We start from the raw sequence: 54549 nt of genomic DNA, 5'->3' as shown, positions 1-54549 counted from the left end.
CCAACCCCTCGTGCCGCCACCCATGACGGCGGTACCGGTGGCTCGTCCGGATGGCAGCCAGGTCACGCCTGTCGTGACGGCTGACCAGGTTGGCGAGGAAACGCGGGTTGTCGGCCTGCATCGGGTGCAGATCGATGTGCCGCGGGGTAGCGAGGTCGGGCAGATCAGGAAGCCGCCGCTGGTAGTCTGCAAAGGGGGGAGCTGGGGCAGAGTGCTGCATGACGAAGGCCGCTACGTCAGCCGATCCAACGAATGGCAGGATGTTTTTCACCGGATCGTTGCAGGCCATGGCTATCGTGCTGCCGGCGCGCCAGACCGACTGTTCTCCGAACAGGGTCAGGAGGAGGCAGAGTATATTTTTGGCGCCAATATCCGGGCGATCCGCGTCGAAGGCACGCTATCCTGCGATTTCATAAATGCCCGCATCATTGGCCTGACCGGCAATTCCACCATCACGGTGGAATGGCAGGTTTTCGATCCGGTGAACCGGCGCGTCATCCATAAGGCGACGATCGAAGGCCAATATCAGGGCACCACTGTGATCCCTTACGATACGGAATTGTTGGTCCTGTTGGCTTATGCGGATTCCGTGAACAAGCTTGCCGCCGACCCAGCCACACGCGCCGCGGTCAGCCGCAAACCGCAGCGTGAAACGAAGCCGTCCAAAGGTATTGTGGCTGTGGATGGTCGGCGGCCGCTAGTGCGCCAGCCGATTTCGAAGGTTGCCATCGATACCCATATCGACCGGCTGCGCAGCGCCACGGTCCTGATCGAGGCCGGGGCGGGCGGCCATGGCTCGGGCTTCATCGTCTCCGAGGATGGCCTGGTGATGACCAACCAGCATGTGGTGGCCGGCCAGCGGTTTGTACGGGTGAAACTGGTCTCCGGCCGTGTGGTGGTCGGCGAGGTCTTGCGCCGTCATGAATTGCGGGATGTGGCGCTGTTGAAACTGGAAGGAGTCGGTTATCCGGCGATGGCGATCCGCGAGACGCCGGTGCGCGTGACCGAGGAGGTCTATGCGATCGGTGCGCCGCAAATGACCGATCTGGCCTGGACTGTCACCCGCGGAGTGGTCAGCGCCTATCGTCCGGCCATGCCACCCGAACGGCTGGACCTGATCCAGGCCGATGTGCCGATCCACGGCGGCAACAGCGGTGGCCCGCTGCTCGACCGGCAGGGCAACGTGGTCGGGATCACCGTTGCGGGCTATGCCATGGGCAAAGAGCAGCGGAATGCCAGCCTGAATCTGTTCATCCCCATTCTGGACGGGCTGGACAAACTGGGACTGGATTTGACGGATCCGGCCGCCTATGAGCGCTGGCGCCGCACGGCTGCCGTGGAATAATCATCCGTATCAAAAGGTTACCAAAGCCGGTTGCGGTGTGGCTTTCGCCCTTGCGGGCAGGGGCGGTTCTGGCTATAACCCCCGCCCATTGAGGATTTTTTCGGGCTTCTGGCGGGCGATCCCCCAGGCTGGCCCAGGAGAGCAGTCATGAAGGCCGATATCCATCCGGATTATCACGAGATCAAGGTGCAGATGACCGACGGCACGGTCTACACCACCCGTTCGACCTGGGGTAAGCCCGGCGACACCATGATGCTCGATATCGATTCGAGTTCGCATCCGGCCTGGACCGGTGGCCCGGCCCGCCTGAACGAGTCTGGCGGCCAGGTTGCCAAGTTCAAGAAGCGGTTTGGCAATTTCGGCCTCAAGAAGTAAGTCGTAGGCGGATTATTTTCCGGGATATACCCGGGACGAAGGCGGCCCAGACGGGCCGCTTTTTTGTTGCCCGCAACGACCACCCCAAATACCCCTCGGTATTTTCTCACTTTTCTTTAACGCTGCGGCTGATATCCCTGTCAGGCTGACAACGACGACATAACGGGCAACAAGACCGCGCCGATGGCCCAGGTTTATCAATCCGCCTCGATCAAGCTCGGCAACGAGATTATCACCCTCATCTATGTCTCCTACTCTGCCATCGCGACAGACGAGATGGCAGCGCGCTCTCTGGCGGCGATGAAACCCCTGTTCAAGAATTCCACTCTGGTGCTGGCCGCCCAGGGCATCAATCTGGCGCCCGAATTCGTCGGGCCCAAGCATGTGGTGGATATTCTGCGCGGCCGCGCGCTCACCGAGTTTAAATGGTATCCGATTTCGATCGGGTGAGGGCGGTTGCCGCCCCTCTTGAACCCCGGATTTCCCCTTCCTACATCCCTGCTGTGCCGGGTGCCCTCGGGGCCCGGACGATCACGGCGATCCGGCAGGTTGCGGATCGTGAACCGGATGCATCGCTTCAGGAGGATGACACCATGCGTGCTTTTGATTTTGCCCCGTTGCTGCGGTCCAGCGTTGGTTTCGACCATGTGAACCGGCTGTTCGAGCTGGCCAACCGCGCTGACGACGCCGCGCCCAGCTACCCGCCCTACAATATTGAGAAACGCGGCGAAGATGCTTATCGCATCACCATGGCGGTGGCCGGCTTCAAGCCGGAAGAGCTTGAAGTGACAGTGAAGGAAAACAGCCTGCTGATCACCGGCAAGGCGGCCGAGCAGGCAGTCGAAACCGAAGTGGCCTATCTGCATCGCGGCATCGCCCGTCGCGCGTTCGAGCGTCGCTTCGAACTGGCCGACACCGTGAAGGTGGTGGGGGCCGAGCTGAATGATGGCCTGCTGCATATCGCGCTGAAGCGCGAGGTGCCGGAAGCCAAGAAGCCGCGCCAGATTCCAATCGGCAGCAATGCCCTTGGCGCCACGGTGATCGACGCGCAGCCCAAGGCGGCGTAAGCGTCGCGCCACACTAACAAACGAAAACGGCCCCGGCATCGCTGCCGGGGCCGTCTGTTTTCAGCCGGTCGGGCGGTGGATCAGGCCGCCTTAAAATCCTGCTCCAGCTTCGGGTCGTATTTGCCCACCGCGGCCAGGCCGTTCAGCTTGGCGCGATGCAGGTAACCCTTCTGCGCGTTCGGCACGTTGGCGGCCTTGCCACCCCACAGCTTCAGCGGCAGGGCCTGCAGGGCGCGGCCGTAGGAGAAGGTGAGCTTCCAGGGCAGCTTCGGATGGCGGGCATTCATGGCGCCAAGATGGGCCGAGGCGGCTTCATCCGACTGGCCGCCCGACAGGAAGGCAATGCCCGGCACGGCGGCCGGCACGCAACGCAGCAGCACCTTCACGGTGGCGTCCGCCACTTCTTCGACGCTGGCATGCACCTTGGCCTGCTCGCCCTGGATCACCATGTTCGGCTTCAGGATCATGCCTTCGAAGGCCACGTTATGCAGGGACAACTGCTCAAACACGGTATGCAGGGTCCGCTCGGTGGCGGCGAAGCTGGTGGCCAGGTCGTGGGAGCCGTCCATCAGGATTTCCGGCTCGACGATCGGCACGATGTTGGCGGTCTGGCAGATGCCGGCATAGCGGGCCAGCGCCTCGGCGTTGGCGACCAGGCACTGCCGGCTCGGTTTGCCGGTGGCAGCATCGATGCTCAGCACGGCGCGCCATTTGGCGAAGCGGGCGCCGAGCTGATGGTATTCAGCCATGCGCTTGGCCAGGCCATCGAGGCCCTCGGTGATTTTCTCGCCATCGCTGCCCGGCAGGGTCTGCACGCCCTTGTCGACCTTAATGCCCGGGATGATGCCGCGCTTGTTCAAAATATCGACCAGCGGGGTGCCGTCCTTGGCTTTCTGGCGCAGGGTTTCGTCATAGAGGATGACGCCGGAGATATACTGCTCGGCGCCTGCGGCAGTGAACAGCATCTCGCGATAGTCGCGGCGGTTCTCCTCGGTTGAGGCGACGCTGATGCTGGCAAAGCGCTTCTCGATGGTGCCGGTGCTTTCGTCGGCGGCCAGGATGCCCTTGCCGGTGGCGACCATGCCCTTGGCAATCATGTTGAGTTCGGTGAGGTTCATTGTCATCAGCTCCCAAAAGCTTCTTTCGATTTCCCGGATGCCGGGGACTCTAGCACGCGATTATTTTGCCGCCAGCGCAGCCACGCCCGGCAGTTCCTTGCCTTCCAGCCATTCCAGGAAGGCGCCGCCCGCCGTGGAAACATAGGAGAATTCCTCCGCCACGCCGGCATGGCGCAGAGCGGCCACGGTGTCACCGCCGCCGGCCACGCTGAGCAGGCGGCCCGACGCGGTCAGCGCCGCGGCAGTACGCGCCACGGTCACGGTGCCGGCATCGAAGGGGGGAGTCTCGAAGGCGCCAAGCGGGCCGTTCCACACCAGCGTGCGGCAATCGGCGAGGATGGTGCCAAGGCGGGCCGCGGCGACCGGGCCGATATCCAGGATCATCTGGTCGGCCGGGACACGGTCGGAGGGCACCACCTTGCTAGGCGCTCCCTGCCTTAATTCGCGGGCCACCACCACGTCGTCGGGCAGGATGATGGCGCAGCCGCGCGTGACCGCATCGCGCAGGATGTCGCGCGCGGTGTCGGCCATGTTCTTCTCGCACAGGCTTTTGCCGACCTCGCGGCCCTGGGCGAACAGGAAGGTGTTCGCCATGCCGCCGCCGATGATGATCTTGTCGACCTTGCCCAGCAGGTTGCCCAGCAGTTCCAGCTTGGTCGATACCTTGGCGCCGCCGATCACGGCAGCCACCGGCTTCTCAGGCGCCACCAGGGCCGCCTCGAGATGCTTCAGTTCGACTTCCATGTTGCGACCAGCATAGGCCGGCAGCAGATGGGCCAACGCCTCGGTCGAGACATGGGCGCGATGGGCGCAGGAGAAGGCGTCGTTGACGTAAACATCTCCCAGTGCTGCCATCTGTTTGGCAAAGCCAGCGTCGTTCTTCTCTTCCTCGGCGTGGAAGCGGGTATTCTCCAGCAGCACGACGCCTCCGGCCTTCAGCCTGGCAATCGCCTGCTTCGGCGCCTCGCCGACGCAATCTTCGGCGAAAGCGATCGAGGAGCCCAGCGCGGTCGCCAGCGCGGCGGCCACCGGCTTCAACGACATCTCGGGCACCGCCTTGCCGTCCGGCCGGCCGAAATGCGACAGCACCACGACCTTGGCGCCCTTGCGCGACAATTCATGCAGAGTGGGCAGGATGCGGCTGATGCGCAGGTCGTCGGTGATCCGGCCATCCTTCATCGGGACGTTGAGATCGACGCGGGTCAGTACCGTCTTGCCGGCGACATCAACATCGTCGAGCGTGCGGAAATGGGCCATGGTTGCGGGCTCCTCGCGTCCGGCTCAGAGCTTGGCCATCGCCACCGCGGTATCCGACATGCGATTGGAGAAGCCCCACTCGTTGTCGTACCACGACACCACACGCACCAGATTGCCCTCCATCACCTGGGTCTGCTTGACGTCGAAGGTCGAGCTGGCGGGATTGTGATTGAAGTCGCTGGACACCAGCGGCTGGTCATTGATGCCGAGGATGCCCTTCAATTGGCCGGCGGCGGCCTTCTTCATGGCCTCGTTGACTTCTTCCACCGTGGTGTTGCGCTTGGCGATGAACTTGAAGTCGATCAGCGACACGTTCGGGGTCGGCACACGGATTGACGAACCATCCAGCTTGCCCTTCAGCGACGGCAGCACTAGGCCGACAGCCTTGGCCGCGCCAGTGGTGGTCGGGATCATGGAGAGCGCCGCGGCGCGGGCGCGATAGAGATCCTTGTGCATGGTATCCAGCGTCGGCTGGTCGCCGGTATAGGCATGGATCGTGGTCATGTAGCCCTTCTCGATGCCAACGGCGGCATCGAGCACAAAGGCGACGGGCGCCAAGCAGTTGGTGGTGCAGGAGGCATTCGAGACGATGGTATGCTCGGCCTTCAGCTGGTCATGGTTCACGCCGTAGACGACGGTCAGGTCGGCATTGGTGGCCGGCGCGGAGACCAGCACTTTACGGGCGCCGGCGGTCAGGTGCAGGGCAGCCTTCTCCTTGTCGGTGAAGATGCCGGTGCATTCCATCGCGATGTCGACCTTCAGCTCCTTCCACGGCAGCTTGGCCGGGTCACGTTCGGCGGTCACCTTGATCCAGCCACGACCGACATCGATGGCGTCGGCCTTGGTTTTGACCTCGCCATTGAAGCGGCCATGTACGCTGTCATAACGAAACAGGTGGGCGTTGGTCTCGACCGGGCCGAGATCGTTGATGCCGACCACTTCGATATCGGTGCGGCCGCTCTCGATGATCGCACGCAGGACATTGCGGCCGATGCGGCCGAAACCGTTAATCGCAACCCGAACCGTCATGGTTTTGTTCTCCGATGGAATGGCGTGGCGAGCGGGTGGGCGCCGGGCGCCCGGAACCGTCCTTTTTTCGGGGCTGGGTTTAGCCCCTTTAAGCCTGAGTCGCAAGGCGAGCCCGGGGTTGTCACGGCGGTAAACATGGGTTTTCAGCCTCCCCCCATCAGGCCGAAGGGGAAGGGGGTCCACCAGCCGGCTGGCAGGCCGGCAGCCCGCAGGCCGGCGCCGATCCACTCGTTGCAGGTTCGGATCGGACTGTAGCGGCCGGTCGCCTCGTAGAAGGCATCATGTCCGCTGAAGCTGGCTCCCGGAATCCGTCGTGGCCGCCCACCCGAGTCGGCCGCGAATCCGGATCGGATATATGCCGCCAGGGCATGATATTGCAGGGGATCTATATCCAACTGCCGAATGCGGTCCTGGCCGGGATTGTCCGGCCGGGTAGTCGGTTGACGGATGCGCATGACATGCATGGCGGCCGGGCCACGGCCAAGCAGGGCGGCAAAGGCCAGATCGGGGCGCAGATCGGCCGGCCGCCGGGTTTTGAGGTAGAAATCGCGGTCGCCCCAGCCAAAGGCAACGTAATCGGCAGTGTTTTCCTCGGCGCGGGGGGCCTGGTCACCCAGCCAGTTCTCCCATGTGCCTTCCCCCGGGCGTCCCGCTTCCTGCCCCATGGGAAGGGCCAGCCAGACATGCCAGCCATTCGAGATCAGATAGATCGGTATCCTGGCCTGGTCCGGCAGCGGGGCGCGATGCGGGGCAGGCAGCAGGCCCAGCAGCAAGGCAGCCAGGCCGTATGCGGCGGGCAGGGCCAGGGCGACGAGGACAAGGATCAGGATGGCGCGGCGCAGGAATCGCATGGCGGCTTTCTGCCGGGCAAATGTGGCAAGAATGGTGCATGGCGCAAAAGATGGTCCAGCGATAAACCCTTGCGGGGATTGTCGTCCTGGCTACTATCCAACAGATATTCATGGGGGATACCGGCCCGTCGGTCGGGATGTGGGGGGTAGCGCATGCGTAGCAGCACATGGTTCAGTGCCGCAGTGGCGTTTTTTGCTGCGGTTTTCATGGGTGGTCCGCTCGCCGCTCAAACGGCCAAAGGTGGTGACGATCCAGCCTTTCTGGCATTCAGTGCCGGTTATCATGATATTTTGGATGATAACGAGGCCTTCGAAGGTCGGCTGGAATACCGCCACGACAAGAAGCTGTGGATTTTCAAGCCATTCATTGGCGCCATGGCAACCAGCGACGAGGCCGCCTATGGCTATGCCGGCGTGCTGGTCGATGTCTATCTCGGCCGCCGCTGGGTGCTGACCCCCAGTTTTGCTCCCGGCATCTATCGCAAGGGTGACGGCAAGGATCTCGGCGGCGCCATCGAGTTCAAGTCGCAGCTTGAATTGAGCTATCGCTTCGACAACCGTTCGCGTTTCGGCATCGGGTTCAGCCATATGTCGAATGCCAGCATTTATGACAGCAATCCGGGCGTCGAAACATTGTTCCTGACCTACGCCCTGCCGCTCGGCGGGCGCTGATCACCACGTAAGTGGGGCCGGGAAGCTGTGGCCTCCCGGTCTTTTAAATCTAAATCTGTGAATGTCACCAGTCCAAATGCTACTGAAAGCAGTATGCATCGTCTGGTATTCATTCTGGTTCTGTTTGGAATTGGTCTGCTGCCCGCTGGGGTCAAAGCACAGGATGCAGTGCTCTGGCTGAAAACGGAGTGGCCGCCGGTTTTCACGTCCCGGAGCCATGGTTTCGGTGATCAGGCGCTGGGCTGGCTTCTCGAACATCTGCCGGGCTATGCGCACCACGTTCAGAGCTTGCCGCTGGGCCGGCTGCTCAAGACCATGGAACGTCAGGACATCACGGTCTGTGCCAGTGGCCTGGCCCGCACCCCGGCGCGCGAAGGCCAATTCCTGATCAGCCACGACTTCATGCATATGCCGGCCCTGGCCCTGGTGGTGAGGGCCGATGATGTCCGGACCTTTGGCGATTTCCGCCGGACGGATGGCAGCATTGAGATGCGGCGCCTGTTGTCGCAGGACAGGCTGAAAGGCGGGATCAACGACAATCGGTCATACGGAGCAATGCTGGACGCTTTGCTGCAGTCCGCACCGCTGGTGCGACTGGCGAAAACCAGCAACATGGTTTCGATGCTGGCAGCCAAAAGGCTGGACTGGGTCTTGTTGTATCCGTTCGAGGCGACATGGCAGGCACGCCAGGAGAAACCGGCTCCCGATATCGCAGGCCTGCCAATCACCGATATCCCCAGCCTGATCAGGGGTGGCATCACCTGCAGTCGCACGACGGGCGGACAGCGTGTAATTGATCAGATCGACCAGTTGATCCTGGATAATCCGGCTCGTCCTTGGATGGCGCCCATGCTGGATTGGCTCGATCCCGAAACCCGGCGGCGACAGCCCATTCGCTGATCAGGCGGCGAACAGGCCCGCATCGAGGCCAGCCATGCGCCAGACCTGTGCGGCCGACATGCCATCGGCACGCAACTCACGCAGCGACGGTGCATTTTTACGCTTGGCCAGCCGTTCGCCGCTGTCGTCGGTCAGCAAGCGGTGATGGGCGTAAGCCGGTGTTGGCCAGCCGAACAAAGCCTGCAACAGGCGATGCAGGTGGGTTGCGGGGAAAAGGTCGTCGCCACGGGTGACCAGCGTGATGCCCTGCAGGGCATCATCATGGGTGACGCAGAGATGGTAGCTGGCCGGCGTATCCTTGCGGGCCAGCACCACATCGCCGAAACCGTTTCGCAGCAGTTCTGGCATCACGGCCTGTTCACCGGCGGCTTCGTCCTGCCAGCGTAACGGCCAGCCGGAAACCTGGGCGCAGGCTGCCGCCACATCGAGGCGCAGGGCATAGGCTTCGCCAGCGGCTGTGCGATCCTGTCGTTCGGTCTGGCTCAGATACCGGCAGGTGCCGGGATAAACCGCGCCTTCGAAGCCATGCGGCGCCTGCCCGGCGGCCGAGATTTCGGCGGCGATCTGCTTGCGGGTGCAGAAGCAGGGATAGAGCAGGCCGCGATCCCGCAGGCCATCGAGGGCTGAGCGGTATTCGCTGAAATGCTCCGATTGGCGGCGCACCGGTTGTTCCCAGCGCAGGCCCAGCCAGGCCAGATCCTCGAATATGGCCGAAGTGAATTCCGGCCGGCAGCGGGTGAGATCGATATCCTCGACCCGCAGCAGGAAACGGCCGCCGGCCTGCCGGGCCCGGGCATAGGCGATTCCGGCGGCATAGGCATGGCCCAGATGCAAGTAGCCGGTCGGGCTCGGGGCGCAGCGCGTGACAAGGAGCGGGGACATCGGTCAGACTGATGCAAGGATTCGATATGACAGCTTATGGCAAAGCCTCCGCCGAAGACAAAGCCCGATAATCGCAAGCGCACGCAACAGGCGCTGGCCCAGCTTTGCGCCCGCGAGGCCAGGTTTGCCCAGGCGTTCGAACTGGTCGGCTTCGTGTCGGACCGTCGCCGGCCGGCGGATTTCGCGAATCTCTGCCGCATCGTGGTGGAACAGCAGATATCGGTGGCGGCAGCGAATACGATCTGGGGCCGGTTGGAGGCCGTCGTGCAGGGCCGTGCCAATGGCGCCTTCAGTGCCGAGCGGCTGCTGAAGCTCAGCGAACCGCGCCTGCGCGCCTGCGGCCTCAGCGGCCCGAAGCTGACCTATCTGCGCAACATGGCCCGGGCGGTGAAATCGGGCGCACTTGATCTTGGCATCCTGCCAAAACTGGACGATCACGCCGCCATCGCCATGCTGACCGAAGTAAAGGGCGTCGGGCGCTGGACGGCGGAAATCTTCCTGATGTTCGCCCTCGACCGCGAAGATATCTGGCCGGCCCATGATGTGGCACTGCAGGAAGCCGTGAAGCGACTGTTCGACCTGCCGGCGCGACCGGATGTGAAAACGATGGACGCGCTGGCCGAGGCCTGGCGGCCGCATCGCGGCGTCGCCGCGCGCCTGCTCTGGCGCTATTATGCCGTGACGCAGAACCGCCTGACGACGGATCGTGCGGCAAACGGACTCAAGCCATGATTGATGGGCCCAGGCTCAGGCCCTTGCAGGGCAGCGCTCGGCACCTCGTCGTGCTGTTGCATGGCTATGGCGCCGATGGCAACGACCTGATCGAACTCGGTGCACAATGGCAGCGCCTGCTGCCGCAGGCCGCCTTCGTTGCCCCGCATGCGCCCGGGCATATCTTCGGTTTTCCGCCCGGCCTGGGTGGTGGCCGGCAATGGTTTGGCCTCGATAGTTACGATCCCGAACTGTTGCGCCGCGACCCGCATCATGCGGCCCAGATCTATGCAGCCATGCAGGCCGGCGCCGAGGACGTGGCGCCGCAACTCGATGCCTTTCTGGATGCCGAACTGAAACGCCATGGTCTGTCGGGCGACCGGTTGGCGCTGGTCGGCTTCAGCCAGGGCACCATGATGGCGTTGCATGTCGGTCTGCGGCGCGAGCCAACTCCGGCCGCGATTCTCGGCTATTCCGGTGCCCTGCTGGGCGGCCGCCTGCGCGAGGAAATCCGCAGCCGGCCGCCGATTCTGCTGATCCATGGCGATGCCGACGACATCGTGCCCATCGAGGCGATGTTTGCCGCCCTGCAGGGCCTGACGGATGCCGATTGCCCGGCCCGGTTCCATGTCTGCCCGGGGCTGGGCCATGGCATCGATTCCGATGGTCTGCAACTTGGCGGCGCCTTTCTGGCCGAGGCTTTGGCGCGCGCTATATAACCCTGGCCGGGCGTACCGCAGGCTTTACAAAATAAGGTAGTTGTCATGATGCGGTAACCCCGCATATGGTAATGTAGTGCAACGCAACCGGGACCTGGGGATGCAATGAACCCTGAGAGTTGTCCAGCGTTAGTGTTGAATGCGGATTACCAGCCGCTGTCCTATTTCCCGCTGTCGGTCTGGCCGTGGCAGGAAGTGGTGAAAGCGGTCTGCATGGATCGTGTCACCATCCTGTCGGAATACGATCAGGAAATCCGTTCGCCCAGTTTCCGCATGCGTCTGCCCAGCGTGGTGGCGCTCAAGCGCTATATCGCGCCGGCGCGCCGGCCTGCCTTCACCCGGTTCAACCTGTTCCTGCGCGACCGGTTCAGTTGCCAGTATTGCGGCAGCCGCCATGAACTGACCTTTGATCACGTCATTCCGCGGTCGCGCGGCGGGCTCACGCGCTGGGACAATGTGGTGGCGGCCTGTGCGCCGTGCAATCTGACCAAGGGCGGTCGCATGCCGCATGACTGCGCGATGCATCCGCGTATCAAGCCCCATGTGCCCAGCGTGCAGGAGCTGCAGCGCAACGGCCGCGCCTTCCCGCCCAACTACCTGCACGAAAGCTGGCGCGATTTCCTCTACTGGGACAGCGAGCTGGAACCGTAAGGTGCTTCGGCGTTTGGGCCTAGACCCGTTCCGACAGCCAGATAGCGCCGCGGGTGATCGCTTTAATGCCCCTGGAAAGCAGGGCGTAGCCCGGCGCTTCCTGCGCGCCTTCGGCCCGCGCCGTGTCGCGATGCTCGATCTCGTCGGCGCGGAATTTCTCGATCAGCTCACGCAATTCCGGCTCTAATTCGCCCAGCGCCGCGACCTGCCGCGTGTAATGGGCGTCGATGACCTCCTCGACGGCCTCGGTACAGGCCATCGCGGCTTTCTCGCCCAGCAGCGCGGTGGCAGCGCCCATGGCGAAACCGCCGACATGCCAGAGCGGCGACAGCAGGGTGGGGCGCACCCGGCGCTGCGGCAGCAGGCGGGAGAAGGCGTCCAGATGTTCCTGCTCCTGCTCGGCCATGTGGCGGATGGTGGGCGTCGAAGGCGCCGCCTTCAGGACAGCCAGCTGGCCCTCATAAATGCGCCTGGCGCCGTATTCGCCGGCATGGTCAACGCGCAGGATGCGCTCCAGCAACTGGCGCGGATTGGGATCGCCAGCGAGTCGGGCTTTTTTTGCATGTGCAGACGACTGCATCACTTGTTCTCCTGCCCGGCGCGTTTCGCCGCCAGGGCGGCAAAGACCACGAGGCAGGCCGACCATAGCACGTTCCAGCCGGCCATGGAGAGGCCGAGGAAACGGAAAGCCACTTCATCGCAGCGGGCCACCGGCGCGGTCATCAACTGGGCGCGCAGGGCATCGATGCTGTTCGGGGTCGGGCCGCCGCCGCAGCTGGTCAGACCCTGCCACCATTTTTCCTCGACGCCGACATGGAAAACCGCGATGCCGCCGCCGACCAGGATGCTGAAGGCCGCCAGCGCCAGCAGGGCTGGCCGCCAGCGCGGCAGCAGCAGCGCGGCAAGGCCAAGCAGGATCGCCGCAGCATGCGGCCACCGTTGCCAGAGGCACAGCTCGCAGGGCGCCAGGCCAAAGCCGTATTGCGCGATAAAGACGAGACCGAGCGTGAAGCTGCTGAGCGCGGCAACCATCAGGCCGGCGTGTTTCGGGTCGAGCAGAAAGGCTCTGATCATGGCCCCCATCCTAGAAGATATAGCGCACCGCGATGAAACCGCCGATCAAACCGATCAGGAATACCCAGCCTAGGATGGTCAGCCGTTTTTCGATGAAGCTCTCGATCGGCGCGCCGAATTTCCACAACAGGCCGGCAATCAGGAAGAAACGCACGCCGCGCGTTGCAATCGACGCGATGATGAAAACCGTCAGGCTGAAATGGGCCGCGCCGCTGGCAATGGTGACCAGTTTGTAGGGGATTGGGGTCAAGCCCTTGATCAGGATGATCCAGACGCCCCATTCGGCATAGGCGGCCTCGAAGGCATGCCATTTGTCCGCATAGCCATAGAGATTGATGATCCACTGGCCGACTGTCTCGATCAGGAAATGGCCAATGGCATAGCCGAACATGCCGCCGATCACCGACGCAACCGAACAGATCAGGGCATATTCGAAGGCTCGTGCCCGGTTGGCCAGGCACATTGGGATCAGCATGACATCCGGCGGGATCGGAAAGATCGAGCTTTCCAGGAAGGACACCACCGCCAGTGCGCGGCCGGCCTTCGGGCGTGCGGCCTGACGCATGGTCCAGTCATAAAGTTTGCGAAACACGGATCAATACGCTCCGGCGGGAAAACGGGTCCGCTGTGTATGCCGGAGGGGCGTTGGCTTGTCCATGCATCAGCCGGGCTGGCGGCGATGACAAGATTGTGGTTTGCCCCGGTTTTTCCGGATTATTCTGCCGCGTCGGCCAGCCGGAGCCAGAAATTGCCGTCGCCATGGGCCATGGCGCGGTAACCGCGTGGGGTCACACCATAGCGCTCTCGGAAGCTGCGACTGAAATGGGTCGAGGAGTTGAAGCCCCAGCCAAAAGCTATTTCGGTGATTGAGCGATCGCGCAGCGCCTGATGCGCCAGGTCCTGGCGGATACGCTCCAGACGCGCCCGCCAGATATAGCTGTTCAGGGTTTCTTCCTCGTCGGCAAACAGCTTGTGGAGATAGCGTTTGGAGCAGCCGATCGCCGTGGCGATGCGGTCCAGCGACAGCATCGGATCGTGCAGATGCGTATCGATATAGGCTTTGACGCGATCCCTTGTTGTCTCGCGCAGGGCCGTTTCGGTGCTGGTGCCCAGCCGGTCGAGCGCCGCCAAACGAACCAGATGCGACATCGTTTCGGCAATGTCGTTGCCGCCGCTGCCGGCAGTTACGGCCGACATTTCAGCAAAGGCCGAGGTCAGGAAATCGTAGGTCAGCCTGCCAACGCCACTGCGACCTGAAAACCGCCGTACCACCAGATTGTCGAGATCGAGACCAAGCCGGGTGAGGTGGTCGCGTGGCAGCAATATGGCATGCTGGCGGATCGCTTCGGGATTGGAGACAATATAAGATCGCGTGGTGTCGTAGATGCTCCACTCGCCGGGGGAAAGCACCACTTTGCGGCCATTCTGCTCGAAGCAGGCCGAGCCCTCGATCTGGGCGACGACCTTCACATAGCCCCGATCATCCTGGCGGATCAGGGTGTTGGTGCGGACCACCCGATGACGGCTGGCGACGATGTCGAGCAGTTTCAGGCCGCCAAGATCGCCGATGGCAAGGCGGCCATCGAAACGCCTGTCGCCAAAGGTATCGGATTGCAGGCGGCCGATATGGCGCCAGACGAAATCGCCCCACAGCGCCAGCCGTTCCGCCGGTGCCACTTGCGCGGTCGAAACGACCGAGAGCGCGCCCACATTACCCTCCCCGGGTTTTTTATTGGATATCCAACTATATTATTGTAACCCGGTCATCAGCAGAGGGTAAGCCTTTTCCGTACATTCGTGCGAATACCGCGCAAAGGTGCCCATACCCTGATAAGTCCATATCCGGATAAGGCGGCGTGGCGATCTGCTTCCCTCTGTTTTTGCTGATAAAATTTGGCATTATCCGGGCGGATACATGGAATGTCGGCGGGGCCGGCGGTTGATTAAGGCGGCTGCTTGGGTAATATCCGCGCCGCAATCCGACAGTTCTTGTCGGGCCCCAGTGGTGGAATTGGTAGACGCGACGGACTCAAAATCCGTTGCCCTTGCGGGCGTGCTGGTTCAAGTCCGGCCTGGGGCACCACCATCCTGAAAATCCTGCAGAAATCGGCCGGCCTTCAGGAAAGGCAGCCATTGGCCTGCCTCTGTCCGGACCGTACGGCAAAGGCAGCTTGCCTCGGCCGCCAGAATCGTTATATTCCATAACAATTATTCAACCTAACCAAAACAACCGTCATGCGCCTCACCACAGTCGAGAAGAAACCCGGACCGGACAGCCAGGAAGCCGGTAGCCCTGATGTCACCCTTGGCCTGCCGCCGACCCTGGCCGCAGAGATCCGCGGTGACGTCGCCATCCTGCGGCTGAAACGTTCGGAAAAGCGCAATGCGCTCGACAATGCCACTGTGCTGGGGCTGCAGCGTTTTTTCACTCTGCCGCCCGAAGGGGTGAAGGCGGTCGTGCTGGACGGGGATGGCGAGCATTTCTCGGCTGGCCTCGACCTCTCCTCGACCCAGGAACTTTCGGCCAGCGAAGGAGTCGGCCATTCGATGATGTGGCATGAGTCCTTCCGCCATATCCAGTTCGGCCGCGTGCCGGTGATCTCGGTGCTGCATGGCGCGGTAATCGGCGGCGGCCTGGAGCTGGCCGCCTCCACCCATGTCAGGATTGCCGAGCCGTCTGCTTTCTATGCCCTGCCCGAGGGGCAGCGCGGCATTTTCGTCGGTGGTGGTGGTTCAGTGCGGATTCCGAAGCTGATCGGCGTCGCCCGCATGATGGATATGATGCTGACCGGCCGCGTCTATAATGCCGAGGAAGGCCACGCCATCGGCCTGTCGCAGTATCTGGTCGGTGCTGGTGAGGGCATGGCCAAAGCGCTGGAGCTGGCGGCCAAGATCGCGGGCAATGCGCCGATGACCAATTTTGCCGTGATGCATGCCCTGCCGCGCATTGCCGAGAGCGCGCCGGAAGCCGGCTACATGATGGAAGCAATGATTTCTTCCATCGCGCAGGCTGATATCGAAGCCAAGAAACGCATCCGCGATTTCCTGGAAAAGCGTGCCGGCAAGGTCGGCAAGTAGCGGCAAGACAGTCATGCCTGACCGCGCATAACGCGGCAGGCGCCTGCCGAGACGGCCTCCGGAAGCGGCCGTTTTATTGAAAGACAGGTCTACAGGTCGGGAGGAGATACAAAGCATGACGCATCCGCATCGCCAGGTTCGTTTTGGCCGCGCCGAGACCGAACTGACGCGCCTGGATGATGGCACGATCCTGATGCGCTCGCCCGAAGCGCTGGATACCTATCCGCAGCGGTTGACCGAACGCCTGACCCATTGGGCGCGCGTCGCGCCGGATCGGGTGTTTCTCGGCCAGCGCGATGCTAGCGGTGGCTGGCGTCATGTCAGTTATGCCCAGGCCCTGGACGCCGTGCGCAACCTCGGTCAAGCCTTGCTCGATCGCGGATTATCCCTCGAGCGGCCGGTCGCCATCCTGTCCGATAACGATATCGAACATTGCCTGCTGGCGCTTGCCGCCCAGCATGTCGGTATCCCTTCAGCGGCGATCTCGACCGCCTATTCGCTGGTGTCCAGCGATTACGGCAAGTTGCGCCATGTGCTGGATGTGCTGAAGCCTGGCCTGGTTTTCGCCGCCGACGGTACCCGCTATGGCAAGGCGATTGCTGCCGTTGTGCCCTCCGACACGGAAGTGGTGGTGACGCAAAACCCCCTTGGCAACCGATCGACGCCGTTCAGCGATTTGTCAGCGACCGTTGCCAGCGACGCGGTGGAACGGGCGCATGCGGCGGTCGGTCCGGATACGATCGCCAAGTTTCTTTTCACGTCCGGTTCGACCGGCATGCCGAAAGGCGTGATCAACACGCAGCGCATGTTGTGCAGCAACCAGCAGATGATCGTGCAGTCGCTGCCGGTTTTCGCCGAGGAGCCGCCGGTCTTTATCGACTGGTTGCCATGGAATCACACCTTCGGCGGTAATCACAATGTTGGTATCGCGCTCTATAATGGCGGCTCGCTGTATATCGACGAGGGCAAGCCGGTCCCGGCCCTGATCGAGCGCAGCGTGCGTAACCTGCGCGACATCGCGCCGACCGTCTATTTCAATGTGCCGAAGGGTTTCGAGATGCTGCTGCCCTATCTGCGGGCAGAGCAGGCGTTGCGCGAAACATTCTTCAGCCGGCTGAAGATGATTTTCTACGCTGGCGCGGCGCTGCCGCAGCATGTCTGGAGTGAACTGGAAGAACTCGCCATCGCAACTATCGGTGAGCGCATTCCGATCATCAGCGGACTGGGCGCCACCGAGACGGCGCCTTTCGCTTTATGCGCCAATTGGCCGGTTGACCGTTCCGGCATTATCGGCTTGCCGGTGCCGGGCCAGGAACTCAAGCTGGTGCCGAATGGACAGAAACTGGAAGTGCGGGTGCGCGGCCCGAATGTGACGCCGGGCTACTGGCGGATGCCGGATGTCAGCGCCAAGTCGTTCGACGAAGACGGCTATTACATGATGGGCGATGCAGCCAAGTTCATCGATCCCGAGCGTCCGGACAGGGGGCTGCTGTTCGATGGCCGCATTTCCGAGGATTTCAAGCTGACCAGCGGCACCTGGGTCAGCGTCGGTCCGCTGCGCGGCCGCTTCATCGCCCATTTCGCGCCTTATGTGCGTGATCTGGTCGTGGCAGGCCATGACCGCGATGATCTGGCCGGGCTGGTGATCATCGATATCGAAAATTGCCGCGTCCTCTGCCCAGATCTGCCGCCCGACGCGCCTCTGTCCGCACTGGTCGCCGATCCGCGGGTGCGCGCCCGCTTTCGCGATCTGCTGGGCAGTTTCGCGGCACAGGCCACCGGCAGTTCCAGCCGCATCGGGCATATCATCCTGCTCGACGAACTGCCTTCGCTCGATGTCGGCGAGGTTACCGACAAGGGCTCGATCAACCAGCGCGCCGTGCTCGCCCATCGCGCTGCTCTGGTCGAGGATCTCTATGCCGCCCAGCCATCCGGCCGGGTTATTACCGCAGAGGAAAGAATTGCTCATGTCGCCTGAAGCTCACGCCCTTGCCATTGATTTTGACGACATCTGGCTGGTCGATGGCGCCCGTACGCCCTTCGCCGATTACATGGGGCCGCTGGCCGATGTTTCGCCGATCGACCTCGGCATCAAGGCGGCGCGCGAGGCGCTGAAGAAAAGCGGCGTTCCGGCCGAGGATATCGGCAGCGTGGTGGCCGGCAGCATGGCTCAGGCCTCGTATGATGCCTATATGCTGCCGCGCCACATTGGCCTCTATGCTGGCGTGCCGGTTGGAGTGCCAGCGCATCTTGTGCAGCGTGTCTGCGGCACGGGCATCGAGGCGATCATCCAGGTGGCCAGCCAGATCAAGCTTGGTCAGGCCAGGGCGGGTCTGGCAGTGGGCGCCGAATCGATGAGCCGCAATCCGATTGCCGCCTATACCCATCGCAATGGGTTCCGTATGGGGCAGGTCGAATTCAAGGATTTCCTCTGGGAAGCCCTGATCGACCCGGCGCCGGGTATCATGATGGGCGACACGGCCGAAAACCTCGCCCGTGAATACCAGATCACCCGCGAGGAGGTTGATGTCTATGCCGCCGAAAGCTTTGACCGCGCGGTGAAGGCTCGGCAGGCGGGTTTCTTCGCGGGCGAGATCGTGCCGGTCAGCAGCGAGGAGTTCGAGCTGAAGGGTTACAATTCCCGGGGAATCAAGCTGGGTCGCAAAGCACCGGAAGTAACCGAAGATACCCATGTGCGCCCGTCACCGATCGAAACCCTTGCCAAGATACGGCCGGCCTTTGGCGGCGTACAGACTGGCGGCAATTCATCCGGCGTGGTGGATGGCGCCGCAGCAGCGGTGGTGGCCGCCGGCGATTACGTGCGGGACAAAGGCAGGAAGCCTCTCGGCCGGATCATTGCCGGGGCCAGTGTCGGTGTGCCGCCTGAGATCATGGGGATCGGTCCGGTGCCGGCGATTCGCGCTGTCTGCGCCAAGGCCGGCATTGCGGTCGACCAGGTCGACCGTTTCGAGATTAACGAGGCCTTCGGCGCCCAGGTGATGGCCTGTATGCGGGTATTGGGGATTCCGCGCGACAAGCTGAATGTGAATGGCGGCGCCATTGCCATCGGCCATCCGCTGGCTGCCACCGGACTGCGCCTGTCGGTGACAGTATCGCGCGAGTTGCAGCGGTCTGGCCTGCGCTACGGCATCGCTTCCGCCTGTATCGGCGGCGGTCAGGGCATTGCCCTGCTGATCGAAAATCCGGATGCGATAGCCAAATAGGCCTACAGCGCGGTGAGGCGGTCGAGCAGGCTGAGCAGCAGGTGTTTGTCCGCGCTGCCCAGCACGGCTTCGATTCGCCGTTCGTGCTGCTGCAGCAGGTGACGATAGGCTTCCTTCAGGAAGCTTTCGCCCTTTGGCGTCAGATAGAGAGCATTCGAGCGGCGATCGCCGGCAGCGGCAGCCCGCCGGGCCAGCTTGCGCTGTTCCAGTTCATCAAGCAGGGCGACGAAATTGGCGCGATTGATTCCCAATGCCTCGCTGACCCGGGACTGTTTCAGGCCCGGATTCGCTTCGATGATGGCCAGCACCGAGAATTGCGCCGGACGCAGGTCGTAATCCTTCATCGCGGTCATGAAATCCTGGAACACCGCAAGCTGGGCGCGGCGCAGGCGATAACCCAACAGGCCATCCAGCAGGCCGAGATCGACGCGCCCGGCCGGCTCCGGGGCTGCTTCAGTCGATGCGGCGGGCTTTGTTTTTTTCACGGCCATAGTGTTCGTCCGAGCTCGAAATGCCTGTCTGTCCCGGGTTTAGAAGATATCGGCAGGGCTGGCAATTGATCTGTGGGAATTTTGAAAATCGGCAGGCATTATTGTTATAATCTACAACAATAATGCCGAATGCCCGGCTGGAAAAGAGGGGGAATCGCATGAAGGTTAACATTCATCGCATCAGTATCGAATGGGGCGATGCCGATCCGGCGCGGATCGTGTTTTATCCGAATTATTTCGCCTGGTTCGATGCCTCAACCCGGCATCTGTGGGACAGTGTCGGCCTCGACATGCGGGACGTCTTTGACAAGCACGGCGTGGTGGGCATCCCGATTGCCGAGGCCAATGCAAAATTCCTCAGCCCGTCGAAATTCGGCGACACCATCGAAGTGCACAGCTGTATCACGGAATGGAGCGAGAAGCATTTCATCGTCAGCCATAAGGTGTTTAACGCCGGCGCGCTGGCGGTGGATGGCTACGAACGTCGCGTCTGGGCGGCCGCGCATCCCGACAAGCCCGGTCGGCTGAAGGCACTGCCGGTACCGCAGGCAATCAGGGACTGTTTCGCCTGATCCAGTTCAGGCCAGGGCCATGCGGATGCCCTCGGCCGCATAGAGCAGCGGCGAAAGGAACCGCTGCTGCATTTCCTCCACGCTGATGCGGCTGGCATGGCCACTGACATTCATGGCTGCCAGCACGCGGCCGGCCTGGTTGCGGATCGGCACGGCAATCGAGCGCAGCCCGACTTCCAGTTCCTGGTCGACGACGGCATAACCATTCTGCCGCACGGCAGCAATGCGGTCGCGCAGCAGGGCCGGATCGGTGATGGTATACGGCGTGAGTGGCCGGAATTCCGCCTGCACGAAAAACTGCTCCAGTTCCGCCGGCCGCAGATCGGCCAGCAGCACGCGGCCCATGGATGTGCAGAAAGCCGGCAGGCGCGTGCCGATGCCAAGCGCGACCGACATGATACGCTTGGTCGGCACGCGGGCGACATAGACGATATCGCTGTCTTCCAGCACGGAAATTGAGCAGGATTCATTCACCTGTTCAGTCAGCCGCTCCATGAAGGGCTGGGCGCGTTCCCAGATATGCATCGAGGTGAGGAAGGCAAATCCGAGCTCCAGCACACGCGGCGTGAGGCGGAAATATTTCCCGTCGCCGGTGACATAGCCAAGCTCACAGAGGGTGAGCAGATACCGGCGGGCTGCGGCGCGGGTCATGTCGGCGCGGCGCGAGACCTCGCTCAGGGTCATTTCGTCATGGTCGCGGTCAAAAGCCGTGATGACGCGCAAGCCGCGGGCAAGCGAAGTGGAAAAATCGCGGACATTGATGGCGGTTGACAAGGGTGGCTGATCCGCTAGAAATGTTAAATATACAAATCATTGTGCGTTATGCGCACAATAAGTCAAGCTGATGTCGAATCTTTTGACAAAGATTGCTGTCGGCAGGATACGGCCATTACCCATACGGTTAAGGCCGGGGAGGAAAAACGAATGTCAGCCCTGATCGGCTACAAAAAGCCGGCGGCCGGAACGCAGCCGAACTATCTGCATCCGCCATACCAGTCCTCGATCAAACGCGCGCCGGGCAAACCCCTGGTGTTGGTGCCGCAGACATTGTCCGAGATTACCGGACCGCTATTCGGCCATGAGCTGATTGGCCCGACCGACAATGATCTCACCAAGCAGCATGACGGCGAGCCGATTGGCGAACGGATCATCCTGTCCGGACGCGTACTGGACGAAAATGGTCGCCCGGTGCCGCGGACCCTGATCGAGGTGTGGCAGGCCAACTCAACCGGCCGCTACCGCCATGCCCTCGACCAGCACGATGCGCCGCTTGATCCCAACTTTACCGGCTATGGGCGAACCGTTACCGATGATGAAGGACGTTATCGTTTCGTGTCGATCAAGCCGGGTGCCTATCCCTGGCGCAATCACCACAACGCATGGCGGCCGCAGCATATCCATTTTTCGCTGTTTGGCCCCAGCTTCATGACCCGCCTCGTCACCCAGATGTATTTTCCCGGCGATCCGCTGTTGCCGCTGGATCCGATATTCAACTGTGTCACCGACCAGCGTGCGCGCGACAGCATGATCTCCACCTTTGACCTGGAGACGACGATCCCCGAATTCGCGCTTGGCTATCGCTGGGACATTGTGCTGCGCGGCCGTGACGCCACGCCTATGGAGAAGCAGTAAGATGGCGCTCGTTCCCACTGCCTCGCAGACGGTCGGCCCCTACCTGCATCTGGGGTTGACGGCCTTGACCCGGGCTGACATCGCGAAAGATGCCTCCAAAGGCGAAAAGATCGTGATTTCCGGGCGTGTTTTTGATGGCGAAGGCCAGCCGGTCCCCGATGCCCTGCTGGAATTCTGGCAGGCCAATGCCGATGGTAAATACGCCCATCCCGACGACCTGCAGGACAAGCCGCTGGATGGCGGCTTCCTCGGTTTTGGACGCGTGCCGACCGACAAGGATGGTGGCTTCCGCTTTGCCACCGTGAAGCCGGGCGCCGTACCCGGACCGGGCAACAGCCTGCAGGCGCCGCATATCGTGGTCTGCGTGTTCATGCGCGGCATGCTGCGGCATCTGTATACCCGTATCTATTTCTCGGATGAGGCGGGAAATGCCGATGATCCCGTGCTGGGCCTCATCGAGGATGCCGCGCGCCGTCCGACGTTGGTCGCGCAGCGCCAGGGCGGCAAAGCGGAATATCATTGGGACATCCATATGCAGGGTCAGAAGGAAACCGTGTTCTTCGATTGCTGACCGAAGGCGCCGGAAGCGCCAATTAACAAGGAGGAAAATCATGCTTACACGTCGCCTCGCCCTTGCCGCCTGCATGGTGGTGGGCGCTACCCTGGCTCCGGCGGCATTCGCGCCGGTCGCCGCGCAAGTTGAACTGAAGATCCAGCATTTCCTGCCCGCCGGCGCACCGTCACAGAAATCACTGATCGAGCCCTGGGCCAAAGCTGTCGAGGAACAGTCGCAGGGCAAGATCAAGTCGCGCATCTTCCCGGCCATGCAATTGGGCGGTAAGCCGCCCGAGCTCTATGATCAGGTGCGCGACGGCATCGTCGATGTGGTGTGGACGCTGCCCAGCTATACCCCTGGCCGGTTCCCGATCATGTCGGTCTTCGAACTGCCGTTCATGATCAATAATGCCGAGGCCACCACGAAGGCAGCCTGGGAATTCTACGAGACCTATGCCAAGGCCGAATTCCCGGATGTGCATCCGCTGTTGTTCCATGTGCATGCCCGTGGCGTGATTCATACCAAGGGCAAGGCCGTGCAGAGCGTGGATGACCTGAAGGGCATGAAGCTGCGTGCCCCGTCGCGTCCGGTTGGCGATGCTTTGGCCAAGTATGGCGCGACGCCGATCTTCATGCCGGTGCCGCAGACCCCGGAAGCGCTGTCCAAGAATGTGGTCGAGGGCACCGTTGTGCCGTGGGAAGTGACGGTGCCGCTGCGCCTGTATGAGTTAACGGATCATCACACCTTGGTCCTCGGGCCGCGTGGCCTGTATACTTCCGTGTTCCTCTACGCGATGAATAAAAAGAAGTATGACGGGCTGCCCGCCGATCTGAAGAAGGTGATCGACGCCAATTCCGGTTCCGCCATCACCGCACGCATCGGCAAGGCCTGGGAAGATGTCGAACAGCCGGGCCTGGATGCCGCCAAGGCACGCGGCAACAAGATCCTGACCATGCCGGATGCCGAAACCGCCAAGCTGCGCAAGCTGGCCGAGTCGGTGCATGCTGCCTGGGTGGAAGATATGAACAAGCAAGGCAAGGACGGCGCCAAGCTGCTGGCTGCAGCGCAGGCCCTGATCGACAAGCATGGCGCAAAAACCAACTGACGCATCTGCGCAGGCGAAGGCGGCCGGTTTCCGGCCGCCTTCGCTGTTTGACCGGTTCTGCACCCTTCTTGCGGTTCTGGGTGGTTTCATCCTGATGGCCGCTGCATCGATCACCGTGATCAGCGTTCTGGGTCGCTATTTTCTCAATACGCCGATCCCGGGCGATATCGAGATCGTGGCCCTGCTGATGGCGGCCGCTATCGCGCTGTTTTTGCCTTATTGCCAGCTGAGCAAGGGGAACGTCATCGTCGATGTCTTCACCGAGGCGGCGCCACCGGTGGTGAAGAAATGGCTCGATGTACTCGCCAGCCTTGGCGTCGCCGTGGTTGCCGCCGTCCTGGCCTGGCGCATGGGCATCGGTGGCATGGAGTTGCGGGTTGCCAATGATGAATCGATGGTGCTGCGCCTGCCGACCTGGATCGGCTTCATCGTCGTGGTGCCGTCCCTCGCCCTGCTGGCCATTTCCAGCCTGATTGCGGCCTGGCGCGATGCGACCGACGGTCATGCGGCCGATGTCGCGAAGGTGATGGAATGACAAGCCTCGGTATCGGCGTTCTGTTTATCGGCGTGATGATTGTTCTGATGGTGATCCGTGTCCCGATCGCCATTGCCATGATCCTGTCGGGTGCCGGCGGATATATCATGCTGTCCGGCTGGCTGCCGTTCCTCAATCGCCTCAAGACCGGCCCGTTCTTTACCCTGTCGTCGGAAAGTTTCTCGGTCATTCCGTTATTCCTGCTGATGGGCTATATCGCCTCTCGTGCCGGTATCAGTCGCGCGCTATTTGCGGGCGCCAATGCCTTCATCGGTCATGTTCGTGGCGGCCTTTCCATGGCGGCCATCGGCGGCTGCGCCATGTTTGGCGCGATCTGCGGCTCGTCGCTGGCCACGGCCGCCACCATGGGGCAGGTCGCGCTGCCGGAAATGAAGCGCTATGGCTATGCCGGCAGCCTGGCAACCGGCACCCTGGCGGCCGGGGGCACGCTCGGCATTCTGATCCCGCCATCGATACCGCTGATCGTCTATTGCATCCTGGCCGAGCAGAATATCGCCAAGCTGTTTTTTGCTGCCTTCCTGCCGGGTATCCTGGCGACCATTGGCTACATGATCGCGATTGCCATCTACGTGCGGATCAATCCCAAGGCGGGGCCGGCCGGTCCACGTTCAGACTGGAGTCAGAGGCTGCTGGTTCTGCGTGACCTGATCCCGATCCTGCTGCTGTTCGTGCTGGTGCTCGGTGGCATCTATTCCGGGGTCTTCACGCCTACCGAGGCGGCTGCCTTCGGTACGCTTGGCGCACTGCTGATCGCGGTGACCATGAATGGCCTGCGGCTCCATGGCCTGATCGAATGCCTGCGCGACACGGCGATCAGTACCGGCATGATTTTCATGATCCTGATCGGCGCCGATATCTTCAATTCCTTCATGGCGCTGAGTGGCGTGCCGCAGGAACTGGCCGATGCCATCGGTCGCAGCGGCCTGTCGCCGATGCTGGTCATGCTGATGATCCTGTTGGTCTACCTGGTGCTGGGCTGTCTGATGGATTCGCTCAGCATGATCCTTCTGACCCTGCCGATTTTCCTGCCGGCGGTGTTCGCGCTGGATTTCGGCCTGACGGCCGAGCAGACCGCAATCTGGTTCGGCATTCTGATCTTGATCGTGGTCGAGGTCGGCCTGATCACGCCGCCGGTCGGCATGAATGTTTTTGTCATTAACAAGCTGGCGCGCGACGTACCGATGCGGCACACTTTCCGCGGGGTGGTGCCGTTCCTGATCTCGGATGCGGTGCGCGTTGCCCTTCTGCTGATCTTCCCGGTCCTGACCTATGGATTGCTGGAGCTTGTGAAATGGTAGCTGACCGGGGCCTCTTCGCCCCCCTCTTTGCCGGTTCGGCCATCGCTGCCGTGTTTTCCGATCATGCCCATCTGCAGGGCATGTTGGATTTCGAGGCGGCGCTGGCCCGGGCCGAGGCGAAGACGGGTGTGATACCCCAGGCCGCCGTGGCAGCCATCGTTGCCGAATGCCGCGCCGAGGCTTACGACCAGGCCGCTCTGGCCGAAGCGGCTGCCAGGGCCGGCAATACGGCGATTCCCCTGATTAAGGCGCTGACCGCCCGTGTGGCCGAGAAAGATGGCGAGGCGGCGCGTTACGTGCATTGGGGCGCCACCAGTCAGGATGCCATGGATACCGGCCTGGTGCTGCAGCTGCGGCAGGCCGTGACCCTGATCGAGGCCGATCTGGCGCGCCTGTCGGCAGCACTGGCCGGTTTGGCGATGAACCACAGGCAGACCCCGATGGTTGGCCGCACCTGGCTGCAGCATGCCCTGCCGACCACCTTTGGCCTGAAGGCTGCCGGCTGGCTCGACGCCGTCGAGAGGCATCGCACCCGGCTGATGGAACTGAAGCCGCGCCTGCTGGTGCTGCAATTCGGCGGCGCCGCCGGCACGCTGGCGGCGCTGGATGACAGGGGCCTGCAGGTGGCGACGGCCCTGGCCGAGGATCTCAATCTCGGCCTGCCTGCCATGCCCTGGCATGGCGCGCGCGACCGCGTGGTAGAGCTGGCGACCATGCTGGCCCTGCTGACCGGCAGCCTGGGCAAGATGGCGCGCGACATCGCGCTGCTGATGCAGACCGATGTGGGCGAGGCTTTCGAGCCGGCCGGAGAGGGCCGTGGCGGCTCCTCGACCATGCCGCACAAGCGCAATCCGGTGACGGCGGCTGTCGTGCTCTCTGCCGCCACCCGGGTACCGCATCTGGCCGGCAGTCTGCTCAGCGGCATGGTGCAGGAACATGAGCGCGGGCTTGGCGGTTGGCATGCCGAATGGCAGGTGCTGCCAGAGCTGGTGCAACTGGCCGCCGGCGCCCTGACGCAGATGACCGGAACCATTGAAGGACTCGAGGTTGATGCTGCGCGCATGCGTGCCAATCTCGACATCACCGACGGCCTGATCATGGCCGAGGCGGTGACCATGGCTTTGGGTGCGAAGATCGGCCGTATGGCCGCGCACCAGCGCGTTGAAGCAGCATCAAAGCAGGCGGCGGCCGAGAAACGCCATCTGCGCGATGTGCTGGCCGAGGATGCCGTGGTGACCCAGCATCTGGGCGCTGAAACGCTGGCACAACTCTTCGACCCGCTTGGATATACAGGCGTGGCCCCAATGCTGGTGGATCGCGTTCTGGCGGCGCGGCGACAGTAGCAGACAACACAGGAGGCTTCATGCCGTTTATCGCCTGCGACGATGGCGTCGAACTGCATTACCGGCTGGACGGGGCGGAGACGGCGCCGGTGCTGGTGCTGTCCAATTCGCTTGGCACCGATCTGGGCATGTGGGAGCCGCAGATGCCGGCGCTCATTCAGCGGTATCGCGTGCTGCGTTACGATACCCGTGGCCACGGCCAGTCCGGCCTGCCACCGGCGTCGTATCAGGTCGACCGGCTCGGGCTGGATGTGCTGGCGCTGCTCGACAGCCTCGGCATTGCCAAGGCGATGTTCTGCGGCCTGTCGATGGGCGGCATGACCGGCATGTGGCTAGGTATCCATGCCCCGGCGCGGTTCAGCCGGCTGGTGTTGTGCAATACCGCAGCGAAAATCGGGACGCCGGAGGTCTGGAATACCCGCATCGCCACGGTGCGGGAAGGCGGCATGGCGGTCATTCTCAATGGCGTGATCCAGCGCTGGTTCACCGAGGATTTCGTCAGGCTGCATCCAGCTGCCGTGCAGCGAATCTCCGATATGCTGCTGGTTACCGCGCCCGAAGGCTATTGTGCCGCCTGCGCTGCGGTGCGTGACATGGATCAGCGGGAATCGATTGCTGCGATCCGACTTCCGACACTGGTGATCGCGGGCATACATGATCTGGCCACGCCGGCGCAGGAGGGTCGTTCCGTGGCGGATACCATCCCCGGCGCCCGCTATGCCGAGTTGCCGGCGGCCCATCTCTCCAATGTCGAGCGCGCCGAGGAATTCACCCAGCTGCTGACCGACTTTCTGGCCGGCTGACCAAGAGGAAACTGCAATGGATGACAAGGAACGCTATGGCGCGGGCATGACGGTGCGGCGCGCGGTACTGGGCGATGCCCATGTCGACCGCTCACTCACCAAGGTCAATGATTTCAACGGCGATTTCCAGAATTTCATCACCCGCTATGCCTGGGGCGAGATCTGGACCGATCCCACCCTGGATCGCAAGACGCGCAGTTGCATGGTGCTGTCGATGATGATCGCGCTTAATCGCGTTGACGAATTCAAGCTGCATGTGAAGGCCGCTTTCAACAACGGCTTGACCAAAAACGATATCCGCGCGGTGATCAAGCAGGCGGCCGTGTATTGCGGCGTGCCAGCGGGCAACAGCGCCACCCACTGGGCCGAAGAGGTTTTCGCCCAGATGGAAACAGACGGCTACAAATTCTGACAATAAAAAAGCGGCATCTTTCGATGCCGCTTTTTCTTTGAACGGGTGTACCGGTCAGTGCGCCGCGCTGCGCTGGCCGCGATTCTGGCCGCCGCCCTGCTGCGGCCGGCCGAACCGCTTGTTGCCGCCAGGCTTGCGGTTCTGCTGCGGCTGGCCCTGTTCGCTGCGATGGGGGGCGCCGCGATGGGCCTCGCCACGCTGGCCGTCATTGCGGCCGCCGCCATGGCTGTGGCCATGCGGGCGCTGCTGCTGATGCGACCGGGCCTCGCCTTTCGGTTCGGCGGCGGTGGCGGCTGCCAGTTTGGCGTCGCCACGCCGGTCGGTGAAGGGGATGCGCTGACGCGTCACTTTCTCGATGTCGCGCAGGTAGGCGCGTTCGTCCTGGGCGCAGAGCGAGATTGCCATGCCGTCCTTGCCGGCACGCGCGGTGCGGCCGATGCGGTGCACGTAGCTTTCCGGCACGTTCGGCAGCTCGAAATTCAGCACATGGCTGACGCCAGTGACATCGATGCCGCGCGCGGCGATGTCGGTGGCGACCAGGACACGCACGCGGCCAGCCTTGAAATCGGCGAGGGCGCGCTCACGCTGGCTCTGCGACTTGTTGCCATGAATGGCGCTGGCCGGCACGCCGCCACCGGTCAGATGGCGGGCAACGCGGTCGGCGCCATGCTTGGTGCGGGTGAAAACCAGGGCGCGGGTGATGGCGGGATCGGCCATGATTTCGGCGAGCAGTGCGCGCTTGCGCTCGGCCTCGACGAAGATCACCTGCTGGTCGATGCGTTCGACCGTGGTGGCGGCCGGGGTGACCTCGACGCGCACGGGGTCTTTCAGGAAGCCGGCGGCGAGTTGGCCAATGCTCTGCGGCATGGTGGCCGAGAAGAACAGGCTCTGGCGCTGCTTGGGCAGTGCCTGCGAGATGCGCTTGATGGCATGCACGAAGCCGAGGTCGAGCATCTGGTCGGCCTCGTCCAGCACTACGGTCTCGACCGCATCGAGACGCAGGTTGCCCTGCTGCATATGGTCGATCAGGCGGCCTGGCGTGGCGACGAGGACATCGACGCCGCGGGCCAGGGCCTGTACCTGCGGGTTCATGCCGACACCGCCGAAGACGGTGACGACCGAGAGTTTCATCTCGCGGCCATAGGCGCGGAATTTGTCGGCGATCTGGGACGCCAGCTCACGGGTCGGGCTGAGGATCAGCGCGCGGCAGGTCTTAGGTGCCGGGCGCCGATTGCCGGCGGCCAGGCGATGCAGGATCGGCAGGGCGAAGGCAGCGGTCTTGCCGGTGCCGGTCTGGGCGATGCCAAGCAGGTCTCGGCCGGCGAGAACCGGCGGGATGGCCTGAGCCTGAATCGGAGTCGGCTGGGTGTATTTGCCCGCAATGAGAGCGTTGAGCAGGGCCTGGTCGAGGCCGAGATCGGTAAAACTGGTCAAAATGGAATCCTTAAGGGTAAGCGCACGACGGCGCCAGGCGGGTTCGCCTGCAGCGCGACGGTCGGACGCGGGTCCGGTAAAAACGTCCCCGCGTGACCTGGGTCGTGAATGGGAGTGCGAGGCGTCGGGCAGGACGAAAGAGCAGGTTTACGCTCTCCGCTCACGCGGCCACGACGCGAATGCCATCGAAACGGCAGGCGGTATATGGGCCTTATACGGTCCAAGGTCAAGGGAAATAACCGATTACCCTCAAAAGCCGTACAATTCCGCAGGGTTGTCGGTGAAGATGCGCTGGCGATCGGCGGCATCCGGCGCCCAATCCAGCATCAGGTCAAGCAGGATGGCCTCGTCGGGATAGCCGAATTTGGCCGCTTGGGCATGCGGGAAGTTGCTGGCCCAGATCATGCGTTGTGGCGCCTGTCTGACCAGCGCCTTCGCCAGCATGCCGACATCCTCATATTTCGGCTTGCCGGTTTTCGAGGTTTCGTAGGCGGCGGCCAGTTTGACCCAGACATTGCCGCTATCGACCAGGCGCTGCAGGCACTGGAAAGAGGGGTGTGCCACCGGCACCGGCTCAAGGAACTTGCCGATATGGTCGATCACCACCTTGCAGGGCAGGCGGCGGATCATCGCTTCATGCTGTGGCAGGTCGCGGCCATCGAGTTGCAGCAGCAGGTGCCAGCCGAACGGCGCCACGCGGGCGGCCATCTCCTCGGCCACATCCAGCCCGAGCGTGCCACCCAGCAGCGCCATGATGCGCAGGCCGCGTGCTCCGGCTTTGGTCAGCCGCTCCAGCTCGGCATCCGTCACGCCGGGCTTTACCACCACCACGGCGCGGGCGATGTCGCCCAGCTCGGCAGTAGCGGCCATGGTCAGGCGGTTGTCATCGCCATAGGCATTCGGCTGCACGACGACGGCGCGTTCGATACCCAGCCAGGCCATCACATGGCGGTAATCGGCCACCGAGGCATCCGGCGGCGTCGGCGTGCCGGGCAAGGCCGTGTAGCGGCTGTCGTAGAAATGAATATGGGTGTCGCAGGCACCCTTGGGCATCTGCAATTTCGGCTTGGGGCCGGTAAGGATGCGGGTATAGCTCATAACTGGCTCCAGCGGTCAGGCAACACGGTAGCGGGTCAGCATGTCTTCGTCGGGTGTGAAACCGATACCGGGCGTATCGGGGATGACGATGCGGCCCTGCTGCGGCAGCGGGATGTCATGCCCGCAGAAGGCCTCGGGCTGCACATAGAGGAACTCGAACAGTCCGACGTCATCCAGATGCGCCGCCAGCTGCAAAGTGGCCCAGTAGCCGGGGCCGAAATAGGGCGAATGCGGCATCAGGGTTTTGCGGCCGGCCCGGGCCAGTTTTGCTACGGCGAGGAATTCGCTCACGCCGCCAACCTTGGTCACGCTGGGCTGCGGGTAATCCAGCGCGGCGATCAGGCGCCGGAATTCCATCGCGGTGCAGGCATTCTCGCCAGCCGAGAGCGGCACGCCAAAGCGACGGCGCAGGGTGGCCAGCGTTTCGTAATCCTCCGGCGGGAAGATCGGCTCCTCGACCCAGAACAGGTCGAGATCCTTCATCTTTGGCAGCAGGTCTTCGGCTTCCGCCATGCTCCAGCCGCAATTCACGTCGGTGGTGATGCGGATATGTGGACCGGCAGCATTACGCGCCGCCGCGATCACCTCGTAGGCGATTTCGTGCAGCTTGACGTCGCTATAGCCTTCCGCCACTGCTTTCTGCGTCATGGCCGCGATCGCGTCCGGCCCGCCATAGCGCACCAGGCTGGCATAGGCGGGCACATGGTTCCGCTGCCGGCCGAGCAGGGTCGACAGGCTCTTGCCGGCCCGTTTGGCGGCGATATCCCACAGCGCGATATCCAGACCGGAAAGCGCAAAAATGGTGATGCCGTAACGCCCCCAGATATGCAGCTCCTTCTGCAGGTCGCGGCTTAAGGCCGGGATATCGGCCGTGTCGCGGCCAATGGCCAGCGGCGCCACCATGTCCAGGACGGCGGCGCGCACCGCCGAGGCGCAGCTGTAGGCAAAAGCCTCCCCCCAGCCGACCACGCCGTCCTCGGTCTCGACCCGCAGCAGCAGGGTATCGAACTCGGTCCAGCCGCGCCGCTTCGCCCGCGGCCCGGCATAGAGATCGCCGAAGGGGATTTTCAGCGTGATGGTCTCGATGCTTTTGATCCGCATCCTTACAGCCGTTTCTTCAGGGCCTCGAAATCGCCGTCGAATTCCTGGCTGCAGAACGGGCTGCCACCCTGGAAATGATCGCCAATCGCGTCCTTGGGCAGTTTTTTCTGCGCTTCCAGCGCCGCGGCGGCGAAAACCTCGGATTGGCCCGCTGGCCGATAGCCGAGTCTCAGCGCATTGGCATTGTCCCACCAGGCCCGCTTGTTGTCCGACATGCCGTAGACGACTTCGTAAACCAGATCGGGCTTCTCCAGGCCGATGCGGATCAGCTGCACCAGATCATCGGGTTTCAGCCAGATCGCCAGCCGTCGTTCGTCGATCGGCTCGTCGCCGAAATTGCCGATGCGGATACTGAGTACGCCCATGCCATGCTTGTGGGCATAAAGCGCGCCGACGCCCTCGCCAAACAGCTTGCTCAGGCCATAGCGGGTATCGGGTTTCGGCACCGCCTCGATCCCGATTTTGTGGCTGCGCGGATGGAACCCCATCACGTGGTTGGACGAAGCGAAGACCACGCGCTTCACGCCCTTGCGATGCGCCGCCTCGAACAGGTTGTAGGTGCCGATGATGTTGGCGCTGAGGATCGTCTCCCATGGCCCTTCCACCGAGAATCCGCCGAGATGCACGATGCCATCGACGCCTTGGCAGATTCTCTCCACCTCGGTCATATCGGCCAGGTCGGCCTGGATGAAAGTCTCGTCGGCGTGCAGATCGGCCGGCATCCTGATGTCGCTCAGGATCAGCTCGGGATAGAGCGGTTTCAGCAACTGGCGCAGGCGGCTGCCGACGCCACCGCATGCTCCGGTCAGCAGGACGCGTTTCATGCCGGCCTCCCTTATTGCGACCCCATTCTGTCGATCAGCGCCTTGAGCATGGCATGCTCCTCCTCGCTGCAATCCACCAGCGGGGTGCGGACCGGACCAGCATCATAGCCGACCAGGCGGGCGCCCGCTTTAATGATACTAACGGCATAGCCCGGCCGGCGGTTTCGGATCAGCGAGTAGGGCATGAAAAATTCATCGAGAATCCTGGTCGCCGTCGCGCTGTCATCGCTGGCGATGGCGCGATAGAAATCCATTGCGGTTTTCGGGATGAAATTGAACACGGCCGAGGAATAAACCGGGACGCCCATGGCCTTGTAGGGCGCGGCGAAGAATTCGGCCGTTGGCAGGCCGCCGAGATAGGCCAGGCGATCTCCCATCTTGCGGCGCACCGCCACCATAAGCTCCAGGTCGCCGATGCCATCCTTGAAGCCGATCAGGTTCGGGCATTGTTCGGCCAGCCGGGCCAGCGCGTCAGGCCCCAGCCGGCAGATGCCACGGTTGTAGACGATGGCGCCGATCTTCACCGATTTGCAGATGGCGGCGATATGCCGGCAGATGCCCTCCTGGTCGGTCTCCACCAGGTAATGCGGCATGATGAGCAGGCCGGCGGCGCCGAGTTTTTCCGCTTCCTGGGCATAGGCGATGGCCTGTCGGGTGCCATAGCCAGTGCCGGCCAGGATCGGCACCTTGCCCTTGCAGGTCTCGACGGCGGTCCTGATCACGTCGCTGTACTCGCCGGGCGCCAGAGAAAAGAACTCGCCAGTGCCGCCCGCGGCGAACAGGGCGCTGGCGCCATAAGGCATCAGCCATTCCAGGCGGCGACGATAGCCTTTCGGCTCGAAATCACCGGCGGCATTGAAATCGGTCACCGGAAAGGACAGCAGGCCGCTGGAAATCACGGCCTTCAGGGTATTGGGATCCATTCTTCTCTCACCTTTAACGGAGTGGTGCTGGTCAGGCGCCGCTGGCGGTAGATTGCTCCATCGCCTTGCGCAGGCGTTCGCGGCTGTTGCTCAGGTGCAGGCGCATCGCGGAGCGAGCGGCGTCGCTGTCCTGCCGCAGGATGGCTTGGTAGATGTCCTCGTGTTCGCGGTTGACGCGGCGCAGGTATTCGCTGCGGTCGTCGGCAAAAAAACGGAAGGTCTGCACCCGGGCACGCGGGATCATCAGGGCGCCCAGATAGCTGAACAGGTGGGTGAAATGCATGTTGCCGGTGGCTTCAGCGATGGTCTGGTGGAAATCCAGGTCGGGCGCAACGGCATCCTCGGCTGCCTCGATGGCGGCTTCCATCTGGTCCAGCGCCTTGCGCATCGCCGTTACGTGTTCGGGTTTGCGCCGTTGCGCCGCCAGGGCGGCGGCCTCGGCTTCCAGGCCGATGCGCAGTTCCAGCACGTTGATCACTTCCTTGATCAGATCGAGGCTGGTTTCGTCGATCCGGAAGGGCTGGGCGCTGGCGCCCGGCTGCACGAAAGCGCCCACACCCTGCTGGGTGGCGACCAGGCCGGCGGCGCGCAGGCTCGAAATCGCCTCGCGCACCACCGTGCGGCTGACCCCAAACTCCTCGATCAGTTCCTGTTCGCTGGGCAGCTTGTCGCCGGGCTTGAGGCTGCCCTTGGCCACGCGCTCTGTCAGTGTCCTGACAAGCTGGGACGTCAGTGTCTCGCGTCGGCGCAGAGCCGTCACCGGTTGGCCTCCTGGTTTATGGCCGGCATGCCGGCTGAGGAATGATTGTGAGGATTAGCATTCTTTATCTTGTATGACAACTGATAGGTATGACTCTGACCGGAGAAGGGCGAGGAGTGCGAGGCTATGGGCTGTTTTTTATATTAAGTATTTGAATATTATCATAAGTATTGTAATTTTCAGACTCTGGCGCAAAATTCACCAAAACCCTCCTGAAGGAGGATTGACTCAAAAATCCCTCCATGTTGTATGATGTCACGACGACTAAGCCATGTCGTGCAATCGGCCGGGGCCCATAAAACGCCCTGCACCAAGGGAGGAAAACATGAAGTCCAGCACAGCTATGCGCGCTCTGTTCGGCGCGGCCGTCGCGGTGGCGCTTTCGGGTGCGGCGACGGCGAAGGAATTCCGTTCAGCGGATGTCCATCCGATGGATTACCCCACCGTGCAGGCCGTGGCCTATATGGGCAAGCTGATCAATGAGCGCACCGGCGGCAAGCATTCGGTGAAGGTGTTTGGCCAGAGTTCGCTCGGCTCGGAGAAGGACACCATCGAGCAGACCAAGCTCGGCGCCCTCGACATGGTGCGGGTCAACATTTCGCCATTCAACAATATCGTGCCGGAAACCATCGTTCCGGCGCTGCCCTTCGTGTTCAAATCAAAAGATCACATGCGCCGCGTGCTGGATGGTCCGATCGGCGAGGAGATCCTGAAGTCGCTGGAGTCGCAGGGTTTCGTCGGCCTGGCTTTCTACGACAGCGGTTCGCGCAGCTTCTATACTACCAAGAAGCCGATCAAATCGGTTGCCGACATGAAGGGCATGAAGATCCGCGTGCAGCAATCCGACATGTGGGTGGCGATGATGCAGGCGCTCGGCGCCAATGCCACGCCGCTGCCCTATGCCGAGGTTTACACCGCGCTGAAGACCGGCGTGGTTGACGGCGCGGAGAATAACTGGCCGTCCTACGACAGTTCACGCCACTATGAAGTGGCCAAAATGTACAGCCAGACCGAACATTCGATGGCGCCGGAACTGCTGGTCTTCTCCAAGCGGGTCTGGGACGGCCTATCGAAGGACGAACAGGATGTCATCCGCAAGGCAGCCAAGGAATCGGTGCCTTACATGCGCAAGCTCTGGGACGAGCGCGAGGCGGCCTCGCGCAAGACGGTGGAAGCCGGCGGTTCGCAGATCATCAGCGACCTCGACAAGAAGTCGTTCCAGGATGCCATGCAGCCGGTCTACGCCAAGTTTGCCGGCGATGCCAAGCTGCAGGCGCTGGTCAAGCGTATCCAGAGCACCAACTGAACGCACCGTTGGTCTGGTAACGTCAAACACCGGGAGTATCCATGCTGCGCTGGCTTAGCCCCATCAACGCCTGGATCTCCCGGCTTTGCATGTATCTGGCCGTCATCGGCCTTCTGAGCATCGTCGTCGTTGTGGCCTATCAGGTGTTCGGCCGCTATGTGCTGAATGACACGCCGACCTGGGCCGAGAGCCTGGCGCTGGTGCTGGTGCTCTATGTCACCATGTTCGGTGCCGCCGTCGGCGTCCGCGATGCCGGCCATATCGGCCTTGAATCCGTGCTGGTCATGGTTCTGCCCGAACGGCATCGCATCTGGGTCGAGATTCTGATTCATCTGCTGGTGGCCTGCTTCGGCCTGGTGATGGGCTGGAATGCCTGGCTGCTGGCCGAGTCCGTTATGGCCTACAAGATCCCTATCCTCGGCCTGTCTGAAGGGTTCAATCATCTGCCGCTGTCGATCGCCGGTGGCCTGATCGGCCTATTCTCGCTTGAGCATATTCTCGCCCTGATCGCGGGCGAAGAGGTCCGTCCCTCATGGCATTGATCATCCTGGCCGCCAGTTTCTTCGGCTTCCTCGTCCTGGGCGTGCCAGTCGCTTTCTCGATCGGCCTGTCCGCCGTAGCCACCATCCTCTATGAGGGCCTGCCGCTCGCCGTGGTGTTCCAGCGCATGACGGCCGGCATGAACATCTTCTCCTTCCTGGCGATCCCCTTCTTCATCTTCGCCGGCGAACTGATGCTCTATGGCGGCGTCGCCGACCGCATCGTGCAGTTCGCCAAGAACCTGATCGGCCATATCCGCGGCGGGTTGGGCATGTCGAATGTTGTCGCCTGCACGCTGTTCGGCGGTGTATCCGGCTCGCCGGTCGCCGATGTTTCGGCGATGGGCGCGGTGATGATCCCGATGATGAAGAAGGAGGGTTACGACGCCGACTACGCCGTCAACGTCACCACCCATGCCTCTCTGGTTGGCGCGCTGATGCCGACCAGCCACAACATGATCATCTATTCGCTGGCCGCCGGCGGCAAGGTCTCGATCGCCGCCCTGATCCTGGCCGGCATGATCCCGGCCGTGCTGCTCACCATCTGCATGCTGGTCGCCGCCTATCTGGTGGCAATCCGGCGCGGCTATCCGGCCGGCGTGTTTCCCGGCTGGCATACCGTGCTGCGTTCGGCGGCGGCCGCCATTCCCGGCCTGTTCGTGGTCGTCATCATCATCACCGGCATCCTGTCCGGTGTTTTCACCGCCACCGAATCAGCCGCCATCGCGGTGATCTATGCGATCCTGCTGGCGACTTTGCTCTACCGCTCGCTGAAATGGGAGCACCTGATCAAGGCCGCTGCCAAGGCGGTCAAGACCACCGGCATCGTGCTGCTGCTGATCGGCGTGTCCAATACCTTTGGCTATCTGATCAGCCTGTACAGCGTGGCCGACCTGACCGGTCAGGCGCTGAGCAGCATAACCTCCTCGCCATGGCTGATCTTCCTGCTGGTCAATGTCATCCTGTTCGTGCTCGGCACCTTCCTGGATATGGCGGCGACCATCCTGATCTGCACGCCGATCTTCCTGCCGATCTGCATGCAGTATGGCATGGGGCCGGTGCAGTTCGGCATGCTGATGCTGATCAACTGCGCTCTGGGCCTGAACACGCCGCCGGTCGGCACCACGCAGTTCGTTGGCTGCGCCATTGGCGGGGTCTCGATCGGCACGGTGATGCGCACGATCTGGCCGTTTTACGGCGCCCTGATCGCGGCCCTGTTCCTGGTCACCTACGTGCCGGCCTTTTCGCAGTTCCTTCCGGATTATTTCCTCGGCCATCACTGACCCCGAAAGAGGGTTGGGCCGGCAGGCATCCTCCGCTAGTCTGGTGGCGGAGGTGCCGCCATGCCCGAAGCTGTCGATCTTGTCATCACGCCGCGCAGCCGCGATCTCGGCGAGGGTTTCATGGTGCGGCGTATCCTGCCCTATGCAAAACGGCGGCATGTCGGGCCCTTCGTCTTCCTCGATCACATGGGGCCGGCCGATTTTGCGCCGGGCCACGGCCTCGACGTGCGGCCGCATCCGCATATCGGGCTGGCTACCGTCACCTACCTGTTCGAGGGCGAGATCATGCATCGCGACAGCCTGGGCGTGGTGCAGCCGATCCGGCCCGGCGATGTCAACTGGATGGTGGCCGGGCGGGGTATCGTGCATTCCGAACGAACGCGGGATGAATTGCGCCGCAGCGGCACCGCCCTGCACGGCATCCAGTCCTGGCTGGCGCTGCCGCAGAGTCATGAGGAAACCGCCCCAGATTTTCGCCATCACCCGGCTGCCAGCCTGCCTGAGATCGAGCGGCCTGGCGTGCGCCTGCGCCTGATCGCCGGCGCGGCGTTCGGTGCCGCGTCGCCCGTGCAGACTTTCGCGCCAATGTTCTATCTCGATGTCGTCCTGGACGATGAAGCTGTGCTGCCGCTGCCCGAGGAATACGAGGAACGCGCCGTCTATGTGGCCATTGGCATGGTGACGCTGGATGGCGAGCGCTATGAGGCCGGCAATATGCTGGTTCTGCGGCCAGGCAGCCATCCGCAGATCACGGCCCAGGGGCCGGCGCGTCTGATGCTGCTGGGCGGCGCGCCGCTGGATGGTGAGCGGCATTTGTGGTGGAATTTCGTCTCGTCATCGAAAGAGCGGATCGAGCAGGCCAAGACCGATTGGCGCGCTGGCCGTTTCGCCATGGTGCCTGGCGATCCCGAATTCATTCCCTTGCCGGAGGCCTGAGACATGGCCAGGGCGAAGGACAACGGCGAATATCGCGCGGCTTTGCGCAAGCTTCAGATCGAGCTGGTCAAGCTGCAGCGGCATCTGATCCGGCATGAGGAAAAGGTGCTGGTGGTGCTGGAGGGCCGCGACGGCGCCGGCAAGGACAGTACGATCAAGGCGATCACCGAGCATATGAGCCCGCGCGAAACCCGCGTGGTCGCCTTGGGCAAGCCATCCGACCGCGAGCGCAGCCAGTGGTATTTCCAGCGTTACGTGCCGCACCTGCCGGCAGGTGGCGAAATCGTGCTGTTCAACAGAAGCTGGTACAACCGTGCCGGTGTTGAGCGGGTGATGGGTTTCTGCAGCAAGCAGGATTGCGAGGATTTCCTGGATACGGTGCCGATTTTCGAGCACCTGCTGGTGCGTTCGGGTGTCCGCCTGTTCAAATTTTATCTCGATATCGACAAGGACGAGCAGAAGGAGCGCCTGAAGTCCCGGCGCGAGGACCCGCTGAAGCAATGGAAGATCAGCCCGATCGATAATGCGGCGCTGAAACACTGGAAGGATTACAGCCGGGCTCGTGATGTGATGCTGTCCCGTACCAGCAGCGCCGTGGCGCCCTGGACGATCGTGCGGGCCAATCACAAGCCAACGGCAAGGCTGAACCTGATCCGGGACCTGCTTGGGCGGCTGGATTATGCCGACAAGGCCAGGCCGAAACAGATCGCGCCGAACCGCAGCATTGTTTTCCCCTTCGACCTGGATGCCTTACGCGACGGCCGCCTGTCGGCTTAAGTCTTCGCCACCCAGCGATCACCAAGTTTCCGGTAACGCCGTTTCACGGCCGCCCAGGCGATACGGTGCGCAATGGCTTCACGCTCTGCGTCGTCTCCGTGATCCTGCCAGGCATGATTGAAGGCGGCACGGAAGATATCCTGTGCATGCTCCGGCAGTCGTTCGCGCAGGCTGGCCGGCAGGTCGGCGTTGCTGGCGTAAGGCATGCCGTTTGGCCCGTTCAGCGCGGCGGTGGCTCGCGGCGCGGCGGTGCCGGTACGTATTCCACGCTGGGCGTGGTGCGCACCGGCTGCGGATACAGCGCCATCAGGTCGGCTACTTCCGTCGGCAGGTTCGTGCTGACCGGCAGGCCCATGCTGGCGGCCTCGTCGGCGGTGATCGGATAGTCGTGCGTCCATTGCCCCTTGCTGAGCTGGTCGGCCAGCTCGGTGGCCTTGGCCGGGTCCATATGACGGGCCAGCAACTGCTCGGCGGCGCCGCGCAGCTGGCGCGTGGCCTTCTCGCCGATATCGGCCAGAATCACGGTTTGATCGTCGATCCTGGCGATCGGCTTGTCGCGCAGCACCCGGGCCACCGAGGCGGCCGGGAAGCCGCCCACCTGCGGGTCGATCGGCCCCAGCATGGCATCGGGTGCCATCACGATGCTGTCGGCTGCCAGCGCGATCAGGGTGCCGCCAGACATGGCAAGGTGCGGCACGAAGGCCGTCACCGGTCCGCCATGGCGGCGCAGGGCGGCGGCGATCTGGAGGGCGGCAATGGCCAGTCCTCCAGGGGTGTGCAGGATGATGTCGATCGGCATGTCCGCGTCGGTGTCGCGGATCACCCGGATCACGTCTTCGGCGTCGTCGATGTCGATATAGCGCACCAGCGGAAAACCCAGCAGGCGCATGGTTTCCTGCCGGTGCACCAGCGTGATCACCTGACTGCCGCGCAGGCGCTGCAGCTGCATGATCTTGCGGGCACGCATCAGGATCAGGATGCGCTGGCGCAGCATCGGCTGCAGCGCCATGACAATGAAGAAAATCCAGATCAGGTCGCTGATCGACACAGCAGAACTCAGCTCAATTCCGCTTTGACATGCGCCAGGATGTCGGCCTTGTCCGATTTCACCAGGTCCTTGTGAATCTCGGCCGCCACGACCTTGTGCACGGCCTGGCTGAACTCATTCCGCAGGACGCCCAGCATGCGTGGCGGGGCGATGACCACCAGCTGGGCGAACAGCTTTTCCCCGCAGGCATGGTTCAGCCGCTCGGCCACGCTCTTGGCGAATCTGTCCTCGGCCAGTTGGTGCGGATCGTGACGCGGCTCCATCGCAGAGCGCTGGTTGCCGGTGCTGGCGAAGCTGCGGCCGGGTCTGTCGCTTTTCAGGTCGCGGGAGAAGCCATGGGTGTCGGCCGCGGTCATGTCGAAGCCCGACACGGCTTTCAGCGGCCCCGCCAGAGTGGTGATCTCATAAATATGGGCCTGGCTCGCGTCGGTCACCAAAACCCAGGTCGGAATCGGAAGCTGGAACGCCATGATCGTATCTCCTCGCTAGAAGGCATCAGGCTGCCATAATGGCGGCAGAACCGGGTTGATATGCGTCAAAACGACTGGCGGTGAGCGACGATAGCATGCCGGGGAATGGAGGTCAGTAATGCGGGCAATGCTGCTGCAGGCCGTAGGTCGGCCCTTGGTGATGACGGATCTGCCCGAGCCCCAGCCGGGTTCCGGACAGGTGGTCGTACGCGTCCATGCCTGTGGCGTCTGTCGCACCGATCTGCATGTCGTGGATGGCGAATTGCCGGATGCCAAATACCCGCTGGTGCCCGGGCATGAGATCGTCGGTCATGTCATCGCACTCGGCGAGGGAGTAACGGAATATACGATGGGTGACCGCGTCGGCATCCCCTGGCTGGGCTGGAGCTGCGGCACCTGCCGTTTCTGCCTGGCCGGCGAGGAAAATCTCTGCGACCAGGCGCGCTTCACCGGTTATCAGATTGATGGTGGTTATGCCGACCGCGCCGTGGCCGATCAGCGCTACTGCTTCCGCATCCCCGATGGGATCAGCGATGTCGAAGCCGCGCCGCTGCTTTGCGCCGGCCTGATCGGCTATCGCGCCTATCGCATGGCCGGCGCGGCTTCTGCGCTGGGGCTGTATGGCTTCGGCGCCGCAGCGCATATCCTCATCCAGGTGGCGGTGGCGCAAGGCATGCGTGTCCATGCCTTCACGCGGCCGGGCGATGTGGCGGCGCAGGATTTCGCCCGCCGTCTGGGCGCCGCCTGGGCCGGGCCATCGGATGCCGCGCCACCCGAACCGCTGGATGCCGCGATCATTTTCGCTCCGGTCGGCGATCTGGTGCCGGCGGCCCTGAAGGTGGTGCGCAAGGGTGGCCGGGTGATCTGCGCCGGCATCCATATGAGCGACATTCCGGCATTTCCCTATCACCTGCTCTGGGGTGAGCGCATGGTGAAATCGGTCGCCAACCTCACCCGGCAGGATGCCATTGACTTCCTCAACCTTGCGCCGCTGATTCCCGTGCGCACGCATCCGGTGCCCTATCCTCTGGCTGAAGCCAACCGCGCGCTGGATGACCTGCGCGCTGGGCGGCTGCAGGGCGCTGCCGTGCTGGTTACGGATAAGTCCTAGTCGCTGCCTTGCCTCGGCAGGCGGATTGGGGAATCCTCTGCCTTTCGCAACGGGCAGGCCACCTGTCCGGATGCCTGAGGGAGGATTGCCGTGACACATCTGAAACATGCCGACCTGCTGCGGCGCCAGGCCTATATTGATGGCGCCTGGGTGAATGCCGACAGCGGCAAGAGCTTTAAGGTCACCAATCCGGCGGATGACAGCCTGATCGCCGAGGTGCCCGATATGGGGCGATCGGAAACCAGGCGCGCCATCGATGCGGCCCATGCCGCCTGGCCGGCCTGGGCCGCGCTGACCGCCAAGCAGCGCGCCGGCCTGCTGCGCAAGTGGTACGACCTGATCCTGCAGCACCAGGACGATCTCGGCGCGCTGATGACGCTGGAGCAGGGCAAGCCGCTGGCCGAGGCCAAGGGCGAGGTGGTGTATGGCGCCAGCTTTGTCGAATGGTTCGCCGAGGAAGGCCGCCGCATCTATGGCGATGTCATTCCAGGCCATGCCCCCGACAAGCGCATCGTGGTGATCAAGCAGCCGATCGGCGTGGTAGCGGCGATCACGCCGTGGAATTTTCCCGTCGCCATGATCACCCGCAAGGTCGCCCCGGCGCTGGCCGCCGGCTGCCCCGTGGTGGTCAAGCCTGCCGAAGATACGCCGCTCTGCGCTTTGGCCCTGGCCAGGCTGGCCGAGGAGGCTGGCATCCCGAAGGGGGTGTTCAACGTCGTCACCACCATGGATGGGCCGGGCGTGGGCGTGGAACTCACCACGAATCCGAAAGTGCGAAAGGTGTCGTTCACCGGCTCCACCGAGGTCGGCAAGATCCTGATGCGCCAGAGCGCCGATACACTCAAGAAGCTGTCGCTCGAACTGGGTGGTAACGCGCCGTTCATCGTGTTCGACGATGCCGATATCGATGCGGCCATTACCGGCGCGATGATCTCGAAATACCGCAATACCGGCCAGACCTGCGTCTGTGCCAATCGCCTGTTCGTGCAGGACGGCATCTACGATGCCTTCGCCGCGAAGCTGGCCGAGGCGGTGAAAAAGCTGAAAACCGGCCCAGGGTTCAGTGATGGCGTCAACCAGGGCCCGCTGATCAACCAGGATGCGCTGGACAAGGTCGAACGCCTGGTCGGCGATGCCAGGAGCAGGGGCGCGAAGGTGCTGGTCGGCGGCGCGAAGCATGAACTGGGCGGCACCTTCTATCAGCCCAGCGTGATCACCGAGGCCACCACCGCCATGGCCTGCGCGCAGGAGGAAATCTTCGGCCCGGTCGCCGTGCTGTTCCGCTTCAAGGACGAGGCCGAGGCGATCCGGCTCGCCAATGATACGCCCTATGGCCTCGCTGCCTATTTCTACAGCCGCGATATCGGTCGGGTCTGGCGCGTGGCTGAGAAGCTGGAATACGGCATCGTCGGTATCAATGAGGGGTTGATCTCAACGGCTGAAGCGCCGTTCGGCGGCGTCAAGGAGTCCGGCATGGGGCGGGAAGGCTCGAAATACGGCGTCGATAGCTTCGTTGAGATCAAATATCTCTGCTTCGGCGGTGTGTGACGTCCACAGCATTGCGCCATGCCTTGAAGGTATTGGTCGTGCGGTTTGCGACTCTCTATAGTCAGGGCTGAGCCGACGGCGCACAGAATGCCGCGACCAGACCCCGGACCAAGAGGATTGCGATGAGTGAGCGTTGCGATGTGGTGATTATCGGCGGCGGGATTGCCGGCGCCGGCGCGGGTTATGCCCTGGCGCGCGCGGGCAAGAATGTTGTGCTGCTGGAGCGCGAGAGCCAGCCCGGCTACCACACGACCGGCCGGTCGGCGGCTTTGTTCGCCGAGACCTATGGCAACGCGCCGATCCGCGCGCTTACCGTCGCCAGCCGCGATTTCCTGATGAATCCGCCGGCCGGTTTCACCGAGGTGCCGATCCTCACCCCGCGCGGCGCGCTGCACATCGCCAACGAGCAGCAGGCCCCCCATCTGGACGAGGCTTTTGCCGACATGCACAGGCTGGTGCCCAGCGTGCGCCGGCTGACTGCGGCCGAGACCCTGGCGCAGATGCCGGTGGTGCGGCCGGAAGCCGCCACCGGCGGCGCGCTGTTCGAGCCCGACGCGATGGATATCGAGGTGCATGCCCTGCATCGCGGCTTGCTGCGCGGCATGACCACCGCAGGTGGCCGCATGGTGACCGATGCCGAGGTGAAGGGCATCGCCCGCGCCAGCGCCGACTGGCAGGTGGAGACCACGCAGGGCGTTTTCAGCGCCCCGGTGGTGATCAACGCGGCCGGCGCCTGGGCCGATGTGGTGGCCGAGATGGCCGGCGTGACGCCGATCGGCCTGAAGCCGAAGCGCCGCACGGCCGTGACCTTCGACCCGCCGGCTGGCGCCGACATTCATCGCTGGCCGATGGTGATCGATGCCGACGAGGAATATTACTTCAAGCCCGATGCCGGCCGGATTCTGCTGTCGCCCTGCGACGAGACTGATTCCGATCCCTGCGATGCCCAGCCCGACGAGATGGATATCGCCATCGCGGTCGACCGGCTGGAAACCGCGACCACGCTGCAGGTGCGAAGGCTGGCGGCGAAATGGGCCGGCCTGCGCAGTTTTGTCGCCGATCGCACTGTGGTGGCCGGTTTCGATGTCGACGCGCCGGGCTTCTTCTGGCTGGCTGCCCAGGGCGGCTATGGCATCCAGACTTCGGCGGCTATGAGCCGGGTCGCCGGAGCGCTGGCATCGGGTCGGACTTTGCCGCAGGATATCCTCGATCTCGGCGTGACCGAGCAAGATCTGAGCCCCGCCCGATTGCGATGAATGCCCCTTTCGTCCCGGTTAAGCCCCAGTCCACATCCAGTGTCGGCTACAGTGCGTGCCCGCATGACTGCCCGTCCACCTGCGCGCTGGAAATCGACATCGCGCCGGACGGGCGGATCGGCCGGGTGCGGGGCGCGGAGGACAACAGCTACACCGCCGGCGTGATCTGCGCCAAGGTGGCGCGCTACGCCGAGCGCGCCAACCACAAGGAGCGCCTGCTGCAGCCGCTGCTGCGGACCGGCCCGAAAGGCTCGGGGCAGTTCTCGCCGATCTCCTGGGACGAGGCGCTGGATCGCACGGCGGCGGCATTTCTCGCTGCCGAGAAGAAATACGGCAGCGAGACGGTCTGGCCCTATTACTATGCCGGCACCATGGGGCTGGTGCAGCGCGACGGCATCAACCGCCTGCGCCATGCCAAACGCTATTCCGGGCAGCATTCCACCATCTGCGTGACGCTGGCCCGCGCCGGCTACATCGCAGCCACCGGACACTTAAGCGGTCCTGATCCGCGCGAGATGGCGAAAAGCGACTGCGTGGTGATCTGGGGCACCAATGCGGTGCATACCCAGGTCAACGTGATGACCCACGCGATCCGCGCCCGCAAGGAGCGCGGCGCCAGGATCGTGGTGGTCGACGTCTACAACAACGCCACCGCCCAGCAGGCCGACATGGCGCTGATCCTGCGGCCGGGCACCGATGGCGCGCTGGCCTGCGCGGTGATGCATGTGCTGTTCCGCGACGGCTATGCCGACCGCGACTACATGGCGCGTCATACCGACGTGCCGGCCGAGCTGGAAGCGCATCTGAAAACCCGCACGCCGGAATGGGCTTCGGCCATCACCGGTCTGAGCGTGGCCAAGATCGAGGCTTTCGCGCGGCTGCTGGGCGAGACCAAGCGGCATTACATCCGCCTGGGCTATGGCTTTGCGCGCAGCCGCAACGGCGCGGTGAACATGCATGCCGCCACCTGCATCGCCAGCGTGACCGGCTCCTGGCAATACGAAGGCGGCGGCGCCTTCCACAACAATGGCGCCATCTTCCACTGGAACAAGACGCTGATCGACGGGCTGGATGCCGTCGACCCGAATATCCGCATGCTGGACCAGTCGCAGATCGGCCCGGTGCTGACCGGCGACGCGAAGGCGCTGAAGAATGGCCCGCCGGTAACCGCCTTGCTGATCCAGAATACCAACCCGATGGAGGTGGCGCCGGAATCCCTGCTGGTGAAACGGGGCTTCGAACGCGACGACCTGTTTACCTGCGTGCACGAGCAGTTCATGACGGCGACGGCGAAGATGGCCGACATCGTGCTGCCGGCCACCATGTTCACCGAGCATGACGATATCTACCAGGCCGGCGGCCAGCAGCATATCCTGCTCGGACCCAAGCTGGTCGAGGCGCCGGGCGAGGCGCGCGAGAACCATGCTGTGATCTGCGACCTGGCGAAACGCCTGGGCGCCGAGCATCCGGGTTTCCTGATGAGCGCCATCGAGATGGTGGAGGCGACGCTTAAAAATTCGGGCTGGCCCGACGTGGCGACGCTGCGCAGCCAGCGTTGGCATGATTGCCAGCCGGATTTCGAGACGGCGCATTTCCTCGGCGGTTTTGCCTGGCCGGATCGCAAATTCCGCTTCGCGCCCGACTGGGCGGCGATGGGGCCGGATGCGGCCGGCATGCCGCGCCTGCCCGATCACTGGACCAGCATCGAGGAAGCCGATGCCGAGCATCCCTTCCGTCTGGTGACGGCGCCAGCGCGCAATTTCCTCAATACCAGTTTCACCGAAACGCCCAGCTCGGCCAAACGCGAAGCGCGGCCGACGGCTTTCATCCATCCCGACGATGCGGCGGCCCTGCAGATCACGGACGGGCAGCTGGTGACCCTGGGCAACCGGCGCGGTGAAGTGCGGCTGCATGCGAAACTGTATGACGGCGTGCAGCATGGCGTGGTGATCGTGGAAAGCATCTGGCCGCATGCCGCCTTCGTCGACGGCATGGGCATCAATGCACTGACCGGCGCCGATGCGGCCCAGCCCAATGGCGGCGCGGCTTTTCACGACAATGCCGTGTGGCTGCGGGCAGCCTAGCCACGCGGTGGGCTATCTGAATCCGCGCGGCCTAGCCGCGCGGTGGGCGATCCGGGCCCGCGCAGCCGGACAGGACATCGCACAACTGGCAGGCGTGAGAGGTGGAAACGGCGACCAAAAATGGCCTGTTTCTGGCCAACGCATTGATTAGCGGCCGTTTCAGTCGGTCGGAATCGAAACGCGGCGGGCCCAAGCCTAGCCAAACTTCGCCAATTATAGCCAATGATCGCCAATTCCAGCCAATTGTAGCCAAACTTTGTCGATGCCGCGCGTCAGGACGCAATCAAAACGTGTGTCGGATTCACGATGGGCAAGAGCGGCGGGGAAAAGATGGTGAGGCCCGCCGGCCGATCAAGCCGGTATGCTGATTATCGGCAAGGTAATCGCCAGCGCGGCGCATCGGCCACATGTTGTTTCTGCAATCCCAACCTCAGGAGCAAACCATGGACAACGCCGCAGCCAGCAACATCGCCGTCATCGTCGACCGCTATATCGCCATCTGGAACGAAACCGATGCCGCCGTCCGCCGCGGCCTGATCAGCCAGACCATGGCCGAGGATGTGCGGTATCGCGATCCCCTGATGCAGGGGGAAGGGCATGACGGCGTGGATGGCATGATCGCTGCCGTGCAGCAGAAATTTCCCGGCTTCGTGTTCCGCCTGAGCCGCGCGGCCGAGACGGTGGAAGACCGCCTGCGCTTTTCCTGGGAGGCCGGGCCGGATGGGGCGGCTGCCCTGGTGGGCGGCACCGACTTCGCCACGCTGGCCGGCGGGCGGCTGCGGGCGGTGACCGGCTTTATCGATTTCGCGCCGGACGGCCTGGCCTGAGCCGGGCTTACTTGCGCGTCTTCAGCAGATCGACCACGTCGTCGAAGATATAGGCGCCGGTGGCGATCACCGAAGGGTGGCGGTGCCTGTCGGCGCCATAGGCCAGCGGCTCGCCATCGGCGGTGGCCACGCGGCCGCCGGCCTCGCGCACCAGCAGGTCGGCAGCCGCGATGTCCCAGTCGCTTTTTTCGGTCAGGCTGATGGCGGCGTCGTATTTGCCACAGGCGACCAGGGCCATGCGGTAGGCAATGGAGTTGCGATAGGCGAAATCGGCCTTGGCGGTGCGCGCCAGCCAGCCATGCCGCTCGAAGGTGCGGCGGCTGGCCAGGAAGCGGGCCTCCATCAGGCTGGCATGGCCAGATGCGCGGATCACCTTGCCGTTCAGCTTGGCGCCGCCGCCGCAGATGGCTTCGAAGAACTCGTCGCTGGCCGGATTGAAGATCGCCGCCAAGGTCGGCTGGCCATCCTGCAGCAGGGCGACGCAGATGGTGAATTCCGGCTTGCCGTCGATGAAGGCGCGCGTGCCGTCGATCGGGTCAATCACCCATAACTCGGGGCCATTGCCACCCTGGCGGCCGCTTTCCTCGCTGAGCCAGCCATAGGCCGGCCGGGCGCCCAGCAGTTTTTCGCGCAGCAGGGTATCGACGGCGATGTCGGCCTCCGAAACCGGATCGTTGGGTTTCTTGTGCCAGGATTTCACGCCGGAGCGGAAATAGCGCAGGGCCACGGCACCGGCCTCGCGCACCGCGCCGACCAGCAGATCGTGATCCTGTTTCAGCGAAATCGCCATCCGTCCTGTCCTGCTCTATCCTGTTCGCCGCGGCCTAGCGGCCGGCAACGGTCATGCCGTCGATGCGTAAAGTGGGCGCGTCGGTGCCGAAACGGAATTCCAGATCGTTGGCCGGCGTGAGATGCGGGAACATCTCTTTCAGGTTGCCGGCGATGGTGATTTCGGAGACCGGTTCGGCCAGTTGGCCGTCGCGGATCACAAAGCCGGCGGCGCCACGACTGTAATCGCCGGTCACGCCATTCACGCCCATGCCGATCAGCTCGGTCACGTAAAGCCCGTGCCTGATATCGGCCATCAGCTCGGCCGGCGTCAGCTTGCCGGGGTTGAGATAGATATTGGTCGGCGCCGGCGAGGGCGGCGAGGTGGTGCCGCGCGAGGCGTGGCCGGTGCTGGCCATGCCCAGCTGCCGTGCCGTGGCGCAATCAAGCAGCCAGGTGGTCAGCCGGCCGTCCTCGATCAGGGCGCGGGCCTGGCGCGCCACGCCTTCCATGTCGAACCAGCGGGAACGGAAGCCGCGCTTGCGCAGCGGATCGTCGGTGATGGTAATGCCGGGCGCGAATACCATCTGGCCCAGTTTGTCTTTCAGGAACGAGGTGCCGCGCGCCACCGCCGCGCCGTTGATGGCGCCGGCCAGATGGCCGACCAGGCTGGTGGCGACGCGCGGATCAAACAGGATCGGCATCGCGGCGCTTTCCAGCTTGACCGGATTGAGGCGGCGCACCGCGCGCTCGCCGGCCTTGCGGCCGATGCTGGCCGGATCGGGCAGGTCGCTGAAATGGGTCTTGGCCTCGTAATCCCAGTCGCGTTCCATGCCGGTATCCTTGCCGGCGATGGCGGCGGCCGAGATGCTGTGCGAGCCGCTGTAACCGCTGCCGCTGAAGCCGGCGGTGTTGGCATAGGCGACCAGGCCAAAGCCGCGCCCGGCGCTGCCGCCTTCGGAATTGGTGATGCCGGGCACCGCCAATGCGGCGGCTTCGGCGGCCTTGGCGCGTTCCAGCAGTTGCGGCATTTCCAGCTCGACGCCATCGAACAGGTCAAGCTCGACCGGCTGGGTGGCGAGCTGGTTCGGCTCGGGCAGGCCGCAATATTTGTCCTCCGGCGCCGCGCGGGCCATGCTGACGGCGCGCGCCACCAGCTCATGCAGGGCGGCGGGGGCGAAATCAGTGGTGGAGACGCAGGCCTGCTGCCGGCCGACCAGCACGCGCAGGCCGAGATCGCGGCTTTCCGAGGATTCGACATCCTCGGGCTGGCCCAGGCGCACGCCGGCGCTGAGCGAACGGGATTCGTGATAGATCGCGTCGGCGGCATCGGCGCCGGCCTTGCGGGCGGCCTTGATCAGGTCGGCAATCAGGCTTTGCGCTTCCACAGCGCGCTGGCGGGCATCAGACATTTCAGGCTTTTTGAAGTTGGGGGGTCAGCTTTCGGTCTTATCGTCCATTCTATAGGACATATAAGCAACGAAAGCGACAAAACAACCAAGCAGCCAGGCCAGCGGGCGCAGGGGGTCGTGCCAGTCACGCCAGTCTTCGGAACCAGCGCCAGCGATTTTCGCCACCACCTGGGCGGCGAGGTCGAGCGCGATGGCGCCAGCCGCCAGCCCCAGCGCGGCTGAAAACGCCAGATTCCATGCCGCCCGCAACAGGGCATGCGGATGCCACCAGGGCAGGATGTCGCGCTCGGAGGGTTTAGGCGGGCGGAACAGCATCTCAGTGGATCGTCGGCGCCGGCTCGGGCGCGTCGGCCTCGCTGCCCAGCGGCTGGCGCGGCAGGATCCACAACACCATGCGGTCGCGCAGGCCGCGGATCGGCTGCGGCTTCAGCGTGACCATGTCGCGCACGGCGCCGACATCGCCGCGGGTTTCCTCCACCAGCTTGTCGACGAAGGCCTGGCTGAGGCAGAGCTGGGCATTCAGGCTGCGCGTCATCTGCTCCAGCCGGTGCGCCACATTCACGGTCTCGCCGATCAGGGCGAATTCGACGCGGCTCTCGTCGCCGATATTGCCGAGCGTGAGCGGGCCGTAATGGACGCCGACGGCCAGATGCAGCGGCACCTGGCGCAGCAGGGCGCGCTGGCGGTTGAGCTGGTCCATCTCGCGCAGCATGGCGCGGGCGGCCAGCAGGGCGGCAGACGCATCGCGCGGCCCTGATTTCGGCGTACCGAACGAGGCCATGATGCCGTCGCCCAGGTACTTGTCGAGTGTGCCGCTGTTTTCATGCACGGCGCGGCCGAGCCGCTGATGCACCTCGCGCAGGATGGTGACGGTCTGTTCCGGGGTGTGATCATCGGCGATCTGGGTGAACCCGACCAGATCGGCGAACAGCACGACCGCTTCCAGCGATTTGACCTGGCCGACGGCATCGTCCATCTGCTCCAGATGCTCGGCGATATGCGGCGAGAAATGGCGCGACAGGTTTCGCCTGGCCCGTTCGCTTTCCACCTGGCGGGCGATCAGGTGGCGCGACCGCATGACGGCCACCGCCAGCAGGATGCCGATCATGCCGATCAGGACCAGCCGCGGCAGGAATTCGCCCAGCCGCACATTCCATGGATCGAGGAGATAGGCCATGCGCTCGTAGACCGGCATGCCGACGATGTTGTCCATCTTCGCGCCGAGGGTGACGCCCGGCTGCATGGCGATATACAGCGTGCCGGCCGTCCAGGTTACGATGGCGGCCAGCGTGGTGTAGAGCACGGTGCGCGCCGACTGGCCGAGCGCCGAGAGCACGACGAACAGGGCGACATAGAGGATGGTGTCGAAACCCAGCTGCATCGGCGGCGGCAGCGGATTGGGATCGAAGGGGTTGGGCAGCACGATGGCGCCGGTCAGCAGTGCCATGTCGATGAAGGGGAACAGCCAGTGCATCCAGCCTCGGTCGAGGCCTGGGCGGCGCAACAGCATCTGCACATAGGCCGAGAAGGCGAAGGCGCCGAGATAGCCATAGTAATTCAGCGCCAGCGGCCAGCCCATCTCGAGGGTGAGGATGGTGCCGACGATGGCGCAGACACCCAGCCGCAGGCCCAGCGTGAGGCGCAGGGCCTCGTATTCTTCCTCGCGTATCGCGGCGGACAGGCGTTCGCTGGCCGGGTCGGGCAGGCAATCCTGGCCTTTGCCGCAGATCAGATCATGCCATTGCTGCCATAAGCGCATCGCGCCGTCCGTCCCTGTCGGATGTGCAGTCCGGTTCCGCCGCAGATTAGCGGATCGGGCCGGGTCGTACGAGAGGCGGGAAGAGGGCGGTTTGCCGCCACCGTCACATTTGCGGGGGCCAGGCGGGCCCTATTTCCAGATCGGCTTGCCGGGACCGGGCAGGCCGAGTTTCGGCCATTTTTCCGTGACAGTCCGCACCACCTCGGCATCCATGCGGATCTTCTCGCCCCACTCCCGTTTCGTCTCCGGCGGCCATTTGTTGGTGGCATCCAGGCCGATCTTGCTCCCCAAGCCGGATTCCGGCGAGGCGAAGTCGAGATAGTCGATCGGGGTGTTTTCGATCAGGGTGATGTCACGGGCGGGGTCCATGCGGGTCGACATCGCCCAGACCACATCCTTCCAGTCACGCGCATTGATGTCGTCGTCCACCACGATCACCCATTTGGTGTACATGAACTGGCGCAGATACGACCACACGCCCAGCATCACGCGTTTGGCATGGCCGGGATAGGCCTTCTTCATGCTCACCACGGCGACGCGGTAGGAGCAGCCCTCGGGCGGCAGCCAGAAATCGACGATCTCGGGGAATTGCTGGCGGATCAGCGGCACGAACACGTCGTTCAGCGCCTCGCCCAGCACGCTGGGCTCGTCCGGCGGCCGGCCGGTGAAGGTGCTGAGGTAAATCGGGTTGCGCCGCATGGTGATGGCGCTGATGGTGAAGACCGGAAACTGCTCCACCGAATTGTAATAGCCGGTATGGTCGCCATAGGGGCCTTCGTCGCGGTAATCCTCCAGCGACACATGGCCCTCCAGCACGATCTCGGCCTCGGCCGGCACCTTCAGCGGAATGGTCTTGCAGTCGACCAGCTCGACCTTGCGGCCGCGCAGCAAGCCGGCGAACTGGTATTCCGACAACGTATCGGGCACCGGGGTCACGGCGGCCAGGATGGTGCCGGGATCGGCGCCGATCACCACGGCGGCGGGGAAGGGTTCGCGTTTGCCGGCCTGTTTCCAGCGCTGGTGCTGCTGCGCGCCGCCGCGATGCTTCAGCCAGCGCATCAGGGTCTGCGTCTTGTTCAGCACCTGCATGCGGTAGATGCCGAGATTGAAGCGGTCGGTCTTGTCGTTTTTGTCCGGGCCCTGGGTCACCACCAGCGGCCAGGTGATCAGCGGCGCCGGCTCGCCCGGCCAGCAGGTCTGGATCGGCAGGGCGGAAAGGTCGATGTCGTCGCCCTGCAGCACCACCTCATGCACCGGCGCGCTGCCCACGGTTTTCGGCTGCATCGCCATCACGGTTTTCAGCAGCGGCAGCATGTTGAGCGCTTCGCGGAAGCCGCCGGGCGGTTCGGGCTGGCGCAGGAAGGCCAGCGTCTCGCCAACATCCTTCAGTTCGCTGGGCTTGCGGTCCATGCCCAAGGCCACGCGCTCCACCGTGCCGAACAGGTTCACCAGCACGGGGATCTGGCTGGGGCTGCCATCGGCGCGCAGGGGTTTCTCGAACAGCACGGCGGGGCCGCCCTGGCTGAGCAGACGCGTCTGGATCTCGGTCATCTCCAGCACGGTGGAGACCGGCTCGGTCACGCGCACGAGGTTGCCGCTCTGCTCGAGCAGCGCCATGAAATCGCGGAGCGAGGTATAGGGCATGTCAGCGCTTTCCCGGCAGCGAGGTGGCGATATAGAGGCCGGCCAGAACCAGCACGGCACCGACCCAATGGTAGGCCGCGAATTGCTCGCCGAGAAGCGCCCAGGCGAGCACGGCATTATAGACGGGCGAGAGATAAAGGATCAGGCCGGCCTTGGCAGGGCCGAGATGCTTGGTGATATAGGCATGCGCGCCATAGGCCAGCAGGCCGGGCACCAGGATCACGGTGGCGATCACCGCCAGGGTGCGGGGATCGGTGCCGGCCGGGCCGACGGTGATGGTCTCCCAGGCCAGGAAGGGCAGCATCACGATCACGCCGGCAAAGGCGATCGCGGCCAGCCGGGCGTTGATGCTCAGGCTTCCCGGCCAGCGTTTCAGCAGCACGGCATAGGCCGCCCAGGCCATCGCGCAGCCAAGGATCATCAGATCGCCGGGCACGAAGGTCAGGGCGCGCAGCACCGCCCAGTCGGCCTTGGTGACGATGACCAGCGTGCCACCCAATGCCAGCGCGGCGCCGGCCATCTGGCGCTTCGACAACCGGTCGCCGAACATGATGCGGCTGAGCAGGATGATCAGTACGGGCGAGACGGCATAGATCAGGCCGATATTGGTGGCGGTGGTGGTCTTGCCGGCGGCATAGACCACGGCGCCGCAGATGCCCATGCCAAGCGCGCCCAGCACCAGCAGCCGGCCGGCATCCTGCGCCAGGGCGCGGCGCTGGCGCCACAGCTCAGGGCCGCAGACGGGCAGCAGCAGCACGACCACGCCGGTCCAGCGCCACACGGCCAAAGCCACCGGCGGAATGAAATCGGCCGAGTAACGGGCCAGCAGCATGTTGGCGCAGAACAGCGCCGGCGTGATGAAGATCAGGATCTGCGCGATCTGCTGGTCGCGGGCGGGGGAGGCGCTTTGCATCGCGGCGGAGATTAGGCTGCCGCCCGCGGCCTGACCAGAGCTTGACCCCGCCGGGGCAGCGGCTTAAGCCCAGACCATGCGCCGCTTCCCCGTCGAATTCGCCGACCTGCTGACGCCGAAAGGCCAGGCCCTGCTGGCCGGACGGCACCCGGCCGCCGGCGCCCTGGCCAACCCGCGCTGCCGGTTCTTAAGCCTGGACGGCCTGATCGACCGGCGGCAGGCGCTGGCCGCGGCTTTGCTGCTGGAGAAGGCGATGCTGCCGCATCTGCGGCTGCTGGAGGCGCCGATCCCGCCCGAGACGATCTGGGGCCAGACGCGCAATTACGCGGAAACGCTGCCCAAGACGATGCGCCAGCGCACCACGCATCTGGACAATCCGCGCTCCGCCGGTTTCCGCACGGCAAAAGAGATCGGCCTGATCGGCATGCTGCGCTCGGACAGTTACCGGGCTTTCGCGGCCATGCTGGCCGGCCGGCCCCTGAAGGCGAAATACGGCCTGCAGGCAATCGCCTATGGCGCCGGCGATTATGCCGGGCCGCATACCGACCATCATCCGGAAGAGCCCGATGCGGCCCATGGCTATCTGGATGTGCATGTCAGCTTCGTCACGCCGGGGGTGCGCGACCAGTTCCTGGTCTATGCGAAGACCGGCCATTTCACCGAGATGGTGCAGGCGACGAAGTCCGGCCTGGTCACGGCCTATCGCCTGCCATTCTGGCATTACACCACGCCGCTGCGGGCGAAAGCGGGACGGGAAGAAACGGCGCGGCGCTGGCTGCTGCTCGGCACGTTTCTCTTTAAGGATCAGGGCGCGAGATAACCCTTTTTCGGCGCCGGGCCCAGCGTGCCGCCGGCGGCCTTCACGGCACGGATATAGGCGGTTTCCGACTTGTAGGGGCCGAATTTGTTGAAGTCGTCGGGCGTGCAGGGCGTGAGAACGCCACCAGAGCCGGGCTTGATCTTGAAATAGCCGCCGTCGCGGTGGATCAGCGGGATGATCTTCTTCT

At 63.6% G+C, this 54549-nt stretch carries 59 protein-coding genes and 1 tRNA gene (1 of these 60 only partly in view); 33 read left to right on the top strand and 27 right to left on the bottom strand.

Going from position 1 to position 54549, the window contains the following annotated elements:
- The 4 genes from Q1J79_RS20765 to Q1J79_RS20750 form a co-directional block, all read left to right on the top strand.
- A protein-coding gene (locus Q1J79_RS20765; RefSeq protein ID WP_300304613.1) for a serine protease crosses the window boundary here: on the top strand, positions 1–1345 show its 3' portion. 59 nt of this gene lie to the left of the window's left edge; the window shows 1345 of its 1404 coding nt (coding positions 60–1404); its start codon lies off the left edge, out of view; the stop codon is at positions 1343–1345.
- Positions 1346–1492: 147 nt separating this feature from the next.
- The gene (gene rpmE / locus Q1J79_RS20760; RefSeq protein ID WP_300304610.1) at positions 1493–1720 is read left to right on the top strand and encodes a 50S ribosomal protein L31; all 228 of its coding nucleotides are present in this window, start codon (positions 1493–1495) and stop codon (positions 1718–1720) included.
- Positions 1721–1903: 183 nt separating this feature from the next.
- On the top strand, positions 1904–2170 hold the full coding sequence (locus tag Q1J79_RS20755; protein WP_300304607.1) for a hypothetical protein: 267 nt from the start codon (positions 1904–1906) through the stop codon (positions 2168–2170).
- A 143-nt stretch (positions 2171–2313) separates the two neighbouring features.
- Positions 2314–2787 carry an Hsp20 family protein gene (locus tag Q1J79_RS20750; protein ID WP_300304604.1) on the top strand — a complete coding sequence of 158 codons (474 nt, stop codon included), beginning with the start codon at positions 2314–2316 and terminating at the stop codon, positions 2785–2787.
- An 80-nt stretch (positions 2788–2867) separates the two neighbouring features.
- On the opposite strand, the gene Q1J79_RS20745 is transcribed toward Q1J79_RS20750, so the two are convergent.
- The 4 genes from Q1J79_RS20745 to Q1J79_RS20730 form a co-directional block, all read right to left on the bottom strand.
- Positions 2868–3905 (bottom strand): class I fructose-bisphosphate aldolase, encoded by a 1038-nt coding sequence (locus Q1J79_RS20745; protein WP_300304601.1) that lies wholly within the window; start codon positions 3903–3905, stop codon positions 2868–2870.
- 60 nt (positions 3906–3965) lie between these two features.
- Positions 3966–5162, bottom strand: a complete 1197-nt coding sequence (gene pgk, locus Q1J79_RS20740) for a phosphoglycerate kinase (RefSeq protein WP_300304598.1) — start codon at positions 5160–5162, stop codon at positions 3966–3968.
- 24 nt (positions 5163–5186) lie between these two features.
- Positions 5187–6191 (bottom strand): type I glyceraldehyde-3-phosphate dehydrogenase, encoded by a 1005-nt coding sequence (gene gap, locus Q1J79_RS20735; RefSeq protein ID WP_300304595.1) that lies wholly within the window; start codon positions 6189–6191, stop codon positions 5187–5189.
- A gap of 143 nt (positions 6192–6334) precedes the next feature.
- The gene (locus Q1J79_RS20730) at positions 6335–7042 is read right to left on the bottom strand and encodes a TIGR02117 family protein (RefSeq protein WP_300304592.1); all 708 of its coding nucleotides are present in this window, start codon (positions 7040–7042) and stop codon (positions 6335–6337) included.
- A 291-nt stretch (positions 7043–7333) separates the two neighbouring features.
- On the opposite strand from Q1J79_RS20730, the gene Q1J79_RS20725 reads away from it, so the two are divergent.
- Together Q1J79_RS20725 and Q1J79_RS20720 are read left to right on the top strand one after the other, a co-directional pair.
- Positions 7334–7714: an acyloxyacyl hydrolase gene (locus Q1J79_RS20725; protein ID WP_300304589.1), complete on the top strand. Its 381-nt coding sequence runs from the start codon at positions 7334–7336 to the stop codon at positions 7712–7714.
- Positions 7715–7807: 93 nt separating this feature from the next.
- A complete protein-coding gene (locus tag Q1J79_RS20720; RefSeq protein WP_300304587.1) occupies positions 7808–8614 on the top strand; it encodes a hypothetical protein in 807 nt (268 codons plus the stop codon).
- Here Q1J79_RS20720 and gluQRS read toward each other — a convergent pair whose 3' ends face one another.
- The gene (gene gluQRS, locus Q1J79_RS20715; protein ID WP_300304584.1) at positions 8615–9496 is read right to left on the bottom strand and encodes a tRNA glutamyl-Q(34) synthetase GluQRS; all 882 of its coding nucleotides are present in this window, start codon (positions 9494–9496) and stop codon (positions 8615–8617) included. It abuts the gene before it with no gap.
- 36 nt (positions 9497–9532) lie between these two features.
- On the opposite strand from gluQRS, the gene Q1J79_RS20710 reads away from it, so the two are divergent.
- The 3 genes from Q1J79_RS20710 to Q1J79_RS20700 all read left to right on the top strand — a co-directional run bounded on the left by Q1J79_RS20710 (position 9533) and on the right by Q1J79_RS20700 (position 11577).
- Positions 9533–10228, top strand: a complete 696-nt coding sequence (locus Q1J79_RS20710; RefSeq protein ID WP_300304582.1) for a DNA-3-methyladenine glycosylase 2 family protein — start codon at positions 9533–9535, stop codon at positions 10226–10228.
- Between the two features lie 23 nt (positions 10229–10251).
- On the top strand, positions 10252–10926 hold the full coding sequence (locus tag Q1J79_RS20705; protein WP_300304579.1) for a dienelactone hydrolase family protein: 675 nt from the start codon (positions 10252–10254) through the stop codon (positions 10924–10926).
- 105 nt (positions 10927–11031) lie between these two features.
- Positions 11032–11577, top strand: coding sequence for an HNH endonuclease (locus Q1J79_RS20700; protein ID WP_300304576.1), 546 nt, complete (start codon positions 11032–11034; stop codon positions 11575–11577).
- Positions 11578–11596: 19 nt separating this feature from the next.
- Here the strand turns inward: Q1J79_RS20700 and Q1J79_RS20695 are convergent, their stop codons facing one another.
- The 4 genes from Q1J79_RS20695 to Q1J79_RS20680 form a co-directional block, all read right to left on the bottom strand.
- Positions 11597–12157, bottom strand: a complete 561-nt coding sequence (locus tag Q1J79_RS20695; RefSeq protein WP_300304573.1) for a demethoxyubiquinone hydroxylase family protein — start codon at positions 12155–12157, stop codon at positions 11597–11599.
- Positions 12157–12651, bottom strand: coding sequence for a disulfide bond formation protein B (locus tag Q1J79_RS20690; RefSeq protein WP_300304570.1), 495 nt, complete (start codon positions 12649–12651; stop codon positions 12157–12159). The genes Q1J79_RS20695 and Q1J79_RS20690 overlap by 1 nt, the downstream gene beginning before the upstream one ends.
- A 10-nt stretch (positions 12652–12661) precedes the next feature.
- Positions 12662–13216 carry a YqaA family protein gene (locus Q1J79_RS20685; protein WP_300304568.1) on the bottom strand — a complete coding sequence of 185 codons (555 nt, stop codon included), beginning with the start codon at positions 13214–13216 and terminating at the stop codon, positions 12662–12664.
- 149 nt (positions 13217–13365) lie between these two features.
- Entirely contained in the window at positions 13366–14361 is a 996-nt protein-coding gene (locus tag Q1J79_RS20680) for a helix-turn-helix domain-containing protein (protein ID WP_300304565.1), read from the bottom strand.
- 286 nt (positions 14362–14647) lie between these two features.
- Between Q1J79_RS20680 and Q1J79_RS20675 the strand changes: the two genes are divergently transcribed.
- From Q1J79_RS20675 to Q1J79_RS20660, 4 genes are all read left to right on the top strand, one after another.
- Positions 14648–14734: transfer RNA gene (locus tag Q1J79_RS20675), tRNA-Leu, on the top strand.
- Between the two features lie 152 nt (positions 14735–14886).
- Positions 14887–15729, top strand: coding sequence for a crotonase/enoyl-CoA hydratase family protein (locus tag Q1J79_RS20670; RefSeq protein WP_300304562.1), 843 nt, complete (start codon positions 14887–14889; stop codon positions 15727–15729).
- A 115-nt stretch (positions 15730–15844) separates the two neighbouring features.
- Positions 15845–17707, top strand: coding sequence for a feruloyl-CoA synthase (locus tag Q1J79_RS20665; RefSeq protein WP_300304559.1), 1863 nt, complete (start codon positions 15845–15847; stop codon positions 17705–17707).
- On the top strand, positions 17697–18953 hold the full coding sequence (locus Q1J79_RS20660; protein ID WP_300304556.1) for a thiolase family protein: 1257 nt from the start codon (positions 17697–17699) through the stop codon (positions 18951–18953). The genes Q1J79_RS20665 and Q1J79_RS20660 overlap by 11 nt, the downstream gene beginning before the upstream one ends.
- A 2-nt stretch (positions 18954–18955) precedes the next feature.
- Here Q1J79_RS20660 and Q1J79_RS20655 read toward each other — a convergent pair whose 3' ends face one another.
- The gene (locus tag Q1J79_RS20655; RefSeq protein WP_300304553.1) at positions 18956–19444 is read right to left on the bottom strand and encodes a MarR family transcriptional regulator; all 489 of its coding nucleotides are present in this window, start codon (positions 19442–19444) and stop codon (positions 18956–18958) included.
- A gap of 158 nt (positions 19445–19602) precedes the next feature.
- Here Q1J79_RS20655 and Q1J79_RS20650 point away from each other — a divergent pair, with 158 nt between their 5' ends.
- Positions 19603–20016, top strand: coding sequence for a thioesterase family protein (locus Q1J79_RS20650; protein ID WP_300304550.1), 414 nt, complete (start codon positions 19603–19605; stop codon positions 20014–20016).
- 6 nt (positions 20017–20022) lie between these two features.
- Here Q1J79_RS20650 and Q1J79_RS20645 read toward each other — a convergent pair whose 3' ends face one another.
- Positions 20023–20790, bottom strand: a complete 768-nt coding sequence (locus Q1J79_RS20645; RefSeq protein ID WP_300304547.1) for an IclR family transcriptional regulator — start codon at positions 20788–20790, stop codon at positions 20023–20025.
- A 150-nt stretch (positions 20791–20940) separates the two neighbouring features.
- On the opposite strand from Q1J79_RS20645, the gene pcaH reads away from it, so the two are divergent.
- From pcaH to pcaC, 8 genes are all read left to right on the top strand, one after another.
- Positions 20941–21648, top strand: a complete 708-nt coding sequence (pcaH, locus tag Q1J79_RS20640; RefSeq protein ID WP_300304745.1) for a protocatechuate 3,4-dioxygenase subunit beta — start codon at positions 20941–20943, stop codon at positions 21646–21648.
- Between the two features lies 1 nt (position 21649).
- Positions 21650–22219, top strand: coding sequence for a protocatechuate 3,4-dioxygenase subunit alpha (pcaG, locus tag Q1J79_RS20635; protein WP_300304544.1), 570 nt, complete (start codon positions 21650–21652; stop codon positions 22217–22219).
- A gap of 40 nt (positions 22220–22259) precedes the next feature.
- Positions 22260–23309 carry a TRAP transporter substrate-binding protein gene (locus tag Q1J79_RS20630; protein ID WP_300304541.1) on the top strand — a complete coding sequence of 350 codons (1050 nt, stop codon included), beginning with the start codon at positions 22260–22262 and terminating at the stop codon, positions 23307–23309.
- A 94-nt stretch (positions 23310–23403) separates the two neighbouring features.
- Complete coding sequence (locus tag Q1J79_RS20625; RefSeq protein ID WP_300304538.1) at positions 23404–23844, top strand: TRAP transporter small permease; 441 nt, start codon at positions 23404–23406, stop codon at positions 23842–23844.
- Positions 23841–25163 carry a TRAP transporter large permease gene (locus tag Q1J79_RS20620; RefSeq protein WP_300304535.1) on the top strand — a complete coding sequence of 441 codons (1323 nt, stop codon included), beginning with the start codon at positions 23841–23843 and terminating at the stop codon, positions 25161–25163. The genes Q1J79_RS20625 and Q1J79_RS20620 overlap by 4 nt, the downstream gene beginning before the upstream one ends.
- Entirely contained in the window at positions 25157–26506 is a 1350-nt protein-coding gene (locus Q1J79_RS20615; protein ID WP_300304532.1) for a 3-carboxy-cis,cis-muconate cycloisomerase, read from the top strand. The genes Q1J79_RS20620 and Q1J79_RS20615 overlap by 7 nt, the downstream gene beginning before the upstream one ends.
- 20 nt (positions 26507–26526) lie before the next feature.
- Complete coding sequence (gene pcaD / locus Q1J79_RS20610) at positions 26527–27309, top strand: 3-oxoadipate enol-lactonase (RefSeq protein WP_300304529.1); 783 nt, start codon at positions 26527–26529, stop codon at positions 27307–27309.
- A gap of 16 nt (positions 27310–27325) precedes the next feature.
- Entirely contained in the window at positions 27326–27721 is a 396-nt protein-coding gene (gene pcaC, locus Q1J79_RS20605; RefSeq protein ID WP_300304526.1) for a 4-carboxymuconolactone decarboxylase, read from the top strand.
- 54 nt (positions 27722–27775) lie between these two features.
- On the opposite strand, the gene Q1J79_RS20600 is transcribed toward pcaC, so the two are convergent.
- The 6 genes from Q1J79_RS20600 to Q1J79_RS20575 all read right to left on the bottom strand — a co-directional run bounded on the left by Q1J79_RS20600 (position 27776) and on the right by Q1J79_RS20575 (position 33861).
- Positions 27776–29155, bottom strand: a complete 1380-nt coding sequence (locus Q1J79_RS20600; protein WP_300304523.1) for a DEAD/DEAH box helicase — start codon at positions 29153–29155, stop codon at positions 27776–27778.
- 249 nt (positions 29156–29404) lie between these two features.
- Entirely contained in the window at positions 29405–30253 is an 849-nt protein-coding gene (locus tag Q1J79_RS20595; RefSeq protein ID WP_300304520.1) for an amidohydrolase family protein, read from the bottom strand.
- A 15-nt stretch (positions 30254–30268) separates the two neighbouring features.
- Positions 30269–31354, bottom strand: coding sequence for a mandelate racemase/muconate lactonizing enzyme family protein (locus Q1J79_RS20590; protein ID WP_300304517.1), 1086 nt, complete (start codon positions 31352–31354; stop codon positions 30269–30271).
- A 2-nt stretch (positions 31355–31356) separates the two neighbouring features.
- A complete protein-coding gene (locus Q1J79_RS20585; protein ID WP_300304514.1) occupies positions 31357–32178 on the bottom strand; it encodes an NAD(P)-dependent oxidoreductase in 822 nt (273 codons plus the stop codon).
- Between the two features lie 11 nt (positions 32179–32189).
- Entirely contained in the window at positions 32190–33101 is a 912-nt protein-coding gene (gene kdgD, locus Q1J79_RS20580; RefSeq protein WP_300304511.1) for a 5-dehydro-4-deoxyglucarate dehydratase, read from the bottom strand.
- Between the two features lie 31 nt (positions 33102–33132).
- A complete protein-coding gene (locus tag Q1J79_RS20575) occupies positions 33133–33861 on the bottom strand; it encodes a FadR/GntR family transcriptional regulator (protein WP_300304508.1) in 729 nt (242 codons plus the stop codon).
- Between the two features lie 325 nt (positions 33862–34186).
- Between Q1J79_RS20575 and Q1J79_RS20570 the strand changes: the two genes are divergently transcribed.
- From Q1J79_RS20570 to ppk2, 5 genes are read left to right on the top strand one after another with little or no spacing between them, the layout of a single operon-like run.
- Positions 34187–35167 (top strand): TRAP transporter substrate-binding protein, encoded by a 981-nt coding sequence (locus Q1J79_RS20570; RefSeq protein WP_300304505.1) that lies wholly within the window; start codon positions 34187–34189, stop codon positions 35165–35167.
- A gap of 41 nt (positions 35168–35208) precedes the next feature.
- Positions 35209–35709, top strand: a complete 501-nt coding sequence (locus Q1J79_RS20565; RefSeq protein ID WP_300304502.1) for a TRAP transporter small permease — start codon at positions 35209–35211, stop codon at positions 35707–35709.
- On the top strand, positions 35700–36989 hold the full coding sequence (locus Q1J79_RS20560) for a TRAP transporter large permease (protein WP_300304499.1): 1290 nt from the start codon (positions 35700–35702) through the stop codon (positions 36987–36989). The genes Q1J79_RS20565 and Q1J79_RS20560 overlap by 10 nt, the downstream gene beginning before the upstream one ends.
- Before the next feature lie 60 nt (positions 36990–37049).
- Positions 37050–37925, top strand: a complete 876-nt coding sequence (locus Q1J79_RS20555; RefSeq protein WP_300304496.1) for a pirin family protein — start codon at positions 37050–37052, stop codon at positions 37923–37925.
- A 3-nt stretch (positions 37926–37928) separates the two neighbouring features.
- Positions 37929–38702, top strand: a complete 774-nt coding sequence (gene ppk2 / locus Q1J79_RS20550) for a polyphosphate kinase 2 (protein WP_300304493.1) — start codon at positions 37929–37931, stop codon at positions 38700–38702.
- Here ppk2 and Q1J79_RS20545 read toward each other — a convergent pair.
- From Q1J79_RS20545 to Q1J79_RS20535, 3 genes are read right to left on the bottom strand one after another with little or no spacing between them, the layout of a single operon-like run.
- The gene (locus Q1J79_RS20545; protein WP_300304490.1) at positions 38699–38908 is read right to left on the bottom strand and encodes a ChaB family protein; all 210 of its coding nucleotides are present in this window, start codon (positions 38906–38908) and stop codon (positions 38699–38701) included. The genes ppk2 and Q1J79_RS20545 overlap by 4 nt on opposite strands.
- Positions 38909–38922: 14 nt before the next feature.
- Positions 38923–39750 (bottom strand): hypothetical protein, encoded by an 828-nt coding sequence (locus tag Q1J79_RS20540; protein ID WP_300304487.1) that lies wholly within the window; start codon positions 39748–39750, stop codon positions 38923–38925.
- Between the two features lie 8 nt (positions 39751–39758).
- On the bottom strand, positions 39759–40220 hold the full coding sequence (locus tag Q1J79_RS20535) for a host attachment protein (RefSeq protein WP_300304484.1): 462 nt from the start codon (positions 40218–40220) through the stop codon (positions 39759–39761).
- A gap of 118 nt (positions 40221–40338) precedes the next feature.
- Here Q1J79_RS20535 and Q1J79_RS20530 point away from each other — a divergent pair, with 118 nt between their 5' ends.
- The 5 genes from Q1J79_RS20530 to Q1J79_RS20510 all read left to right on the top strand — a co-directional run bounded on the left by Q1J79_RS20530 (position 40339) and on the right by Q1J79_RS20510 (position 47046).
- Positions 40339–41331, top strand: a complete 993-nt coding sequence (locus tag Q1J79_RS20530) for a zinc-dependent alcohol dehydrogenase family protein (RefSeq protein WP_300304481.1) — start codon at positions 40339–40341, stop codon at positions 41329–41331.
- A 90-nt stretch (positions 41332–41421) separates the two neighbouring features.
- Positions 41422–42879 (top strand): NAD-dependent succinate-semialdehyde dehydrogenase, encoded by a 1458-nt coding sequence (locus tag Q1J79_RS20525; protein WP_300304478.1) that lies wholly within the window; start codon positions 41422–41424, stop codon positions 42877–42879.
- A 122-nt stretch (positions 42880–43001) separates the two neighbouring features.
- Positions 43002–44135 carry an FAD-binding oxidoreductase gene (locus tag Q1J79_RS20520; RefSeq protein ID WP_300304475.1) on the top strand — a complete coding sequence of 378 codons (1134 nt, stop codon included), beginning with the start codon at positions 43002–43004 and terminating at the stop codon, positions 44133–44135.
- The gene (locus Q1J79_RS20515) at positions 44132–46219 is read left to right on the top strand and encodes a molybdopterin oxidoreductase family protein (protein WP_300304472.1); all 2088 of its coding nucleotides are present in this window, start codon (positions 44132–44134) and stop codon (positions 46217–46219) included. Before Q1J79_RS20520 ends, Q1J79_RS20515 begins: the two co-directional genes overlap by 4 nt.
- Before the next feature lie 443 nt (positions 46220–46662).
- Positions 46663–47046 carry a nuclear transport factor 2 family protein gene (locus Q1J79_RS20510; RefSeq protein WP_300304469.1) on the top strand — a complete coding sequence of 128 codons (384 nt, stop codon included), beginning with the start codon at positions 46663–46665 and terminating at the stop codon, positions 47044–47046.
- A 7-nt stretch (positions 47047–47053) separates the two neighbouring features.
- On the opposite strand, the gene Q1J79_RS20505 is transcribed toward Q1J79_RS20510, so the two are convergent.
- The 6 genes from Q1J79_RS20505 to Q1J79_RS20480 all read right to left on the bottom strand — a co-directional run bounded on the left by Q1J79_RS20505 (position 47054) and on the right by Q1J79_RS20480 (position 53542).
- Positions 47054–47836 carry a 3'(2'),5'-bisphosphate nucleotidase CysQ gene (locus tag Q1J79_RS20505; protein WP_300304466.1) on the bottom strand — a complete coding sequence of 261 codons (783 nt, stop codon included), beginning with the start codon at positions 47834–47836 and terminating at the stop codon, positions 47054–47056.
- A 34-nt stretch (positions 47837–47870) separates the two neighbouring features.
- Entirely contained in the window at positions 47871–49226 is a 1356-nt protein-coding gene (locus Q1J79_RS20500; RefSeq protein ID WP_300304463.1) for a TldD/PmbA family protein, read from the bottom strand.
- A gap of 24 nt (positions 49227–49250) precedes the next feature.
- On the bottom strand, positions 49251–49541 hold the full coding sequence (locus tag Q1J79_RS20495; RefSeq protein ID WP_300304460.1) for a hypothetical protein: 291 nt from the start codon (positions 49539–49541) through the stop codon (positions 49251–49253).
- A 1-nt stretch (position 49542) separates the two neighbouring features.
- Positions 49543–50985, bottom strand: a complete 1443-nt coding sequence (locus Q1J79_RS20490; protein ID WP_300304457.1) for an adenylate/guanylate cyclase domain-containing protein — start codon at positions 50983–50985, stop codon at positions 49543–49545.
- A 129-nt stretch (positions 50986–51114) separates the two neighbouring features.
- The gene (locus tag Q1J79_RS20485; protein WP_300304454.1) at positions 51115–52629 is read right to left on the bottom strand and encodes a UbiD family decarboxylase; all 1515 of its coding nucleotides are present in this window, start codon (positions 52627–52629) and stop codon (positions 51115–51117) included.
- A 1-nt stretch (position 52630) separates the two neighbouring features.
- Positions 52631–53542, bottom strand: a complete 912-nt coding sequence (locus Q1J79_RS20480; protein ID WP_300304451.1) for a DMT family transporter — start codon at positions 53540–53542, stop codon at positions 52631–52633.
- A 76-nt stretch (positions 53543–53618) separates the two neighbouring features.
- On the opposite strand from Q1J79_RS20480, the gene Q1J79_RS20475 reads away from it, so the two are divergent.
- On the top strand, positions 53619–54362 hold the full coding sequence (locus Q1J79_RS20475) for a hypothetical protein (protein ID WP_300304448.1): 744 nt from the start codon (positions 53619–53621) through the stop codon (positions 54360–54362).
- Here Q1J79_RS20475 and Q1J79_RS20470 read toward each other — a convergent pair.
- On the bottom strand, positions 54347–54549 hold a 203-nt coding region (locus Q1J79_RS20470; protein ID WP_300304445.1), incomplete at its 5' end, for a hypothetical protein. The two genes, Q1J79_RS20475 and Q1J79_RS20470, sit on opposite strands and share 16 nt — an antisense overlap.

This window comes from Ferrovibrio sp., assembly GCF_029255545.1.
Lineage (GTDB): Bacteria > Pseudomonadota > Alphaproteobacteria > Ferrovibrionales > Ferrovibrionaceae > Ferrovibrio.
This window is presented reverse-complemented; position numbering and strand designations above follow the sequence as displayed.

What these genes read in the sequence shown, in the direction of transcription:
- pgk (WP_300304598.1), bottom strand. Translation starts at nt 5,162, where the DNA reads ATGGCCCATTTCCGCACGCTCGACGATGTTGATGTCGCCGGCAAGACG.
- Q1J79_RS20505 (WP_300304466.1), bottom strand. Translation starts at nt 47,836, where the DNA reads ATGGCGATTTCGCTGAAACAGGATCACGATCTGCTGGTCGGCGCGGTG.
- Q1J79_RS20495 (WP_300304460.1), bottom strand. Translation starts at nt 49,541, where the DNA reads ATGCTGTTCCGCCCGCCTAAACCCTCCGAGCGCGACATCCTGCCCTGG.
- Q1J79_RS20695 (WP_300304573.1), bottom strand. Translation starts at nt 12,157, where the DNA reads ATGCAGTCGTCTGCACATGCAAAAAAAGCCCGACTCGCTGGCGATCCC.
- Q1J79_RS20585 (WP_300304514.1), bottom strand. Translation starts at nt 32,178, where the DNA reads ATGAAACGCGTCCTGCTGACCGGAGCATGCGGTGGCGTCGGCAGCCGC.
- Q1J79_RS20655 (WP_300304553.1), bottom strand. Translation starts at nt 19,444, where the DNA reads ATGGCCGTGAAAAAAACAAAGCCCGCCGCATCGACTGAAGCAGCCCCG.
- Q1J79_RS20560 (WP_300304499.1), top strand. Translation starts at nt 35,700, where the DNA reads ATGGCATTGATCATCCTGGCCGCCAGTTTCTTCGGCTTCCTCGTCCTG.
- Q1J79_RS20755 (WP_300304607.1), top strand. Translation starts at nt 1,904, where the DNA reads ATGGCCCAGGTTTATCAATCCGCCTCGATCAAGCTCGGCAACGAGATT.
- Q1J79_RS20730 (WP_300304592.1), bottom strand. Translation starts at nt 7,042, where the DNA reads ATGCGATTCCTGCGCCGCGCCATCCTGATCCTTGTCCTCGTCGCCCTG.
- pcaG (WP_300304544.1), top strand. Translation starts at nt 21,650, where the DNA reads ATGGCGCTCGTTCCCACTGCCTCGCAGACGGTCGGCCCCTACCTGCAT.
- Q1J79_RS20615 (WP_300304532.1), top strand. Translation starts at nt 25,157, where the DNA reads ATGGTAGCTGACCGGGGCCTCTTCGCCCCCCTCTTTGCCGGTTCGGCC.
- kdgD (WP_300304511.1), bottom strand. Translation starts at nt 33,101, where the DNA reads ATGGATCCCAATACCCTGAAGGCCGTGATTTCCAGCGGCCTGCTGTCC.
- Q1J79_RS20670 (WP_300304562.1), top strand. Translation starts at nt 14,887, where the DNA reads ATGCGCCTCACCACAGTCGAGAAGAAACCCGGACCGGACAGCCAGGAA.
- Q1J79_RS20690 (WP_300304570.1), bottom strand. Translation starts at nt 12,651, where the DNA reads ATGATCAGAGCCTTTCTGCTCGACCCGAAACACGCCGGCCTGATGGTT.
- Q1J79_RS20485 (WP_300304454.1), bottom strand. Translation starts at nt 52,629, where the DNA reads ATGCCCTATACCTCGCTCCGCGATTTCATGGCGCTGCTCGAGCAGAGC.
- Q1J79_RS20535 (WP_300304484.1), bottom strand. Translation starts at nt 40,220, where the DNA reads ATGGCGTTCCAGCTTCCGATTCCGACCTGGGTTTTGGTGACCGACGCG.
- rpmE (WP_300304610.1), top strand. Translation starts at nt 1,493, where the DNA reads ATGAAGGCCGATATCCATCCGGATTATCACGAGATCAAGGTGCAGATG.
- Q1J79_RS20720 (WP_300304587.1), top strand. Translation starts at nt 7,808, where the DNA reads ATGCATCGTCTGGTATTCATTCTGGTTCTGTTTGGAATTGGTCTGCTG.
- Q1J79_RS20520 (WP_300304475.1), top strand. Translation starts at nt 43,002, where the DNA reads ATGAGTGAGCGTTGCGATGTGGTGATTATCGGCGGCGGGATTGCCGGC.
- pcaC (WP_300304526.1), top strand. Translation starts at nt 27,326, where the DNA reads ATGGATGACAAGGAACGCTATGGCGCGGGCATGACGGTGCGGCGCGCG.
- Q1J79_RS20685 (WP_300304568.1), bottom strand. Translation starts at nt 13,216, where the DNA reads ATGCGTCAGGCCGCACGCCCGAAGGCCGGCCGCGCACTGGCGGTGGTG.
- Q1J79_RS20750 (WP_300304604.1), top strand. Translation starts at nt 2,314, where the DNA reads ATGCGTGCTTTTGATTTTGCCCCGTTGCTGCGGTCCAGCGTTGGTTTC.
- Q1J79_RS20530 (WP_300304481.1), top strand. Translation starts at nt 40,339, where the DNA reads ATGCGGGCAATGCTGCTGCAGGCCGTAGGTCGGCCCTTGGTGATGACG.
- Q1J79_RS20570 (WP_300304505.1), top strand. Translation starts at nt 34,187, where the DNA reads ATGAAGTCCAGCACAGCTATGCGCGCTCTGTTCGGCGCGGCCGTCGCG.
- Q1J79_RS20665 (WP_300304559.1), top strand. Translation starts at nt 15,845, where the DNA reads ATGACGCATCCGCATCGCCAGGTTCGTTTTGGCCGCGCCGAGACCGAA.
- Q1J79_RS20565 (WP_300304502.1), top strand. Translation starts at nt 35,209, where the DNA reads ATGCTGCGCTGGCTTAGCCCCATCAACGCCTGGATCTCCCGGCTTTGC.
- Q1J79_RS20660 (WP_300304556.1), top strand. Translation starts at nt 17,697, where the DNA reads ATGTCGCCTGAAGCTCACGCCCTTGCCATTGATTTTGACGACATCTGG.
- Q1J79_RS20630 (WP_300304541.1), top strand. Translation starts at nt 22,260, where the DNA reads ATGCTTACACGTCGCCTCGCCCTTGCCGCCTGCATGGTGGTGGGCGCT.
- Q1J79_RS20555 (WP_300304496.1), top strand. Translation starts at nt 37,050, where the DNA reads ATGCCCGAAGCTGTCGATCTTGTCATCACGCCGCGCAGCCGCGATCTC.
- Q1J79_RS20590 (WP_300304517.1), bottom strand. Translation starts at nt 31,354, where the DNA reads ATGCGGATCAAAAGCATCGAGACCATCACGCTGAAAATCCCCTTCGGC.
- Q1J79_RS20595 (WP_300304520.1), bottom strand. Translation starts at nt 30,253, where the DNA reads ATGAGCTATACCCGCATCCTTACCGGCCCCAAGCCGAAATTGCAGATG.
- gap (WP_300304595.1), bottom strand. Translation starts at nt 6,191, where the DNA reads ATGACGGTTCGGGTTGCGATTAACGGTTTCGGCCGCATCGGCCGCAAT.
- Q1J79_RS20745 (WP_300304601.1), bottom strand. Translation starts at nt 3,905, where the DNA reads ATGAACCTCACCGAACTCAACATGATTGCCAAGGGCATGGTCGCCACC.
- Q1J79_RS20515 (WP_300304472.1), top strand. Translation starts at nt 44,132, where the DNA reads ATGAATGCCCCTTTCGTCCCGGTTAAGCCCCAGTCCACATCCAGTGTC.
- gluQRS (WP_300304584.1), bottom strand. Translation starts at nt 9,496, where the DNA reads ATGTCCCCGCTCCTTGTCACGCGCTGCGCCCCGAGCCCGACCGGCTAC.
- Q1J79_RS20500 (WP_300304463.1), bottom strand. Translation starts at nt 49,226, where the DNA reads ATGTCTGATGCCCGCCAGCGCGCTGTGGAAGCGCAAAGCCTGATTGCC.
- Q1J79_RS20490 (WP_300304457.1), bottom strand. Translation starts at nt 50,985, where the DNA reads ATGCGCTTATGGCAGCAATGGCATGATCTGATCTGCGGCAAAGGCCAG.
- Q1J79_RS20650 (WP_300304550.1), top strand. Translation starts at nt 19,603, where the DNA reads ATGAAGGTTAACATTCATCGCATCAGTATCGAATGGGGCGATGCCGAT.
- Q1J79_RS20475 (WP_300304448.1), top strand. Translation starts at nt 53,619, where the DNA reads ATGCGCCGCTTCCCCGTCGAATTCGCCGACCTGCTGACGCCGAAAGGC.
- pcaD (WP_300304529.1), top strand. Translation starts at nt 26,527, where the DNA reads ATGCCGTTTATCGCCTGCGACGATGGCGTCGAACTGCATTACCGGCTG.
- Q1J79_RS20510 (WP_300304469.1), top strand. Translation starts at nt 46,663, where the DNA reads ATGGACAACGCCGCAGCCAGCAACATCGCCGTCATCGTCGACCGCTAT.
- Q1J79_RS20480 (WP_300304451.1), bottom strand. Translation starts at nt 53,542, where the DNA reads ATGCAAAGCGCCTCCCCCGCCCGCGACCAGCAGATCGCGCAGATCCTG.
- pcaH (WP_300304745.1), top strand. Translation starts at nt 20,941, where the DNA reads ATGTCAGCCCTGATCGGCTACAAAAAGCCGGCGGCCGGAACGCAGCCG.
- Q1J79_RS20625 (WP_300304538.1), top strand. Translation starts at nt 23,404, where the DNA reads ATGGCCGCTGCATCGATCACCGTGATCAGCGTTCTGGGTCGCTATTTT.
- ppk2 (WP_300304493.1), top strand. Translation starts at nt 37,929, where the DNA reads ATGGCCAGGGCGAAGGACAACGGCGAATATCGCGCGGCTTTGCGCAAG.
- Q1J79_RS20545 (WP_300304490.1), bottom strand. Translation starts at nt 38,908, where the DNA reads ATGCCTTACGCCAGCAACGCCGACCTGCCGGCCAGCCTGCGCGAACGA.
- Q1J79_RS20700 (WP_300304576.1), top strand. Translation starts at nt 11,032, where the DNA reads ATGAACCCTGAGAGTTGTCCAGCGTTAGTGTTGAATGCGGATTACCAG.
- Q1J79_RS20620 (WP_300304535.1), top strand. Translation starts at nt 23,841, where the DNA reads ATGACAAGCCTCGGTATCGGCGTTCTGTTTATCGGCGTGATGATTGTT.
- Q1J79_RS20710 (WP_300304582.1), top strand. Translation starts at nt 9,533, where the DNA reads ATGGCAAAGCCTCCGCCGAAGACAAAGCCCGATAATCGCAAGCGCACG.